This is a genomic window from Streptomyces sp. NPDC020681 (genome assembly GCF_044334895.1).
In the GTDB taxonomy this organism is placed as follows: Bacteria; Actinomycetota; Actinomycetes; order Streptomycetales; family Streptomycetaceae; genus Streptomyces.
On sequence record NZ_JBIRTX010000016.1, the window covers coordinates 55,708 to 103,212 of the forward strand.

Consider the following 47,505-nt stretch of genomic DNA (forward strand, 5'->3'; position numbering starts at 1 on the left):
GTTGTCGCGATCCGTACGCCATCGCCGGGGCTTCGAGGATCTCCGCGAGCCGTCCGGCTGCCGCGCGCCCGCGCACCAGGCCGTTCAGCTGTCCCACCAGTACACCGGTGCCGGTGGCGAGCACCCCGTACCGCCAGGCGGCCAGCATCCCGCCGACGGTCAGAGCGCCGTCCGCGAGACGTAGACCGGCGACGGCCAGCACGGTGAGCTGGAGCAGCGGCAGCAGGGCGGCGGCGCGGGCGGTCGAGCTGCCCAGGATGCGCCACATCAGCCGCCCCTGGCGGGTCAGTTCGGGCATCGGCGCCAGAATGCGGGCCGCGTCATGCTCCGGGACGCCGGCCGCGGTGATCGTGCGGATGCCTCGTACCGCCTCCGCCAGGAGTCCCGCGATCTCGCCCTGGGCCGTGAGATAGCGGGCGCTGCTCTCGCCGGAGGCCCGGATGAACACCCGCAGCAGCAGGGCGAGCAGGGGCATCCCGGCGATCACCACGAGTGCCGTCCAGCCGTCCGTGAGGGCGAGTGCGACGAGGCCGCCCACGGGCGTGAGTACGGCGGCGAGTGCGGCGGCCAGCGCGGTCGGTACGGTTCCGGCCTGCGCGGCGTTGCCGGTGAGCCGGGCGACCAGCTCGCCGGAGGACACGCGCTGCTGCGGTCCGGCGGCGAGGACATGCCCGAGGACCCGTGCCCGTATCCAGGCGGTGGTACGGGCGTTGGCGCTTGCGGTGACCAGCCCGTCGAGCGCGCCGAGCAGCACGGACAGGGCGGTGAGACCGGCGCACAGGGCGAGCCACGGCCCGGCGTCCGCGCGGGCCGCCCCGGCTCCGGCGAGCAGAAGATCGAGGGCGTGGCCGAGCACCGCGGGCAGCGCGAGCCCGGCGGCGGCCGAGGCGCAGGTCAGCAGCAGGACGAGGACGGCACGCGGCGCGCCGTGCCGGACGATCTCCCGGAGGAACATGCAGGACTCCTACGTCGCTGCGATCGGTGCGGCCCCAGGTGCCGGTGAGCGGTGACACCCGGGGCCGCGATCCTCACTCGATCAGAGGCAGAGCAGGTTGCTGTGCGAGCTGTGCTTGTCACAGAGCAGCAGGCTCACGCTGCTCTCGCCGCCGTGGCCGCCGCCGTCGGTCTCGGGGACGTCCAGCGTCTGCAGGTCGAGAAGTGCCATGGTGATCTCCTTGTTCGTGGGGACGGTTGAATACGGGTGCTTTTTGCTCGACCCCTCACGGGGTCGTTCGAGGAGCCGCCTTCGGTGGCGGCAGGAAGGGCAGCCTTGCGGGCCGGTCGCAGTGGCCCGGCGCGGCGCCGAGTGCGAGCAGGACACCCGCGGTTCCGGTGGCGAGGTCCATGGAGAGCCGCATCATCTGATCGCCGGGGAAGGCGAGTTCGCCCCTGTAGGGCACGGCGTACCAGTCGAGCGCGGCGATCTGGGCGTCCAGGTGCGGTCGCGGGGCGCGCGTCCGGGCCAGGTGCAGCACCATCCCGGCGCGCCCGTTGAACAGCCCGGGCTGCGCGTAGTACCGCAGTTGCGCGGCGGGCAGGATCGCCTCGCGGGCGCGGGCGAACTCCTCGTCGCGGCGGTGGGCGAGAAAGTCGTCGAGGACCGCGCCGATGCCGGTGCTGCCCGCGCCGAGATACGGCATGGTGCGCGCACCCTCGTCCACGAGCAGGGTGCCCGTACGGTCCCGTACGCAGGTGCCGAGATCCCGGCGCAGGGCCCGGGCGGCCTCATCGAGAAGGGCGGGGTCGCCCGTCGACTCGTACAGCCGCAGAAGGAACAGGGCGGGCCCGCTCGCGCCGCGCAGCAGCCCCGCGCGTCTGCCGCGCTCGGGCGGCGGCGGCCGGTCGATGAGGACGGACGCCGCCTCCAGCGCCTGCGCGCGCAGGCCGAGCCGGTCGAGTACGAGACCGATGCCTGCCAGTCCGCCGTGCAGGTCGGGGGCGAGGCGCTGCCACTTCTCGTCCAGCACGCGTCCGACGAGTTCGACGGCGCGCTCGCGGTGGCCGAGCCGGTCGAGGACGTCGGCGACGCCGGCCAGCCCGTCGTAGAGCCCGAGCGGGGTACCGGACGGGGGCGGGTCCGTATGGCTCAGCAGCCACTCCTCACCCGCCTCGTAGCGCTCGGCGCCGGTCTCGGCGAGGGCGTACAACACCCCGGCGGCGCCGTGCGCCAGGCCGAGTCCGCCGCCGTCGCCGAACTGCGCGATGTCGCCGGGGAAGAGCCGGTCCTGGCGCTCGGGCGTGGCGGAGGCGAGGATCGCGCGCACCATGGAGTCGCGGCTCGCGGGCCAGTCCTGTACGGGCACGGGCAGATAGCGTTCCCCCGGCGCCGATGCGGCGGCGCGGCCCCCGGCGAACGACTGCCCTTGCGGCTGCCCACCCCGTACGACGTCCACCGCCTCCGCCAGAAAGCCGTCCGGCAGATCCGGGAACAGCTCCGCCGCGACCTCCGCCAGGTGCGCCGCCTTGCCCCGGTCCACCACGAGGAGCGTCGTCATCGGTACGAAGAGGGCGAGCCGCAGACAGGCGAGCGCGTAGCGGTCCACCTCGAAGCCCTCGCGGTCGCCCGGCGCGACGAATCCCGGGTGGGCCATGGCCTGGCCGCGATGGTCCTCGACGGGTGTCGCCGCCTCGAAGTCGAGCAGCCGTACGGAGTCGTCGTCCGGGTCGACCATGATGTTGAACATGTGCAGGTCGTTGAAGACGAGACCGCGACCGTGCACGGCCGTCACGGCCTCCTCCACCGCGTGCAGAACCCCCAGCGCCCAGCGGGTGTACTGGGCGAGCGCCGCCGGGTCCGGCTCCACGGCCAGCAGCGGATGGCGCTCGGCGAAGAAGGAGTTGAGCGTGCGGCCGGGCAGGAAGTCCATGACGAGGAAGCGGTGCTCGCCGAGGGTGAACCAGTCCCGCGCCTCGGGCGCCACGCCCAGCCCGCCGAGCCGCTCCAGCGCGGCCCGCTCGCGCTCCAGCCGAGTGACGGCGTCCGCCCCGTCCGCAGCGAGCCCGGCATGGGGGCGCGCCTCCTTGAGTACCACTTGCTCGCCGGTCCGCAGATCGGTGCCCGCGTACACGCCCCCACCGTTGGAGAAGTGCAGGGCACGCTCGATGCGGTACGGCAGATCCTGAGTGGTGGTCGCGTTGCGCGCCGTGAGCTGGGGTTCGAGGAAGGCGGGCAGCGTCACCCACTCGGGCAACTGGAAGACCGGGTCCCTGCGGTCGGGCACCAGCACGCCCTCGGGGTTCTCGATCGCGGGCACGAGCGCGCCCGAGCCGGCTTCGTCGACGCAGTGCCGCTTGGCGAAGCCTCCGTACCGTACGTAGAGCGGGCCTTCCATCCAGCGGAGGTCCGTGAGGATGTACGGGCCCGGCTCGCCCGCTAGCTCCTGGCCCAACTCGTCGAGAATCAGCCGCAGTTCGGCCTCGTCCGCCGGATAGATCGTGGCGAACTTCCCGCTGGAGCCGCGTCCCGCGTACTTGGAGTTGCGCAGGTGCAGCGGCTGCCGCCCGGGGACGAACTTGAAGGGGACGGAGCGCGGGACGCAGTAGTCCCACACTCTGGCCGCCGTTTTCTCGGCGTTGTCCAGAGTGGCCGAGACATGGATCTTCCAGCCCTGGCGGGGGCGGGCCGTGCCCACCGGGCTGATGTGGAGCCAGTCCCCGGAGAGGAAACGACGCCACCCTTCGGGGACCGGGCGCCGCGCCGCCTCGAAGAGGGGGACGCTCTCCCCCGCATCCCCCTGCTCCGCTCTGCGGGACGGCCCGGGCACGGAGGACAAGCGGTCAGGGGTCTCGTAGAAATTTCTGTCCGCAAGACAGAAGACTTCATACCGCTTGTCCATCGTGCTTCCCCCCGTCGGCGACGTGGCAACGAGATTTCCACGGCGTCCGGGGGCCGGACAGTCACGCATGTCACGAGATCACCGTGCGATACGCACGAGTCAACCTCTGTTCGAGCGACGAGAGTTCCACTACGGGGCTCGACTACGGGGCTCGGGATCTGCTCGGCTACTCCTCCGGCGGGAAGACCGGCTCGCCGCTCTCCAGCAGCGTGATCGCGATCGCCTCCACCGGACAGCTCTCCGCCGCGGCGAGAATCAGCTCGTTCGCGTCGGCCTCCGCAGCCCGAGGATGCGACTGCCGCGCCGAGTCGAGCTCAAACCCGTCGGGCGCGTTTCCGACGCACATCCCGGAGCCGATGCACACACTCCGGTCGACCTCGACATGCCACCGGTCCCCCATCACGCGCTCCCGGCGACGTTTCCCGCCACGTGGCCGGCCGGCAGATGGATCATCTTGTGCTCCAGGAACGAGCTGTATCCCTCGGGCCCGAACTCCCGCCCCAGACCGGAGTTCTTGTAGCCGCCGAACGGCCCGAGCATGTCGAGACTGAAGGTGTTGACGTTGTACGTTCCCGTCCTGACCTGCCGTGCGAAGTCGATGCCGTGCTCGACGTCCGCCGTCCAGACGCTGCCGCTGAGCCCGTAGTCGGAGTCGTTCGCGATCTTCGCGGCCTCGCTCTCGTCCCCGTACGGCAGCAGGCAGATCACCGGCCCGAAGATCTCCTCGCGGGCGACGCGCATCGCGTTGTCGACGCCGCCGAAGAGCGTCGGCTCGACGTACCAGCCCTGCTCGAGGCCCGCCGGACGCCCGCCGCCGGTGAGGATCTTGGCGCCTTCCTCCTGCCCGATCCTGATGTAGTCGAGCGAACGCTGCTGCTGGCGCTGCGCGACCAGCGGCCCGACCTGGGTCGCCGCGTCGAGCGGGTCGCCGACCACGAGCGCGGAGGCCGCGGCAGCGAACGCCTCGGCGATCTCGTCGTAGCGCCCGCGCGGCACGAGAATGCGGGTCTGGGCAACGCACGCCTGCCCGTTGTTCATCCAGGCGGCGGGCACGATCCCGGCGACCGCCGACTCCAGATCCGCGTCCGGCAGGATCACCGCGGCGGACTTGCCGCCGAGCTCCAGCGTGACGCGGGTGAGGTTGCGGGCGGCGACCTCCATGACGCGCTTGCCCGCCCCGACCGAGCCGGTGAAGGAGACCTTGTCGATGCCGGGATGGCCGACGAGATACTCACTGACCTCGCGGTCGGCCGGCAGGATCGACAGGACGCCCTCCGGAAGTCCCGCCTCCTGCGCGATCTCACCGAGGATGTACGAGTCGAGCGGCGACTCCGGCGACGGCTTCAGGACGACGGTGCACCCGGCGAGCAGGGCCGGCCCGAGCTTGGCGGCGGCGGTGAACTGCGGGACGTTCCACGGCACTACGGCCGCGACCACGCCGACCGGCTCCCGGCGTACGAGAATCGGCCCGAGCACTCCGGACCGCTGCTCCTCGTGCGTGAAGTCGCGGGCGACGGTGATCGCCGAGTCCCAGACCATCATCGCGCCGAGGGCCTGGGCGAGGACGCTCCAGGAGTACGGCGATCCGTTCTGCGAGCTGATGGAACGGGCGATCTCCTCGTGCCGTACGGCGATCGCGTCCTTGATGCGACCGACGACGGCGATCCGCTCCTCGAGCGTCGTCCGCGGCCAGGGCCCGTGGTCGAAGGCCTGGCGGGCGGCGGCCACGGCACGGTCGACATCCGCGCGGGAAGCGTGCGGCACGCGGCCGATGACCTGCTCGGTGTGCGGCGAGACGACCTCGATGGTCTCGCCGCCGAGAGGATCGGTGAACTCCCCGCCGATGAACAGCTTTCCGTGTTCCACAAGCTCGGTCATGGCTGCTGCCTCCCGCGGCCCGGCACCACTGTCTGACACTGTTTCAGAACTGATACCAGTTCTAGTTAAACTAAGCCAGACTTGAGACCAAACAGGTCCCCACCAGCTACTTTGCCACTGGTGGGGTGGACGGCGGTTGGACAACCCAGCTGTGTCCGGCGATTGAGCCCTCATCAGGTCCTACCTCAGCGGGAGCGCCCTCATCCGCAGTGCGGATACGGTCCGCCGCAGGGGACGAAGCGCGGCCGCCATGTCCAGGGCCAGCATGTACGTCATGACGACACCGACCGCCCTTCTCCCCACCTCCACACCCGCAGCCTCCGCACCTGCGCCTGTCTGGGCTCGCCGCGCCGCCCACACCATCGCTCTGTGCGCAGTCCCGTCCGGCCTGTGGCGCATCGCCATGGCATCCGGTGTTTATGTGGGCTACAGCGACCAGGTGCTGCGCGACGTCTTCGACATCCCGGGCTGGGGCATCGCATACGTCGTCGGCCTCTCCGTCCTTGCCGAGCTGGCCGCTCTCTTTCCGCTGCTGCTCGTCAGCGACCGGTGGCGGCCGCTGCGCCCCAGGGTCCTCGCCCCGCTGGCCTGGACCGCGTCGGGCGTCCTGGTCCTGGTGGCACTGTGGCAACTCGTGGTCGCTTTCACCGTCGAGAGCCAGACGTACATGTCGAGCGGTACGGCACAGACCGTCTGGGCCCTCGCCTTCGCTCCCCTGTTTGCCATCCCGGCCCTGATGACCGCGGTGACCTGGTCGTACGCAAAGCGGAACCGGGCCAGGGTCGGCCTGCGTCGCAGTCGGTCGATTTCCGTAGCGACGATTGTGACCTCGTCGCCGGCCCGGACGACATCCGCTGGGGCCTCCACGGGCGTCGACGCGAGCTCTTGAAGACGCGGTCTGCAAATGCCTGGAAGGGGTCCGGCTCCATCGCTCGCGGGAGGCGGTCCCGCTACAAGGCGTTGCGGGTGAGCCACTCGTTGGGGTCGTACGTGTCCTTCGCGGGGTCCGGCACGGTGGCCGGAAGCTCCTGAACCGTGTCCTCCAGCCGTATCGGCTCCGGCAGACTGCCGAACCGGGCCCGCCGTGCCGCCTCGGCGGCGTCCTGATCGTTCTGCGCGTTCGTCACCTTGTCGCCTCCTTGGCTTCCGTAACGCCGGACGGGAGCCGGCTGTTCCCTGCGGCCGAGAGAAGGACGGGTCCTAGATGATCAATTCCAAGGGATGCCTGCGGAGGGTGTGGGGCGGGCGGCGGCCGAAGCCACCGCGCGACGGTCAGGCGGCGGGCTGCCGGCCCTGGTTGTCGAGGTGGCAGCGGGCGGTCAGGCGTCAGGGTCGACTTCGGGGTGCGTGAACCGCACGGGCTTGCCCAGCGACCGGGCGTAGGCGATTTCGGCTCGGGTGCTGTCTCCGATGTAGTCGCCGACTACGAGCACCTCATCAGCGAGCCGGATCTTCGCCCGGTGCAGATCGTCGAGTCGAACCTTCAGCGCCTCGGCCTCGACAGGGTCGGACCAAAGTTCGTGCGGCGACTTCATGTCACAGCCCGGTTTGACGACAATCTTTCCGGCTTTGGTCTCCCGCAGATCGGCCTCGGTCATCTCGGTCATGAAGCGGGTGGAGCCGCAGATCACGACGATACGCGGGAGGCTCAACAGCTTCTTCGCGTCGGCGAGCTTCTCCTCGGGGGTGAGCAGTTGCGGGTATGACACTGGTTCCTCCTGGTGGTGTGGTCCAAGGGGCGCCTGCGGAGACGAGAACGAGGATGTCCAAGATCGTTTTGTGACGAACGATGTGGACACCCTCGCGACAGCACTCTATGCGACGACCGACGACATGCTGAAGGAGCATCCCGACCTGGCGCCGTGGCGCCCGCAGGTCGGCATTACGCCCCGCCTGAGCGATGCCGAACTGGTCACCCTCGCCACGATGCAGGCCATACTCGGCTACACCTCCGAGGCCAAATGGCTCCGCCATGCCCGTGCCCACCTGCGCCACCTCTTCTCCTACCTGCCCCAGCAGCCCGGCTACAACAAGCGGCTGCGCAAGGCCGCCGGTCTGATGCGAAGCGTCAACCGGATCCTGGCCACCACCACCTCGGTGTGGAGCGACGACGTATGGGTCGTGGACTCCACCCCGGTGGAATGCGGCCGCTCCCGCGAGACCGTCAAACGCTCCTACCTGGCAGGTTGGGCCGAATACGGCTACTGCGCCAGCCACAGCCGCTTCTTCTGGGGCCTGCGCCTGCACCTGGTCTGCACCCTTCAGGGCCTGCCCATCGCCTTCGCCCTGACCGGGGCCAAGGCCGACGAACGCGAGACCCTCCTTGACCTCCTGGCAGCCGAATGCGAGCTTCTGCGAGAGCGCCCCCGACAGACTCTCATCGGCGACAAGAACTACTTCGGCCGTGGTTTCGAACGCGAACTGTCCGAGCATGGAGTCCAGTTGCTGCGGCCTGCCCGTAAAGGTGAACGGGAGCGGCCTGGTGCAGCCCTGTTCAAGCCGCTGCGACAGGTCATCGAATCGATCAACGAGACCTTCAAGGGGCAGCTTGACCTCGAACGGCACCGAGGGCGCACACCCGGAGGTGTCATAGCCCGCGTCATGCAACGCATCCTCGCGCTGACCGCCGCGATCTGGCACAACGACGCCACCGGACAAACCGTCCTACGCTCACTGATCGCCTACGATCACTGACCCCTTGGAATAGATCATCTAGTTCTCCAGTCGCTCCCGCAGCGCATCGAGGTCGTCGAGGAACCACGTCTGCCGTCCCCGGTTGCACTCGACGACGAAGTCCTGCAAGGCCGAACTGGCGTCCGTGTGGCGGGAGATGTCGCCGAGGACGACGACGCCCAAGCGGTAGTTGACGAACTTCTGGATGATGTCCCCCGCGACGCGGGTACGCAGCCGGAAGAACGACTCGTCGAGCCGTCCGGCGGGGATGACGACCCACTGGGCACCCTGATAGCCGGCATCACCGATCAGGTCCAGGACGTCACGTTCGCTGCCGATGGGCTCGCCCTCGAGGGCGCACATCATCACGGGCACATCATGGATCGTCTGCAGGGTGGTCATGGCTGCCGAGGCTAGATCCTCCGACAGGCTGCGGCCACTCGAGGGTGCGTCATTACGCTTGCGGCTATGCCTGCCTATCCGCCGATGCCGTTCCAACTGGACACCGACCGGCTGACGTTGCGGCCATGGGCCGAGTCCGATGCCGACGATCTCCGCGCGCTCAAGGCCGAACGACGCGGCGGCACCGACGGGACGCCGGCGCTTGAGGACACCCGGCAGCTGATTGCCACCCTGCTCGCCACGACGGCGCGGACGGGGATCGCTCTGTTGCCCGTCCAACGCCGCGACGCGGGCGACTTCATCGGATACTGCGGGCTGATCGTCGGCCGCTCCACCGTCGACGAGCCGGAGATCGCGTACGAGCTGTTCCGGCATGCCCATGGACGCGGCTACGCGACCGAGGCGGCCCGCGCCGTGCTCGACGCCGCGACCGCGACCGGGCGGACGCGGGTCTGGGCGACGGTGAGGTCCTGGAACGCGCCCTCGCTCCGCGTCCTCGAGAAGCTCCGATTCCGGCGGGACCGCGTCTCGACGGACGACGAAGGCGAACTCGTCTGGCTCACCCGCGCGCTCCCATGAGACGCAGCGCCGTCTAACTCACCCTCCCGGAGAAACGGTCGACTTGGGCGACCATTGGAACCAGTTCTAGTTATAGTGACCGAGGTCGGGACACAACGGCCGTGCTGCCGAAGAGAGATGAGAGCCTCATGACGCAGGTGACCGACCACGGCGGAGGCGTCTGGTCCATCTCCGTGCCCATCCCGGACAATCCCCTCGGGCACACCCTCGTCCATCTCCTCGACACCGACCGCGGGCCCGTCCTCATCGACACCGGATGGGACGACCCGGCCTCCTGGGACACGCTCACCGCCGGGCTGGACTCGCTCGGAGTGGCCGTCAGTGATGTCCATGGTGTGGTCATCACGCACCACCACCCCGACCATCACGGGCTGTCGGGCCAGGTCCGGGACACGTCCGGAGCGTGGATCGCGATGCATGCCGCGGATGCCTCCGTGGTGCGCCGGACGCGGGAGGCCGAACCCGGGCGCTGGCTGGACTACTTGGCCGAGAAGCTGGAGCGGGCCGGAGCGCCCGACGAGCACATCGCGCCGTTGCGGGAGGCCCGCGACAAGGGGCGGATGCGGACGTTGCCGGGGCTGCGGGCCGCGTTGCCGGATCGGGAGATCGTGCCCGGCGACCTGCTGGATCTCGCCGGGCGGCGGCTGCGGGCGATCTGGACGCCGGGGCATACGCCCGGGCATGTCTGCCTTCATCTGGAGGAGGACCATCCGGCGAAGCGCGCGGGCAACGGGCGGCTGTTCTCCGGCGATCACCTGCTGCCGGAGATCACTCCGCACATCGGGCTCTACGAGGACCCGGACGACGCCACCGTCACCGATCCACTGGGTGACTATCTGGATTCACTGGAGCGCATCGGGCGCCTCGCGCCCGCGGAGGTCCTCCCGGCTCATCAGTACGCCTTCCCCGACGCGGCCTCCCGGGTACGGGAGTTGCTCGCGCATCACGAGGAGCGGCTGACCGGACTGCTCGCGCTGCTCGTCGAGCCGCTCACGCCCTGGCAGGTCGCCGAGCGGATGGAGTGGAACCGGCCCTGGGAGCAGATCCCGTACGGATCGCGGAACATCGCGGTCTCGGAGGCGGAGGCGCATCTGCGCAGGCTGGTCAAGCTGGGGCATGGCGAGGTGCTCACCGGAGAGCCGACGCGGTACGTGGCGGTGTGAGGCCGACGGTCCGGACTCACCACTGCCGGCTCAAGCCTCGGCACACTCTTCACGCCGTGTCCGGCCCGGATCTCGTTCCGCCAGCGCGCTCACGCCGGTGACCACGAGCGCGATCACCACGCCACCCAGGACGGCCGTCGAGGGATCCGCCCAGTCGAGTACGACCGCGGACAGTGCGGCCGTCACGCTGTATCCCACGCCCGACACCGCGTACATCACGGAGTATCCGGCGGCGTGAGCGTGCTCGGGGAGCCGCTCCCGCAGACTCAGGCTGCGCGAGAGGCCACCTCGCCCAGCACGTACGCGGATGCCAGCGTCGCACCGAGCGTGTATCCGCCCGGACTCTCACGGCTGAAGAACACGAAGGCCAGCGGTGCCATGGCCACGGGAGCCTTGCTCGCGAGCGCGACTAGGGACCAGACCAACAGGTCCCTGGTCAGCAGGTCCCGGTAGCGCGGCACAACTCCGGGCTCCGTTCCACTCGTTGGCGTGTCCGTACAGCCTGCACGACGAGCACGACGCGGGCACGGGCCGGGAACCGTTTCCTTTACCCGACGCGGAGCCGGGATGCGGCCAAGGCGCGCCGGTGACCGGCCGGTAGAGTGTGCAAGTCGTCATCACGCCCGTACGGGGGGAAGCCGGTGCAAATCCGGCACTGACCCGCAACCGTGAACCGCCGCGACAGGCGGTGAGTCGGAATGCCCCGTACAGAACGTGACCGGCTCGCGCCGCCGGCAGCCCGCCGGTGGCCGGCACCGTCGAGGAATACGGGGCCGGAGCCCAGGTGCCTCAGCGTGCCCGTGCCCGGCTCCCGCAGGAATCCCGCAGGAGAGGCCCGCCCGCCATGACCACCGTTCGCCGTCGCCGCAGCGCCCTCGCGCTCGCCGCATCCGCCGTACTCTGCGTGGCCATCGCACCGGCCGCCGTGGCCGCGCCGACCCCGACGCCCACCGCCGTGCTGCCGTCCGGGCTGTACGGAACCGGCGACCCGACCTACGACGGTGTCTGGCGGCAGTCGCTGGCGCTGCTCGCGCAGGACACGGTCGGCGTCAAGCCCGCCGGCAAGGCCGTGGACTGGCTGACCGGTCAGCAGTGCGCCGGCGGCGCGTTCCCGTCGTACCGCGCGGATGCCACCAAGCCGTGCGACGCCAAGCTGCCTCTGGACTCGAACGCCACCGCCGCCGCGGTGCAGGCGCTCGCCGCGCTCGGCGGGCAGGACGCCACGGTCAAGAAGTCCGTCGACTGGCTGAAGTCCGTGCAGAACGCGGACGGCGGCTGGGGTTACAACCCGGGCGGGGCCAGCGACGCCAACTCCACGTCCATCGTGATCGGCGCGCTCGCCGCGTCGGGCGGGAAGCCGGCGGAGACGAAGTCCAAGGGCGGCAAGACGGCGTACGACGCGCTGCTGACCTTCGCGCAGCCGTGCGGTGGCAAGGACGCGGGCGCGTTCCTGTTCCAGCCGAAGATGGCGGGCGTCGTCGCCGACTCGACGGCGGCCGCGGTGCTCGGTGCGCACGGCAAGGGGCTGGTGGTGACCGCGGGCGCGACGGACGAGAAGGGCACGGCCTGCGAGAAGGCGACGACGATCGAGGCGGCGGCGCACAACGGCGCGGCGTACCTCGCGACGGCGCTCGCGAAGACCGGGCACCTCAACACGCCGCCGATGCCCGGCTCGACGGACCCGGCGGAGAAGCCGGACCACGGCAACACCGCGGACGCGGTCGTCGCGCTCACCGCGCAGGGCCTCGGCGACCAGGCGAAGAAGCCGCTGGAATGGCTCCAGCAGAACTCCGCGGCGTGGGCGAAGGAGTCGGGCCCGGCGGCGTACGCGCAGCTGATCCTCGCGGCGCACGCGGCGGGCGCGGACCCGAAGAGCTTCGGCGGTACGGACCTGGTGGCGGGTCTGAATGCGACGGGTCCGGCTCCGGAAGCGACGGAGCAGGCCGAGGCCGCGGATGAGAAGAAGGACGACTCGGGGTCCGGCGCGGGAGTCTGGTGGCTCGTCGGTGCCTTCTTCGCGGCCAGCGTCGGCGTGGGCATCCTCTTCAGCGGCCGCCGCAAGAACCAGCAGTGATGCGCACCCGACCGCGCTCGCCGGGCCTCGCGCCGGCCCTCGCTCTGGCCCTCGCGCTCGGCGCCGTACTGACGGTGCTGGGCGCGGGGCCGGCGCACGCCGCGGGGTACCGCTACTGGTCGTTCTGGATCGGCAGCGGGACGACCTGGGCGTACGCGACCGAGGGGCCGGCGACCGCGCGGCCCGCGGACGGTTCGGTGAACGGCTTCCGGTTCTCCGTGAGCGAGGACAGCGGGGATTCGGCGCGGCCGAGGAGGGCGCCGGACTTCGCGGCGATCTGCGGTGGTACGCCGCCGAAGCCGGGCGCGAAGCGGGTCGCGCTGGTCATCGACCCAGGCACCGCGGCGGACGCGCCGTCCGGCGAGACCCCGCCCGCGGCCCGGGTGGCGTGTGCGCAGGTACGCCCGGACGCGACGAGTGCGGAGGCTCTGGCGGCGGTGGCGAAGCCGCTGCGGTACAACAACCAGGCGCTGCTGTGCGCGATTTCGGGCTACCCGGAGGCCGGTTGCGGCGAGCAGGTGTCGGGCTCGCGCCCGGCGACGGACGAGCCGGACGACTCGGGCGGCGGCGGCCCGTCGCTGGGCATCGTCGCGGGCGCCGCGGCGGTCCTCGCGCTGGGTGCGGCGGCGGTCTGGCAGTCCCGCCGCCGCCGACGATGACCTCCGCGTTCCTGGCCCGCTTCCGCGCTCCCGAGGCCGGCCGCAGCAACGCCCTGCACGCCGGCGCCTGGTGGGTCTGGGCCCTTGGGCTGGCGACCGCCGCCTCGCGGACCACCAATCCGCTGCTCCTCGGGCTCCTCGTCGGCGTCGCCGGATACGTCGTCGCCGCCCGGCGGACCGACGCGCCCTGGGCCCGTTCCTACGGCGCGTTCGTCAAGCTCGGGCTCGTCGTCCTCGTCGTCCGAGTGCTGTTCTCCGTCGTCCTCGGGTCGCCGATTCCCGGCACGCACGTCCTCGTCACGCTGCCCGAAGTCCCGCTTCCCGACTGGGCCCGTGGCATCCGGATCGGCGGGCGGGTCTCCGCCGAGCAGATCGTGTTCGCGCTGTACGACGGGGCGAAGCTCGCCACCCTTCTCATCTGCGTCGGCGCCGCCAACGCCCTCGCCAATCCCGCCCGGCTCCTCAAGTCCCTTCCGGGCGCGCTGTACGAGGCCGGTGTCGCCGTCGTCGTCGCCATGACCTTCGCGCCGAACATGGTCGCCGACGTCGTACGCCTGCGCACCGCCCGCCGACTGCGCGGCAGGCCCACCGGCGGTGTCCGAGCGATCGTGCAGATCGGACTGCCGGTCCTGGAGGGCGCGCTGGAGCGGTCCGTCGCCGTTGCCGCGTCGATGGACGCGCGGGGGTACGGACGTACGGCACAGGTCCCGCCCGCCGTCCGCCGTACCACCGCGGCCCTCACGCTCGGCGGTCTCCTCGGCGTTTGCGCCGGTTCGTACGGGCTCCTCGCCGCGGAAGGTGCCGCGTACGGGCTGCCGCTCCTGGGCGCGGGGCTCGCCGCCGCGACCGCCGGGCTGTGGCTCGGTGGCCGTCGGCAGGTCCGCAGCCGCTACCGGCCGGACCGTTGGGGTGTGCGGTCCTGGCTGGTGGCCGGGTCCGGCGCGGCGGTCGCCGCGGTGCTGATCCGGGCGGGTATGTACGACCCGGAGGCGCTGCACCCCGGCGTCGTACCGCTCACCGCGCCGACGCTGCCGCTGTGGCCGGCGGCGGGGATTCTGATCGGCCTGCTGCCGGCGGTTGTCGCGCCACGACCCGCGACGGACTCGAAGGAGAACCCGTGATTCGGTTCGACGATGTGTCGGTGACCTATGGCGATGCGGCCGAGCCTGCCGTCGCCGGTGTCGATCTGACCGTGCCCGAAGGCGAGTTGGTGCTGCTCGTCGGACCCTCCGGGGTCGGCAAGTCGACATTGCTGGGTGCGGTTTCCGGGCTCGTACCGCACTTCACCGGCGGTACGTTGCGTGGCCGCGTCACCGTCGACGGGCGCGACACCCGCACCCACAAGCCGCGCGAACTCGCCGATCTCGTCGGCACGGTGGGCCAGGACCCGCTCGCCCACTTCGTGACCGACGTCGTCGAGGACGAGCTGGCGTACGGCATGGAGTCGCTCGGCCTCGCGCCGGAGGTGATGCGGCGGCGCGTCGAGGAGACGCTGGATCTGCTGGGGATGGCCGATCTGCGCGACCGGCCGATCGCGACGCTGTCCGGCGGGCAGCAGCAGCGGGTGGCGATCGGCTCGGTGCTGACTCCGCACCCGAAGGTGCTGGTCCTCGACGAACCGACGTCCGCGCTGGATCCGGCGGCGGCGGAGGAGGTACTGGCGGTGCTGCAACGGCTGGTCCACGACCTGGGCACGACGGTGCTGATGGCGGAACACCGGCTGGAGAGGGTGGTGCAGTACGCGGACCAGGTGGTGCTGCTGCCCTCTCCCGGCGCGCGTTCGGTGGTGGGCGCGCCCGCGGAGGTGATGGCCCTGTCGCCGGTGTATCCGCCGGTGGTGGGGCTGGGTCGGCTCGCGGGCTGGAACCCGCTGCCCTTGTCGGTACGGGACGCTCGGCGTCGGGCGGGTGCGTTGCGGGAGCGCCTGGGGAAGAGCCCCGAGCCCGGCGCACCCAGCGCGGGCGAAGCCGGCCCGGCCGACGGGCCGAGCTTCGCCGGCCGGGCTGACACGCAGGCGACCGCAGGGCGCACGGGGGGCTGGGGGCTTGCCCCCAGGTTCGGGAAGGGGCGGGGAGGGGAGCAAAACAGCCCCCTCGGCGAGGCCCTCGCGCTCACCGTCCGGCACGGGCGCGTCGAGGCCCTCCGCAACCTCACCTTCACCCTCTCCCCCGGCGAAACCGTCGCCCTCATGGGACGTAACGGTGCCGGCAAGTCCACTCTCCTGTCCGCCTTCGTCGGCATGGTCGAGCCCACCTCCGGCACCGTGGCCGTCCGCGGCCGGACACCTCACCGCACCAGCCCCCGCGAGCTGATCCAGCACGTCGGGCTCGTGCCCCAGGAACCGCGCGATCTGCTGTACGCGGACACCGTCGCCGCCGAGTGCGCGGCCGCCGACGCGGACGCGCAGGCGCGGCCCGGGACCTGCCGGGCGCTGGTGAGTGAGCTGCTGCCCGGCGTGCCGGACGCCACCCATCCCCGGGATCTCTCCGAAGGGCAGCGGCTCGCGCTCGCGCTGGCCATCGTGCTCACCGGGAGGCCGCCACTCCTTCTGCTCGACGAGCCGACCCGCGGTCTGGACTACGCGGCGAAGGCCCGCCTCGTGCGGATCCTCAAAGGGCTGGCCGGCGAGGGCCACGCGATCGTCCTCGCCACGCACGATGTGGAACTGGCCGCGGAGCTCGCCGACCGGGTGGTGATCCTCGCCGACGGAGAGATCGTCGCGGACGGGCCGACGTCCGAGGTCGTGGTGTCCTCGCCGGCCTTCGCGCCGCAGGTCGCGAAGATCCTCGCGCCGCAGAAGTGGCTGACCGTGACCCAGGTAAAGGAAGCACTGTGAGCGCGCGGCCCATCCGGCTCGGGCCACGGGCCATCGCCGCCCTCGGCCTCATCGGCGCGATCGGCGTCGTCGCCTTCGGCTGGCCGCTGCTCGCCGACGCGGACTCCGGGCTCGCGCACTCCGCCGACGCGCCCTGGCTCTTCGCCGTGCTGCTCCCGCTCCTCGTCGCCGTCGTCGTCGCGACGATCGCGGACTCCGGGATGGACGCCAAGGCCGTGGCGATGCTCGGCGTGCTCGCCGCGGTCGGGGCGGCGCTGCGGCCGCTCGGGGCCGGGACCGCGGGCCTCGAGCCCATGTTCTTCCTCATGGTGCTGAGCGGCCGGGTCCTCGGCCCTGGCTTCGGCTTTGTGCTCGGCTCGGTCACGATGTTCGCGTCCGCGCTGCTCACCGGCGGTGTGGGCCCATGGATGCCGTTCCAGATGCTCGCGATGGGCTGGTTCACGATGGGCGCGGGCCTGCTGCCGGGCTCCGACCGGCTGCGCGGCCGGGCCGAGCTGCTGATGCTCGGCGCGTACGGGGCCGTCGCGGCCTTCGCGTACGGCACGATCATGAATCTTCAGGGCTGGACCTATATCGGCGGCATGTCCTCCGGGGTCTCCTTCCATCCCGGCGATCCCGTCCACGAGAACCTGGTCCGCTTTCTCGCCTACTGCGCGGCGACCTCCTTCGGCTGGGACCTGGGCCGGGCCCTGCTCACCGTCGTGCTGACGCTCACCATCGGGCCGACCGTGCTCAAGGCGCTGCGCCGGGCGACCAGGCGCGCCAACTTCGAGGCGCAGGTCACATTCGAGGGCCCGGGAGGGTCCCGGGCGGGTGAGCCGCCCCACAGGCCGAAAGTCCCGTACTAGGCGGGATAGGAGTCGCCGAGAGGCCCGCGCGACCCCCAAGATCCGCGCTGTGACCTGCGCGGAAGGGGCCCGTCAAGCCCCCTGTCCGATTCGCCCTACATGCGAGCTCCACTAGTAATGAAGGTGTTTGCGACCGGGGTGGACGGCCAGCTAGAACTGTCGAGTCGCAAGGCGCAGTCGTGCTCGTCCACGGGCAGCAACGCGTCTGGCAGGGGGCCGAAACCCACGTACACACGTGACTTCGGCATGCCTGCGCGACCGTCCTGTTCCCGACGTTAGGTCTGTCTGTGTCCCGCTCCGTCATCCGCCGCATCGCCAACCGCCCGAAGACCGCTCTGGTCGGCTCCGCCCTCGTGGTGAGCTCCGCCGCCATGGTGATCGGCGTCAACCCGGCCACGGCTTCCGCCGCCCCGGCGCAGGCTCCGGCCAAGGCGTCCGCGGCCGCCGCTTCCGGCTCCGCCAAGGCGATCGCGAAGCAGATGATCAAGGACGACGCGCAGTTCCAGTGCTTCTCCAACATCGTTTCGCACGAGAGCGGCTGGGACGCCAAGGCGTCCAACCCGTCCAGCGGTGCGTACGGCCTGGTGCAGGCGCTGCCCGGCGGCAAGATGGCCTCTGCCGGCTCTGACTGGAAGACCAACCCCGCCACCCAGATCGAGTGGGGCCTGGACTACATGAAGGACCGCTACGGCAGCCCGTGTGGCGCCTGGTCCGCCTGGCAGTCCCAGGGCTGGTACTGATCAGCCGCTGATCGGCCGCTGATCAGTCTCCTAGGGCCTGTCGGCTGGATCTTGCCGGGCTCGCGTGCCCTGGCACCGCGCCTCGCCGCGTTGTCGTCGGTCGGCATGGCTCCGCCATGCCTCCCTCCTCCGCCTTGCGATACACGGCACCAGACCCCGCTCACTGATCCGGCCTGATCCAGACGACAGGCCCTAGCTCCACCGCGTTGAACCAGGACACGATCTTGGGTTCCGCGCTCTTGAAGGCCCCGAAGTGGTCGACCTTTCCCTGGTCGAGCACCGGGGCCTTCGTGCTGTGCGCGGCGAGGTGCCGTGCGCAGCTGCGCGCGTTCGAGATCGGCACGTCGGTGTCGCCGGACGCGGTGTAGAGCCGTACGGGAGCCGCCGGCTTCCAGCCACAGGCTCCGTCCTGTGCGCGCAGCGCCCGCAGCAGTCCGCCTTCCGGCCGCCGCACCTGCCGGTAGAAATCGGCGGTGAGCAGCTCCTTCAGCGTGCCGGGCAGCGCCTTGACGATGTCCTCCTCCGCGTGGCTGCCGTCGAAGAGCTGCTCGATCCGTGCGGCGTACGGCTGCCGGAAGGCGTCGGCCGGTGTCCGGTAGACCGGATGGATGCGGTTCTGCGCGGTGAGGAAGTACGCCAGATAGAAGACGGCGCTCGTGTCGTTGACGCTGCCGTCGAAGATTCCCGGCAGCTCGGCGTTGACCAGGTCGTACGGCCCCGACACGGGCGCGAGCGCGCGCAGCCGCAGCCGCGGGTCCGCTCCTTTGTGGAGCGTACGGCCGAGGGCCATCGCGACCTGCCCGCCCTGCGAGAACCCGGTGGCGTACACATCGCCGGTCAGCGGCCGCCCGAGCATGCGGGCCGCCGTCCGGGACGCCCGCAGCATGTCCACCGTCGCGGTCACGGCGGACGCGGTGTCCATGTACGGATGGCGGCCCGGGCCCATGCCGAGCCCGAGGTAGTCGGGTGCGGCGACGGCCCGGCCCGCCGATGCGTGCAGATAGGGCGCGAGCCGTCCGAGGCCCTCGCCGACGGAGGGTGCGTTGTCGCGGTGGGCCATGGTGCCGTGCGTGTCGGAGACGATGCCGACCGTGCGCCGGCCGCCGTCGGGGAGGACGAACAGGCCGGTGGCGAGGGTGGTACGGCCGTACGGGTCGGTGGTGCGGTACGTGAGCCGGTACGCGCGCACCCCGTACCGCACGGACGCGGCGTCGAGCCCCGCACGCGCCACGAACTGCGCGACCTGTGCGTGGTCGAGCGCGCCGATGGGCTTCATGTGGAGCAGCGACCCGCGGCCGGGTAAGCCCGTGGGCCGGTTGGCCGCGGCAGCGGTCGGGGTCGGGGTCGGGGTCGGGGCGGCATCAGCCGAAGCTGAGGCCGGGACGGCGGAGGCGATCGTGCCGATCGCGACGGCGGTCGCCACGGCGGCGACGCATCGACGGGTACGTGCGGAACGGGCGCTTCGGGGGTGTGAGTTCATGCCTACGACGGTAGGAACCGGCGGCTCCGCAGGACATCCGAGCAGCCCCCGTACGGAGGGTGCACTCGTCACCACCCTCCGTCTCGCCCCAGGCCCCCTACAGACGCTGGATGATTGTGCCCGTGGCGAGCGCGCCGCCCGCGCACATGGTGATCAGCGCGAACTCCTTGTCCCTGCGCTCCAGTTCATGCAGCGCCGTGGTGATCAGCCGCGCTCCCGTCGCACCCACCGGATGCCCGATCGCGATGCCGCCGCCGTTGACGTTGACCTTCTCCAGGTCCTGCTCGAAGACCTGCGCCCAGCTCAACACCACCGAGGCGAACGCCTCGTTGACCTCCACCAGGTCGATGTCCCGCAGCGACATGCCCGCCTTGCCGAGAACAGCCCGTGTCGCGTCGATCGGGCCGTCGAGGTGGTAGTGCGGGTCCGCGCCGACCAGCGCCTGGGCGACGATACGGGCCCGCGGCTTCAGCTTCAGGGCGCGCGCCATCCGCTTCGACGCCCACATGATCGCCGCCGAACCGTCCGAGATCTGCGAGGAGTTGCCGGCGGTGTGGACGGCGGTCGGCATGACCGGCTTCAGCGCGGCCAGCGCCTCCATGCTGGTGTCCCGCAGGCCCTCGTCGCGGTCAACGAGCCGCCACATGCCCTGGCCCGCGGCCTGCTCCTCCTCGGTCGTCGGCACCTGGACCGCGAACGTCTCGCGTTTGAAGCGCTCCTCGGCCCAGGCAATCGCCGCCCGCTCCTGCGACAGCAGCCCGAGCGAGTCGACCCGCTCGCGGGTCAGCCCGCGGTGGCGCGCGATCCGTTCGGCCGCCTCGAACTGGTTGGGCAGATCCACATTCCACTCGTCCGGGAACGGCTTTCCCGGCCCGTGCTTGGACCCGCTGCCCAGCGGCACCCGCGACATCGCTTCGACGCCGCAGCTGATCCCGATGTCGATGACGCCGGCCGAAATCATGTTCGCCACCATGTGGCTGGCCTGCTGCGAGGATCCGCACTGACAGTCCACGGTCGTCGCGGCGGTCTCGTACGGAAGTCCCATCGCCAGCCACGCGTTGCGCGCGGGGTTCATGGACTGCTCGCCGGCATGAGTGACAGTTCCGCCGACGATCTGCTCGACGCAGTCGGCGTGGATGCCGGTGCGGCCGAGGAGTTCACGGTAGGTCTCGCCCAGCAGATAGGCGGGATGGAGATTGGCGAGCGCGCCTCCGCGCTTGCCGATGGGGCTGCGTACGGCTTCGACGATGACGGGTTCCGCGGCCATGAGCTCGTCCTCTCCTGCACGTGCGCGGGGCGTCCCGGCGCCACCACGCGGGAACTAGTACGCGTTCTAGTTCTCCCAGCAGTCTTATGAGTGCTACCGCCGGTACGCAAGGGTCTTGCACGCCCTCGCTGCACCCATGCGCCGCAACAGTTCCCGCCGCGACTCTTGCGACTTGTAGAACTCGTTACTAGCTTTCGGTCAATTCTGATGGGTCGTCAGAGAAAGTCAGAGCTGTGTCCTTGACACCGCCGCCGCCAGACCTGGAGTTGCCGATGTCCTCCTGCCCCCATCTGCCCGAAGGCTTCGACTTCACCGACCCCGATCTCGTCCAAGCCCGCATCCCCCACCCCGAGTTCGCCGAGATGCGGCAGACCGCGCCGGTCTGGTGGTGCAGCCAGCCGGCGGGCATCTCCGGCTTCCAGGACGAGGGCTATTGGGTCGTCACCCGGCACGCCGACGTGAAACACGTCTCCACGCATCCCGAACTCTTCTCCTCCAACACCAACACGGCCGTCATCCGCTTCAACGAGTCCATCAGCCGCGACCAGATCGAGGTCCAGAAGCTGATCATGCTCAACATGGACCCGCCGGAGCACACCCGAGTACGGCAGATCGTCCAGCGCGGCTTCACTCCCCGGGCGATCCGGTCGCTGGAGGACGCCCTGCGCTCGCGCGCCCGCGGCATCGTCGAGACCGCGCTGGCCGGCGCGAAGGACGACGGCAGCTTCGACTTCGTCACCAACATCGCGGTGGAACTGCCGCTCCAGGCCATCGCCGAGCTCATCGGCGTACCGCAGGAGGACCGCGCCAAGATCTTCGACTGGTCGAACAAGATGGCCGCGTACGACGATCCCGAGTACGCCATCACCGAGGAGATCGGCGCGGAAGCGGCGATGGAGATCGTCTCGTACTCGATGAACCTCGCCGCCGCGCGCAAGGAGTGCCCGGCGAAGGACATCGTCAGCCAGCTGGTCGCAGCGGAGGACGAAGGCAACCTCTCCAACGACGAGTTCGGCTTCTTCGTGATCCTGCTGGCGGTGGCGGGCAATGAGACCACGCGCAACGCGATCAGCCACGGGATGCACGCGTTTCTCACCCACCCCGAGCAGTGGGAGATCTACAAGGAGCAGCGGCCGGAGACGGCGGCGGAGGAGATCGTGCGCTGGGCGACGCCGGTGATCTCGTTCCAGCGCACGGCGACGCAGGATGTCACCCTCGGCGGGCAGGAGATCAAGAAGGGCGACCGCGTCGGGATCTTCTACTCCTCCGCCAACAACGACCCCGATGTTTTCGACGAGCCGGAGAAGTTCAACGTCACGCGCGACCCGAACCCGCACCTCGGCTTCGGCGGCGGAGGCCCGCACTTCTGCCTCGGCAAGTCCCTTGCCGTGATGGAGATCAACCTGATCTTCAACGCGATAGCGGACGTCCTGCCGGACCTCAGGCTGGTCGGAGACCCGCGCAGGCTGCGCTCAGCGTGGCTGAACGGGATCAAGGAGCTCCAGGTCAGCGTCGGTTGAGCGAACCGACGAAGGCGGCGAAGGCGGGGCGGGAGAGGGAGAGGACGGGGCCGGTGGGGTTCTTGGAGTCGCGTACGGCGACGGTGTGGGGCGCCGGCTCGGCGATCTCCACGCAGGAGCCCCCCTGGTCGCTGCTGTAGCTCGACTTACGCCACTGCGTGTTGCTCCCCATAGCGTTCCTCCATCACAAGCCGGATCAGCTTCGCCGAGTCCGGGATGGACAGGGCAGCAGCCTGGAGGTGATCGTAACGGAGCGAACAGTCCTTGAACGTATCCGGGTTGGCTGTCGGATGGCCCGCTCCGTAGCCCTCGGTGTAGACGATGGACGGGTCGCCGACGAACCGGAAGAGGTCGAACGGGCCAGTCAGTCCGGCATGGGCTCCGGTCGCGTACGGCAGCACCTGGATGTTCACCCTCGGGTCCTCCTCGTACGACAGCAGATGGGCCAGCTGTCCCCGCATGACCTCCGGGCCGCCGATCGCCTGGTACAGCGCAGCTTCTCCAACGATGGCCCACAGCACCGGCGGCTGCTCTTTGTCCAGGATGCGCTGGCGCGCGAGCCTGACCGCAGTTCGGTCGTCCAGCTTGGACTTGTCCAGAGTGCCGAGCACAGCGCGGGCATACGCCTCGGTCTGGAGCAGGCCATGCACGAGGTGCGTGTGGAAGGTGAAGACCTCCGTCGCCCGAGCCTCAAGCTCTGCGACCTGCTGGAACCACGCCGGGAGTTGGCTCCGCAACACCAGCCCCAGCAGCCGGGACAGTAATCCGCCCGTCCCGAGCGCCACATCAACCCGCTCGCTGAACTCCGCCGTCGGCAGCTTCCTCGCCGTCTCGATCTGGCCCACCAGCGACCCCGTGTAGCTGATGACCGCGCCGAGCTGCTTCTGCGTAAGCCCGGCCGCCTCCCGGTATCGGCGCAGCTCGTAGCCGTAGTAGTCGAGCGGCGACGCGCTCGGGTCGAGGACGTTGACTTGGCTCATGGCGGGCATCCCCTCGTTCAACTACACCAATGACAGGGCACGTTGTGTCCGGGTCGTAGCCGAGAGTAGTCAAGGTGAAGTCGCTCAAGTGGCGGAACCGGCCAAGTGGGAGGATCCTGACTGGATCGCGACGATCCATCCCCAGGGGGTGCGGGCTTCCCGCACCCCCTGGGGCGCGCGTATCACTTCCGTGCGGCCGCGACCGGCTCGTCGACGTGTGTGTCCGCTCGGGCCACCGGTACCGATCCGGTCGGGAGCAGCAGCTTTCGGCGGCCCGCCAGGACGTATGTGAGGCCGAAGCCCGCGCCGACGACCATCGCGCCGCCGACCGCGTCGAGCACCCAATGGTTGGCCGTGGCGACGATCGCGCACACGGTGAACAGCGGGTGGAGCAGGCCGAGGAGTTTCATCCACAGCTTGGGCGCGAGTACCAGGACCACGAGTCCGCACCACAGGGACCAGCCGAAGTGGAGCGAGGGCATGGCCGCGTACTGGTTGGTCACGGCGGTCATCGCGCCGTAGTCGGGGTTGGCGAGGTCCTGCGGGCCGTGCACGGTGTCGATGAAGCCCATGCCGGGCATGAGGCGCGGCGGGGCCAGCGGGTAGAACCAGAAGCCGATGAGCGCGAGAAGCGTGGCGAAGGCGAGCGAGGAGCGCGCCCAGCGGTAGTCGGCTGGGCGGCGGACGTACAGGATGCCGAGGATGGCCAGCGGCACCACGAAGTGGAACGACGTGTAGTAGAAGTCGAAGAAGGCCTCTGCCCACTTCGCGTTCACCACCGCGTGGTTGACCCAGTGCTCGATGTCGAGGCCGAGCGCGCGCTCGATGCCGTCGATCTGGCGGGCGTGTTCTTCGGCCGCGGCGACTCCACCGGTTGCGGCGGCGCGGATGTGGGAGTAGGCGGAGTAGCCGACCCGGATGACCAGGAGTTCGAGGAGCAGGTTCGGCCGGCTCAGTACGCGCCGCCAGACCGGCAGCAGCGGGACCCAGCTCCACCGGGCGGGGGCCGGGTTCGCGTACACGGTGGGCACGGGAGCGCGGAAGTGCGGCGAGGTACGCGGCAGGAACGGCACCGCGACGGCCGCCGCGAGCGCCGCGATGAGCAGGGCGTTGTCGCGTACGGGGTTCAGCAGGGCCACGTTCGGCAGCAGCATCTTGTACGGCAGCGTCATCGCCAGGACGACGAAGACCGGCCACAGCATGCGGTCGGAGGCCCGCTTTCCGACGCGGCCGACGGCGGCGAGCAGGATCCACAGGAGCTGGTGCTGCCACGCGGTCGGTGAGACGGCGACGGCGACGCAGCCGGTCAGGGCGACGGCGAGGAGGAGCTGGCCGTCCTGGGCGTAGCGGATGGCGCGGCGCAGGCCGAACCAGCCGACCACGGCGGCGAGTGCGACGTAGAGGCCGATTTCCAGCGGACCCTGGAGGCCGAAGCGCAGGAGCGCTCCGTGCAGGGACTGGTTGGCGAGGCTGTCGGGGGCGGCGCCGAGTCCGGCGCCGGCGAGATGGTGCACCCAGTACGTGTAGGAGTCGCCGGGCAGCGCGGCCCAGGCGAGCGCCGAAGAGGCGGCGAACGTGCCGGCCGTGGTGACGGCGGCGCGTCTGCGTCCGGTGAACCACAGCAGCGGCGCGAAGAGCAGCACGGTCGGCTGGAGGGCCGCGCCGATGCCGATCAGCACGCCGGAGGATCTCTCGTCGCGGGCGGCGAAACAGCCGAGGAGGACGAGCAGGACCGGGATGATGCTGGTCTGGCCCAGGTAGAAGCTGTTGCGGACCGGCAGCGAGAGCATCAGCAGGCTGATGGCGATCGGGGCGGCGAGGAGGCCGCTGCGGCGCGACACGGGGCCGGGCAGGGCGCGGGCGACGACCAGGCCGATGCCGACGACGAGCAGCAGCGTGCCGAAGGTCCAGGCGACGCCGAGGCTCTGTTCCGCGGAGCGGGCGAGCGGTTTGAGCACCAGGCCGGCGAAAGGAGTGCCGGTGAACTTGTCGGCGTCGTACAGCGAGCCCTTCAGGTGCAGGACGCCGTTCTCGCCGATCCAGGTCTCGAGGTCGATGAGCCGCTCGCCCGGCGGCTGCCGGAGCACCGCTGCTGCCTGCCGTATCGCGAGAACCGCGGCCACGAGCCACAGCGCGGCCCTTGCCGCGCCCATCCTCGAATCGGTCGCACTCCCGTGCACGCTGTGCTCCGCGTTCGCCACGTCGCGCCGTGCCTCCCCACGTTCCTTACGTTCCGTATCCGGTCATTCCGCGTTGTGATCCATAGAGCCTGGCATTGCCCCATGAGGAAGACTCAGGCAACCCCCTCTTAGCCTGACTGTCACCCAATTTCGACCGAAAGTCTTGTCGAAGCGCAGCCGAACCGCAGCCGGAGGAGCACCGGAACCGCGAAGTCCGTGGCGACGTCCCAGCAGGCATGCGGGGGAACATACAAGACCACGGCCGTGCCCACCTGCCGGTGCGAATGCGACAAAAACTCCTGACGGTGGTGCTGGCGCTGCTCGCGCTCCAGCTCGGCTCGCTGATCAGTCCGGCATATGCCTGCGGATGCGGGGCGATGGTGCCGGGACGCGGGAGCAGCATGGCGGTCGACCGGGAGACGTCGGTGGTCTCCTGGGACGGGCGTACGGAACAGATCCTGATGCGGTTCACGGTCGACGGGGACGCTCCGAAGGCCGCGTGGATCATGCCGGTGCCCAGTCGCGCCACGGTCGAGCTCGGTGACCGGGCGGTCTTCTCGGAGCTGGAGACGGCGATCGAGCCCGAGGAGCGGACGCGGCACTACTTCTGGCCGCGGGAGGGCGACTGGCCGTTCTCGGCGGCCGGCGAGCGGGACTCGGCGGGCGCGCCTCAGGCGCCGGGCGACGCGGCTCCTCCGGTCGGCGTGGTGGGCCGCGAACGGCTGGGTGACTTCGATGTGGCCCGGCTGACGGCCACGGATCCCGACGCGCTGCGAACCTGGCTGGAAACGAACGGTTTCGAGCTGCCGGACGGGCTCACTGCGGACCTGAAGCCGTATGTGGAGCAGAAGTGGGAGTACGTGGCCGTGCGGCTCGCTCCGGAGGCCTCAGGAGGCGAGGAGGCGGTGCTTCGGGGCACGCTCGATCCGCTGGAACTGCGGTTCGCCAGCGACGAGCTGGTGTATCCGATGCGGCTGTCGCGGCGGGCGAAGACCGCGCAGTCGCTGGGACTCTTCGTGCTCGCTCCGCACCGGATGGAGCCGGTGAGTTCGATCGGCGGGGACGCGCCGGAGGTGACGTACGCGGGCAAGGCCCCGGCGAGCGGCGTGATCGACTCGTTCACGGGCGGGGGCGAGCGGTTTCTGACCGCGCTGGACCAGGAGTTCCCGGAGCCGGAGCGGATCAACGGCGACCATGTGCTGCGTGCGACGGAGAAGGACACCACGTACCGGCGGGTGGTGTGGCAGGACGAGCTGCTGATGGTGGGCGGAGTGCCCGCGTGGCTGCTGACGTTCGGCGGCCTGGTGCTGGCCGTCTTGGCCGTGTTGCTCGTACTCGTGCGGCGGCGGGCGCGCGTGCATAGGGTCGGTGTATGACTCAGGAACAGTGGACCGCCGTCGACGCATACGTCACCGAACTCATCTCTCCCGACGACGAGGCGCTCAGCGCGGCCGTCGCGTCGAGCGAAGCGGCCGGGCTGCCTCAGATCGCCGTCGCGCCGCCGCAGGGCAAGATGCTGCACCTGCTGGCCAAGATGCAGGGCGCGCGCCAGGTGCTGGAGATCGGCACGCTCGGCGGCTACAGCACGATCTGGCTGGCGCGTGCGCTGCCGGAGAACGGCCGGCTCATCTCGCTCGAGTACAGCGAGGCCCACGCGGAGGTCGCCCGCGCTAACCTCGCCCGCGCCGGCCTCGACAAGGTCGCCGAGGTCCGCGTCGGCGCGGCGCTCGACAGCCTCCCGAAGCTCGCGGCAGAGCCGGGCGCGGGGCCGTTCGACCTGTTCTTCATCGACGCGGACAAGGTGAACAACCCGCGGTACGTGGAGTGGGCGCTGAAGCTCTCCCGCCCCGGCAGCGTGATCATCGTCGACAACGCCGTCCGGGGCGGGAAGATGCTGGACGCCGCCGACTCGGACCCGGCGGTCGTGGGAACGCGGGAGATGTACGAGCTGGTGGGGCGTGAGCCGCGGCTGGACGCGACCGTGGTCCAAACGGTCGGCGAGCGCGGCTGGGACGGCTTCCTGCTGGCTCGCGTCATCGACTGACGCGGCAGCCGCTACCGGTGCTCCGTCCCGCCCCCCGCGGTTCGGGGCGGAGCACCGCGGCATTGCCCCGGCCCGGGGACGGGGGAGGCCCCGGACCGGGAGTCCGGGTCAGCGGGCCTTGTCGGCGTCCGCCGTGGCCTGGTCCTCGATGCGGCGCTTCGCGTCCTTCCAGGAGATCGGCAGCTCTTCCACCGGCACCTCCCAGAACGTGAACGTCGAGGAGCTCATCGTCGACCGCAGGCCGGTCATGATGGTCTTGTGGGGCTCTGTCCTGGCGTACGTGTACAGCGCTTCCTTGTCCTCCCAGGCGGAGAGCGTGTAGAAGACGCCCTTCGTCAGCTGGGCCTCCAGGGACGCCCCGAGCGCACCCGGCGCCTTCCGCACCTGGCCCCAGGCGGAGAGCGACTTCAGGAAGAAGCGCGGAACATCCTTGAACGACCTCACGTCGAGCCGGGACGCCATGACGAAAGCGCGGGTGTTGGGCCGAGCCGGATTCGGCGTGGCCCAGGGAAGAGTCGGCACGGTACCCTCGCATTCACAGTTGGTGAGTGGCAGTATCTATATTAGACAGTAGAGCTGCCCAATGGCCAGTGGGAAGCGGGAGCAGGTGCGAATTTCCGAGTTGAGCCGCCGCAGCGGGGTGTCCACCGCGACGATCAAGTACTACCTCCGCGAAGGGCTGCTGCCGCCGGGCCGGGCCACGGCCGCGACCCAGGCCGAGTACGGCGAGTCGCATGTCCGCCGCCTCAGACTGATCCGCGCGCTGATCGGAGTGCGCGGACTGACGGTCAGCGCCGCCAAGGACGTACTCGACACCATCTCCGAGGTCGAGGCCGACACTCACGGCCTGCTCGGTCTGGTCTTCGGCGTCTGGCCAACCACGAAGGACAGCACGGCCAAGGCGAAGGCCGGCGTCGTCAAGGGCGAGGCGACCGAGGCCGAGAAGGCCGAAGTGAACGCGCTGGTCGCCGAGATGGGCTGGAAGGTCAGCGAGCACAACCCGGCGCGGGAGGTCATATCCCAGACCCTGCACACCCTCCGCTCGCTCGGCATGGACTACGACTGGCAGTCGCTCGTCCCGTACGCGCGGCTCGCCGAAGAGACCGCGACGCTCGACCTCGACCAGCTCGAGGACGAGGACGATCCGCTCGAAAAGGCGGAGCGCGCAGTGCTGTTGACGTTCCTGCTGGAGCCGGCGCTGCTGGCGCTGCGCCGGCTGGCACAGGAAGCGGAATCGACGGTCCGGCATCGCGGCTGAGGGCGTGAGTGATCAGTACTCAGCTTGAACGGGAGTGATTGCTCCGGTGCGGGAAAATACACCGGAGCATTGCCTCCGAACGTGAGTACCTGTGACTCAGGCCCGCACTGGCCAAAAAGTGATCTGCTCGTGTGCTGAATGCAGCACGGCGAAAATGCCGTGCACCGCACACGGGGAGGCAAGGGAATGCAGTTCCGGATTCTGGGCTCGCCCGAGTTGTACGACGAGAAACGGCAGCAGCGCATACCGCTGACCAGTCGCAAACAGCGGCTGCTGCTGGGCGCGTTGCTGGCCCGGCCGAATTCACCCGTCCCGCGGGAGCGGCTGATCCGCGAACTGTGGGGCGCACTGCCGCCCAAGAAGGCCCGCAACACACTCAATGCCCATGTCTCCGGGCTGCGAAAGGCCCTGGCCGAAGCGGAACCGGACCGTATCGCGTCGACCCGGCTGGTCGCGCGGTCAGCCGGCTATCTCCTGGAGACCCGCGCGACGGAGACCGACAGCGGCCAGTTCTGTCTGGCGGTCGCGCAGGCCCAGCGCACCGCGGCCCAGGACCCGTACGGGGCACACGACTTGCTCCGCCGGGCGCTCGGGCTCTGGCGCGGGACCGCGCTGGAGGGCGGCGCGCACGGACCGGTCTGCGCGGCGCTCGCCGCACGGCTGGAGGAGGAGCGGCAGCAGGCGCTGGAGATCCTCTTCGACTGCGCCCTGCGGATGGGACAGCACCATCGCATCGTCCCCGAGCTCGAGGAAGTCTGCGCAGCTCATCCGCTACGGGAACGGTTCCACGACCAGTTGATGCTGGCGCTGTGCCGCAGCGGCCGCGGGGCCGAGGCGATCGGTGTCTACACCCGCGCCCGGCACCGGCTCACCGCCGAACACGGCCATACGCGGCTGCTGTCGGCCCGTCTCGAGCAGATCAGCGTGCAGGCTCCGACGCTCTTCGGGCCGGAGCTGGACGCGGCGGACGACTGGACGCGGGTCGAGGTGACCGCTCTGCCGTCGGCGGCGGACCGGGACTTCGACCGCGACTTCGACCGCGATTTCGACCGGCCGGCCCGTTCGGTCATGGGCTATCTGACGGAACTCCTCAGCGGGCAGGCCCTGTACACCGGAGGCGTATGAGGAACGCAGAAGCGCCTCTGTGTACCGGAAGTCCGGTACACAGAGGCGCTTTTACGTGTGCGGCTCAGAGCTCGCTGATGAGCTGCGCAGCGATCTCCATTCCGGAGGAATACCCGGCCTCGTGCGAGCCGATCTGGTCCACGCCGTGCCGCTTCGCGTGGAAGTAGGAACCGCAGAGCTTCACACGCGTTCCCTCATTGACGTTGTAGATGTCCTTCTGCATGTCGCGGACATCGACGTTGATGATCGGGTGGGTGTACGGGAATTCCGCGATCACCGTCGCCGGGTCGACCTCTCCGGGATAGTCGAGCGTGACGAAGTAGTCCTTCTCCGCGGTGAATCCGTGCAGCTTGTTCATGTAGTACGCGACAAAGGTCTTGGGCTGTCCGTCGACCTCGACCTTGCCGTAGTTCCACGCCTCCCAGCGGCTCTTGTCCTGGGGCACCACCGACGGGTCGGTGTGCAGGATGACGCTGGAGGAGTTGTAGTGGACCTTGGACAGGACCTCGAGCTGCCGCTCGGTCGGGTTGGCAAGCATCCCGAGCGCCTCGTCCGCGTGCGCGCCGACCACGACATAGTCGAACTTCTCACTGCCCTTGGCCGTGGTCACCGTGACGCCGTCGTCGTCCTGCTGGAGGCGCGTGACCGGCTCGCCGGTGCGGATCTCCGGGCCGATCGCGGCGATCGCCTTGCGTACGTAGTTGATCGAACCGCCGCCGACCGTGCGCCAGTCGACGTGCTGACCGCCGAGGCCGCCCTCGTCGTGGCCCATGAAGAAGGCGATCGCGGTGCTGGCCGGCATCTCCCAGATCAGCTCCGCCGGAATCGACCAGACCGCGGAGCAGAGCAGGATCACGTACGAGTGCCGGAACGCCTGGCTGTAGCCGCCGCGGTCGAGGTACTCGCCGAGCGGGATGTCGGCCTTCTTGCGGACGAAGTCCCTGCGGCCCTCGGTGTGGAAGCGGGCGGCCTCGCGCCAGATGGTCAGGAACTCCTCGGAGTAGCGGGCCGACACCTCCTCCTCGGTCATGCCGAGCTCCTTCGTGCCGTACTCCAGACCGGAGTCCAGGTCGAAGAAGTTGAAGGCCCCCTTGTGCTCGACCGCCTCGACGCCCAGCTCGTCGAAGAACTCGCAGAGGTTGGTGTAGGCGGGCCGGTTGAAGACGACGAACGCGGTGTCGATGCCGAGGAGCTGTCCGTTCTCCTCGACCTCGACGGTGTTGGCGTGACCGCCGAGGCGGTCCTCGCGCTCGAAGATCGTGATCCGGGCGCGCTCCCGCAGGTGGTAGGCGGCCGAGAGGCCGGCGACTCCGGCACCGACGATGGCGACACGTGGGGTGGTGGGCTGCGACATGGGCATGTCCTTCATGGTCGGTCTCATACGGATCGGTCTCGTGCGGTCGGTCTCATACGGTCGGTCTCATACGGAAGAGATGTCGGCGAGCGACAGGTCGGAGAGGTCGGTGCGGCGCAGGGCTCCGGGACGGCCGTCCTCGGCGGCGACCGCCACGACATGCCCGGGGCCGGGATAGAGCAGGTCGAACCACCAGCGGTCGGCCGCGCCGGCCGGCTGCTGCGGGTCGCGCACGGCGATGCGGTCCGCGGCGCGCGGTGCGAAGGAGAAGCCGCCGAGGCCCCGGCTGAGGCCGGTGCCGAGCGCCTTGAGATACGCCTCCTTCAGCACCCACAACTCGCTGACCAGCGCCGGGCGGGCGCCGGGAGCGACCGCGGCCAGCTCGGCCCGTTCGGCCGGGGCGAGGACGCGGCGGAGCTGGTCGGCCAGCTCCGCCGTGGAAGGTGTGGGGCTCACGTCGACGCCGCAGCCGCGGCCCCGGGTCACCACGCAGGCGATGAGGCCCTCGGTGTGCGAGATGTTGAACCGCACGCCGTCCTCGTCCGGCACCGGTTCGGGCCGTCCGAACTCGCCGGAGCGGAAGCGCCAGCGGTCCGGCGCACGGCCGGTGCGGGCACTGAGCGCGTACCGGCTCAGCAGCCGCGCACCGAGATAGCGCCGCCGCGCGCCCGGAGTGAGCCGCCGCTCGAGCCGGTACCTCTCCTCGGCCGTGAGCAGCCGCGTGCCGCCGAGCGCGGCGGCGAAATCGCCCACCGCCTGCTCGGGCAGCAGCCACAGGAACGTCGGGTCGGCGTGCAGGTCGGGATGCATCGAAACGGCGCTCCTTACGGTCTCGGAGGGGCGTGGGTGGTCAGCTGCGGGCGGCGAAGAGGTCGCCGACGCGCTCGGCGAGCGGGAACTGCCAGTGCGAGAACAGCCGGTTCTCGCTGTGCAGCCGGCGCAGCACCTGCATCACCTCGTCGATCACGGACTGGTCCGTGACCGCCTCGTGCGGATACAGATGCCGGCGCAGCCGCTCGATCTGGAGCAGCAGCAGCGCGCCGCTGGGCAGCGGGTCGTCCAGCGCGCCGTGCGAGTGGACGTAGGTGAGCACGCACGCCGCGGTGGCGTGCAGCACGCAGTACTCCTTGGACAGCTCGAACAGCTCCGGCGACTGCCCGTACTCGCGGCCCATCCGTGCCTTGAGCTCGGCGAGCCGCTCGGCCAGCAGGCCGGTGCGGTCGAGGAGTTCCGCGGCCACGTCGGCCGCCTTGAGCAGCCGGTCGCGCTCGGTGCCCTTGGCGTCCTCGGCCAGCGCGCGCAGCCGGCGCAGTCCGTCCGGCGCGGCGAGGACCGCGTCGTCCAGGCCGCGGCTGAACAGCTCCTGCTTCCACGGCTCGTACACCGGAAGCTCGGTGTCCATGCCGAAGAGCGTGGCGCAGCGCTCTGCCGCGGCCTCGCGGACCTCCGGCGTGGCGCTGCCCGCGCTGGAGAGCAGGCCCGGCAGCTGCTGGCCCAGGTTGCGCAGGTTCACCACGGTGTTGCCGTCGGCGATATTGGCGACCAGCAGATCGCGCAGCATCTTCTGGTACGGGCCGTAGTGCGGATGGGCCCGCAGGAAGAAGCGCGCGCCGAGCACCGTGTTCAGCTGCGACATCGTCTTCTCCAGCAGCGTCGGCGCGAGGTACTTGACCACCGACGACCAGACGCTGATCTGCTCCGGAGCGGCCTGCAGAGCGCGCACCGCGCCGAGGCTCATCGCGTCCGCGATCATCAGGTCGGCGAAGCACTCCGTCAACTGGCGTCGGCTGTACGGGACATCGCTGACCGTGCCGCCGAACAGGACCCGGCCCTCGGTGAAGTCCAGCGTGAGCCGCAGGCCGGTGTCGACGGCCGACAGCGCCAGGCTGCTGATCACGCTGCGGGCGACCTGGGTGGCCTTGAGCGCGATCTCCAGGCCCTGGCCCTCGACTCCGACGAGCGCGGAGTCCGGCACGAACGCACCCTTCAGGCGCAGCCCGCTGAGGTCGAGCGCACGCAGCCCGTGCAGCTTCTCGACCGGCAGTTCCTCGGCGGCGTCGGCCGGGAGCGACCACTTGTCGACGATGAAGATGGAGTACGCCGCCGGGCCGTTGCGCTTGCCGGTGCGGGCATGGACGATCATCGTGTCGGCGACGGTGGCGTTGCCGATCAGCCACTTCTCACCGGTCAGTTCGTAGCCGCCGGGGACCTTCTCGGCGACCATCTCGTTGGCGAGCAGATCACTGCCGTGCTCGCGCTCCGACAGGCCCCAGGAGAGCCCGCCGCCGCGCTTCATCTGCTCGATCGCCGTGCGCTTCTGCTCCTCGTTGCCCGCGATCCACAGTGTCATGAAGCTGAGGTTGGTGATGACGAGGCAGGTGGCGGTGGTGCAGTCGCGGCGGGCGACGAGCCGCATCAGGTTGAACCCGGTCTCCACATTGCCCGCCCGGCCGCCCTGTTCGGCGGGGAGCGAGTACTCGTGCACACCCCAGCGGCGCAGCCGGCTGACGAACCCGAACGGGTACTCCTCGTGCTCGTCGTGGTCCATCACCCGCGTGAAGGGCATCCGGCTGCCCTCGTCGTGCGGGTCGCCGAGGTGTTCCTCGAGCTGCGCCGCCAGTTCCATCAACTCGGCCTTGGACATGGGGACTCCTATCGGATGGTGGCCAGTCGGACGGGCAGGGCGGTGAACAGCCGGTTGCCCTCCCGCAGCGCGACGACGGCGTCGAGCGCAGGCAGCAGCAGGTCCCCGAGGTGGCGGGGGTCCGTGCCGTCGGCGCGGGCGAGCAGATAGCCGAGCATCGCGCCCAGCCAGCCGGCGGAGCCGGGCTCCGTGCCGTACAGCGAGCGGTCGCGGTTGGCCTGCCACAGATGGACGCCGGACGCGGCGGCATGCAGCCAGGCGTACCGCTCGGCGGCGTCGACCAGGGCGTTCGGGTCGGCGCCCGGCTTGCGTGCGGCCCGGGTCAGATCGCCGAGTCCGGCGACGGCCGCAGCCAGCTGCTCGACCAGCGCCGCCACCGGCGCGTCGCTCTCCCCCAGGGCCTTGACTGCCTCCGCGGCCGCGTCGGGCAGTCCGGCGAGCACCGGGTCGACGCCGCGGGCGAACATGTCGAGCCTGGCGGGTTCGTACTCCGGAAGCTCCGTGCCGAGCGAGTAGACCGTCGCGACGGCCTCCGGGTCCGGCTGCGCCTGGCCTTCGGTGAGCGTGGGCAACTGGCCCGCGTACGAACGGAGGTTGGCCAGCGTGCTGGCGTCGATCACCCGGACCACGGCCGAGTCGCGCTGGAGCTTCTGGAACAGCCCGGCGCCGCGCTCGCCGTCGCGCAGCACCGAGCGGGTCGCCAGCACCGAGCCGCAGCGCCGGATCAGCTCGTCGGACGCCTCGGCCACCACGTGCTTGGCCGCCAGCGCCCAGACGCTGAACGCCTCCGGCACCACATGGATGCCGCGCGCGGCGGTCAGCGCCACCGTGTCCGCGGCCAGCAACGCGGCGGCGGCGACGGAGAGTTCACGGCGCGGATGCGGCGACTCGGTGAGGACCGCGCGACCGATGCGGCGCGTGGTGGCGAAGTCGAGGGCGAGGCGGACGGCGGTGTCGGCGACGCCCAGGCTGCCGGCCATGCTCATCAGCCGAACGGCCTGCTGCGCCTTGACCGCGGCCTCAAGCCCCTCACCCTCCCTGCCGACCAGCGCGCCGTCGGGCACCTGGAGGCCGGTGAAGCGCAGCCGGGCCAGGTCGATGCCGCGCATGCCGCCGGTACGGACTGCCGGAGTGCGCTCCAGCTGACCCTCCGGCACCTCGGCCACGTCGATCAGCACGGCGGAGAACGCGTTGGGTGCCGCGCGCTCGCCGGTGCGGGCGATCACATAGACCGCCTCGCAGCTCATGCCGAGGCCGACCATCCACTTCTCGCCGTTCAACTTGCCGTCGGTCAGCCGGACTTCGTTGGCGAGCAGATCGCTGCCGTGCTCGGCCTCGGTGAGCGCGAAGCCCACCCCGCCGCCGCGCGTCAGGATGTCCGCGGCCCGGCGCTGCTGCTCCTCGGTGCCGTGCAGCTGGAGACAGGTCGCGGCGACGATGCTGAACATCGTGCCGGGCATGATGTTCACGTCCCGGCGGGCGGCGGACCGTACAAGAGTGAGGCTGCGGTCGAAGGACTCGAAGCAGCCGCCCCACTCGGCCGGCAGATAGTTCAGATGGAACCCGGACTTCACGAGCGCCTCGCAGAGCGTGGCCGGGAACTCGTCCCGCTCGTCCCGCTCGACGGCGGCGGCGAAGCCGTACGGATTGGTGTTGTCGCCCGGGTCGCCGAGCAGCGCCTCCAACGCCTCCGGCGTCAGCAGGCTCATCGCATGCCTGCCGGGGAGCCGTGCGCCGGGGTCTCCAGCGGCACCGGACGGTAGTCACCGGCCGTCGCGGGAATCTGCACGCCCGCACTCCGCAGCTGCGTGAGCCGGGTGTGGAAGGCCGCGCCGAGCATCAGGTGGTGGGCCACGTCGGCCACCCGCCGGTTGCTCGGATTCTTCAGATAGCTGCCGGTCACCCAGTCGTTGAAGCTGCCCATCGCCGGGCCGCACCAGATCTGGTAGTCCATCGCGCGGTCCTTGTCGCCGGTAACCGCCCACCGCGACGACATGCCGAGATACCAGCGGAACACCAGCGCCATCCGGCGCTTGGGGTTGCCGGCCGCGCGCTGCAACTGCTCCGGGTCACGCCGGGTGAAGTAGCCGACGCACTCCTGCCAGACGTCCTCCAGCGGACGCCGGAAGACCTGCTGCTCCAGCTTGGCGCGGTCGGGCGCTGGGATCGACTCGAGGCCGTCGTACGCCTGGTAGATCTGGTAGAGCTTCTTGGCCCGCATCGGGAAGAGCGTGCCCTTCTTCAGGACCTGGAGGTCCACGCCCATCTCGAACATGTCGGCCGCCGGGGCCATTTCGCAGTCGGCGATCCCGGCCTCGGCGAGCATCGCCTTGGACACGGTGGACGCGCCCGACTCCAGACAGGACTGGTTGACGGAGCCGGTGACCACATAGGCGGCGCCCATCGCGAAGGTCGCGGCGACCGCGACCGGCGTGCCGAGGCCGCCGCCGGCCCCGACCCGGATCGGCACCGCATAGCGGTGCTCGCGCTGCACGGAGTCGCGCAGCCGCAGAATCGTCGGCAGCAGCGCGGGCAGCGGACGCCGGTCGGTGTGACCGCCGGAGTCCGCCTCCACGGTGATGTCGTCGGCCAGCGGCACATGGTGCGCGAGCGCGGCCTGGTCGTGGGTGATCAGGCCCTGCTCCAGCAGCGAACTGACCAGGGTGGCCGGGGCCGGGCGCATAAAGCGTTCGGCGGTCTCGGACCGGGAGATCTTGGCGATCAGCCGGTTCTCCGCGACCACCCGGCCGTCGGGGTCGCGGCGCAGCCCGGCGAGCCGGTAGCGGACGACATGCGGAGTGAGGTCCATGAAGGCGGACGCCTCCACACAGCGCACGCCGTGCCGCAGGAACAGCTCGACGGCCTCGCGCTCCAGCCGGTCCTCGCTGGGACTGTGGATGAGATTGACGGCATACGGCAGCCCGGCGATCTCATTGGCGAACCGGCCGAGCGCCTTCTCGATCGTCTCCGGCAGCAGCCCGGCCGCACCGTAGGAGGCGAGAAAGCCCTCCCTGGCCAGCGCGATCACCATGTCGGCGGATGCGATGCCGCCGGCCATCGCGCCCGCCATGTACGGCTGAGCCACCTGGTGGGCGGCGAGGAAGGCGCCCGAACCCAGCCGCTGCGGAGGCAGCGGCTGAGCGGCGGCGAGCAGAGGCAGGCCGTCGGCCTCCACGGTCGCCGAGCCGCCGGAGACGGCGCCGATCCCGTCCGGCGTGACGACGATGAAGCAGGGCTGGTCGAGATCGGCCAGCGCGTTGTAGATCCCGGCCGGGTCGGTGCTGGGGTACGTGTCCCCGGACCATCGGAGGGGAGTGTGGCGGATATCCATGGTGAAACGAGGCTCCTTGGCTGAGCTGGGCGAGCGCGGGTGCGGGCCGTCAGGCCCCGGAACGGACCTCGATGGCCACGTCGGTGAGTTCGTAGATGCGCAGGCCCGGCTTCGACAGATCCGCGTCGGCGATGACGAGCAGGCGGTCCGCCTCGCGCCGGACCTCCTTGATGTGCACGTCGAACTGCAACTCCTTGTCGTGGCGCAGGATCTGGCCGCGGTACTTCCAGGCCATCTCCACATCGGCGGCCATCGCGAAGTGCGGCCGCTGCATGCCGTCGGCAAGGTTCTGCTCGATCACGAACAGGCGCATAGCCTGGAGGATGGCCTCGACGCCGAGCGAACCGGGCATCACCGGGTCACGGTGGAAGTGGCAGTCGAAGTACCACTCGTCGGGGCGGATCTGGCGGTAGCCGTGCATGTAGCCGGCGCCGTGGTTGCCACCGTCCTCGACGAGGTCGACCCGGTCCACCAGCGCGAAGTGCCCGCCGGGGAGGCGGAGGTGGCCGCCGGCCGGGTCGGTGAACGCCGGTGCGTTCTCCGGGAGTTCGATCCGGCGGACCCTGGCGGCGTCGACGTTCTCGGTCTCGATCCAGGGGGCGACCCACTTGCCGTTGTCCAGACCGACCTGGTTGGCGAGCGCCGCCTCGCTGAAGTAGCCGAACAGCGACTCGCCGACGTAGAACACCTCGCCGTCGGCGGAGAGTTCGTAGGAGAAGTTCTGGAGCACCGCGCCCGAGACCGCGCTGGTCATCAGGAGCTTGGAGTGGTGGCGGATGGTCTTGCCGCGCAGGTCGATGTCCTTGACCAGCGTCGCTTTGCCGTCGAGGTTGCGGATGGCGTACTGCTCCTCGGGGCGTTCGAGGGTCGCGCCGAGGTAGTAGCCGAGGAAGATCGCGGCCTGGAGCGAGGACTCCATGTAGATCGCGTTCGGCATGTGCGGGTGCGAGTTCTGCTCGTAGTACCAGGCGTCCGCCGGCGAGTCGTACTCGGTCACCATCTCCGAGCCGGGGCTGCGCAGATCGCCGCGGGTGCCCTTGAGGGACATGACCCGGTCGACGAACTGGAAGTCCCCGTTCGGGATGTACGGCGCGCGGCTGTTGCGGTAGACCTCGAACTCCGGTCCCATCGCGACGTCGAGAAGGCCCTTGGCGGCGTGCGCCAGGTGCATCTCGTTGATCATGGCGGGCTCGCCGTTCCTGTTGCGGCGGCCGAGGAACTGCGGCACACCGCCCGCCTCGGGACGGAAGGGCGTGCCCTCCTTCTCGCGGACCTGGAGGCCGAGGCCCTTCATCCGGATGACCGGCTTGTCGCCGAGGTAGATCAGCACGTCGGCGATGACGGTGGCACGCGGCAGGAGCGTCAGCTCCATGACCTCGACCTCGTACCGGATCTCCTCGTGGGCCTGGGTGATCTGGCCGCGGACCTGCACCTCGATCGGCACGTCGGTGACGCACTGGAACGCCGCGTCCGGCAGCGTGAGGTGCATGCCTTGGTGCATCAGATAGATCTGGAGGAGCTGCACGGCACCCTCGGCGACGAGGGAGCCGGCGAGGACGTGGTCGTCCGGGAAGTGGCAGATGAAGTACCAGGCGTCGGGCGTGAGCCGCTTGGTGGCACTCAGCGTGCCGAGACCGCGGGGGCCGCCCTTGCGGTCGATGGTGACCTCGTCGACCATCCGCAGCTTGGCGTCGGGCAGCCGGATCGCCGGGTTGATGCCCGGGTCCTGGGCGTGGTCGGGACCGAAGACGTCACCGATGCGCCCCTGGGCCAGGGTCTCCAGGTCGTCGGCGGTCAGATGGTTCTTCTCGGTGTACGCGAGGGGCTTGAAGTAGCCCCTCGGAAGCGCGGCGCGGGCAGCCTTCTCCTTCTCGGTCATGACGACGCCGAGAGGAGTATCCAGCTCGGCCTGGCTGAAGAACCCGGCGCAGGCGTCGTGGAGTTCGAGGATCAGCTCGCCGTCGGCGTAGCACTTGTAGGAGAAGAAGAAGAGGGTCGTGTCGCCCTGGTGGACGAAACGGTCGATGGAGATGTCGTAGCGCAGGGTCTGCCCGACGCGGGGCAGGTTGCCGCGGAAGATGAGGGTGGAGTCGAGGAGCCGGTAGACGCGCTCGCCCTTGTTGCGGAAGTCGATGCCGAGGTAGCTGACGAGGAGCAGGTCGCACTGCCCGGCCTCGACGGTGACGGCCGGCGGGACGCCGCCGTCGACGGCGTACCAGGCGTCTTCCGGGACGTCGTACTCGGTGGTGATGGTGGCGGGCTTGAACTCGCCGGTGGTGCCGGAGAGTTCGGTGACGCGGGTGACGAAGTGGTAAGGGGGTGCGGGGAGTCGGACGCGCTTCGCGTACCCGTCGATGACGCCGAAGTCGGGACCGAAGACCTTGGCGACGGAGCCGACGGCGAACTCGAGGAGGTCGGCCTCGTCCCAGATGACACCCTCCTTGACCTCGCGCTCCGGTGTGACCGGTTCGGGCGCGGGGACCGGGGGCAGGGCTGGGCGTACGGCCTGCTCCACGGGAGCGGGTTGCGGGGCGGGGGCGGGCGGCTGTACGGCCTCCGGCGCGGGTGCGGGTGCCGGTGCCGTGTCCCCTCCGAGGAGGGCCTCCATCCGGTTGAGCGTGGCTCCCTGGAGGATGCGCTGGGTCTCCATCACCACGGAGTGGGTGGCGACCATCTGCTGCCGGATCTCCCGGACGAGGTCGGCGGCGGGAGTCGCAGACTCTGCGCCCGAGGTGCGCGCGGTCGGCGCGGCGGGGGCGACGGGCCTCGGCTTGGCGGGCACCTGCGGGGGTGCGGGCCGGGCGGGCTGTGCGGGCTGGTCTTCCGCGGACGCCGGAGGCACCCACGGAAGGAAGGAGATCGGTGTGCCGTCGAAGGCGATGACCTCCACGTCAGCGAGAGTCGGGTCGGCAGGCATGACGGAGTCCTCCGGCGGTACGGACGAATTGGTTGCGGCACTGGACGTGCCGGGACCGGACGGGGTGTTGGTTGCGCCCGAGCCGGGTGAGGTGGCCGAGCCGGGTGCGGTGCCGGTCGGCGTGCCGCCGGCGGCAGCGCCGTACGGCGCGTGACCGGCGGGCGTGGCCGAGCCGGGCGCACCCGTCGGAGCAACTGATCCGGGAGCGGCACCGGTTGGAGTCACCCTGGCGGCGGCCGAGCCGGGCGCGGCTCCGGCGTGCGTGCCCGAACCGAGCGCGCCTGCAGCGGCAGCACCGTACGGCGCGTGACCGGCGGAGGCTGCCGAACCTGGGGCCGCACCAAGCGGTGCGCCACCGGCGTGCGCAGCGAGACCGGGTGCGCCACCGGCAGTCGCTGCCGAGCCGGGCGCAGCGCCGGGAGCACCAAATACCGGTGCATGACCGGCCGACGCATCCGAGCCATACGCGCCTGTCGGCGCGGTGCCTGCCGCTGCAGCGCCGTACGGCGCGTGACCGGCGGAGGCTGCCGAACCTGGGGCCGCACCAAGCGGTGCGCCACCGGCGTGCGCAGCCAGACCGGGTGCGCCACCGGCAGTCGCTGCCGAGCCGGGCCCAGCCCCGGCATGCATGCCGGACGCGGCCGCCGCAGCCACCGGCGCGTAGCCGGTCACAGCACCGGCACCCGCGGGCGCACCGGCCGGCACGGCCACCAGCGCCGGCGCCGCCGACTGCGGAGCCGTGCCCGCCGAGACCGCTTCCGCCAGCGCGCGGGTCATCCGCGGTGGGACCGGGTCGCCGCCGCCCACACGGAAGCGGGTGGGGCGGGTGGAGCGCGGGGACGGGCCCACCGGGACCGTGTCCAGCAGCGGGGAGAGGTTCAGTTCGACGCCGTTGCCGATCAGGCGGGCGACCAGTTGGGCGATCGACTTCGTAGCGGAGACTCCACGGCGGTCGACCGGGACCGCGACATGCGCCGCGTCGCCCAGCGTGTCCTTGATCCAGCGGGCGCAGGTCGCGCTGGGGCCGACCTCCAGGAAGTAACGGAAGCCCCTCTCGTACGCGCCGCGCACGAGCCGCGAGAAGTCGATCGGCGAGCGCAGCGTCTGCGCGATGCGGCGTGCGTACTCGCCCCGGTCCAGCGCGGGCAGCGCCTCGTAGTCGTACGCGCTGAACAGCTCCAGATCGCCGAACGAGCCCGTCGGGTAGTCGTTCAGGCCCGCGAGGCCCTCGACCTCCGCGTCCACGACCGGGTTGTGCATGACCACGTTGACGGGCGACCTGGCGGCCGGGCAGCCGAGTTCCTTGATGACGGCCTTGCACTGCGCCGGATCTCCCGCGATCACCAGTTCCGCGGGGGTGTTGATGTGCGTGAGGTGGACCCGGTCGTACCGCGGCAGTACTTCCCGTACCGAGTCCGCGTCGGTGAGCAGCACATGGCTGGCCCACACCTCCGCGTCGGGCATCTCGTCCGGGAGCTGCCACAGCTCGCGGACGGTGCGCCGCGGACCGCACAACCGGTCCTGGAAGATCGGCGTGTTGCTGATCAGGCCGTCACGGCGGCCCTCCGGCCGCCAACCGCGCGTCGCGAACAGCATGCTCGACTCGCCGAGGCTGTAGCCGAATCCGCCGTGCGCGGTGACGCCGAGCACGTCACGGACCAGGTCCGTGTAGAGGATCGCGAAGCTCGTACCGGTGGCGAGCATGAACGGCACGTCCTCGCCGAGCCCGGTTTCCAGCGCCATGAGTTCGCGACGGCCGGGAGTGACCTGTGTACGCGGATACAGAGAGGTCGCACGCAGATGGCGGGCGGGCTCGTCCGCCAGGGACTCGAACCGGTCCAGCAGCCCGGGAAACGCCCGGAAGAAGTCCTGGCCGAGGCCCGGGTAGGAGTTGAACGCGCCGGGGTAGACCAGCGCGACCTTGCCCTCGGGACCGATCGGGCGGGCGGTGAAGTAGCTGCCGGCCGGAGTCGCCCACTCGCCGCCCTTGGCGTACGCGGCGGGCAGGTCCCGCACCGCGAGCTCCAGTTGGGCCCGCAGCTCACTGCGACCGCGGCCGACGAAGACCGCGCGCAGCTTCTTGCCCGGCAGTTCGCGCGCGGCCTCGCGGGCGACGGCGTACGGGTCGGCCACGGCCAGCAGTTCCAGGTGCTGTTCGACCGAGGCGTGCAACGCGTCGAAGGAGTCGGCGGCGAGCGGCAGGACGACGGGTCCGCCGGCGCGCTGCCAGTCGCTCGACGTGACCTCGCCGCGGGTGGCGTCGGCGGAGAACACCAGATGGCCGTGGGCGCCGGACTGGCCGATGAAGCTGACGGCGGCGTACCGGCGGGTGTCCTTGGCCGCGCGCAGCCAGGGGCGGGAGGCTTCCGGGACGTACAGACCGGAGGCCGCGAAGTCGTCGGCGAGTTCGGCGGCGGGTCGCACCCAGCCGGTGGTGCCGGGCAGATAGCCGTGGTGCAGGCAGAGCACGGACCGGATGAGCCCGGCCATGGTCGCCGCGCAACCGGCGTCGCCGACCTGGGCCTTGGCGCTGCCGATGGCGACGCTGTTGCCGTCGGCCGGGTAGACGCGGGCGAGCGCGGCGACCTCGGCGCGGTCCTGGACGTCGGTGCCGCCCGCGTGTGCCTCCAGGTAGCCGATGTCGGCGGCCGTGACTCCGGCGGCGGTGAGCGCCGCTTCGGCCGCGGCGGCGAGCGCGGTGGCGTCGGCCTCGGGCACCGTGCCGTCGACGGGCGCGGCGTGCCGGATGGCGACGGAGTCGAGGCGCGCGTACACGCGGGCGTCGGACTCGCCGGGCCGGGTGACGACGACCGCTCCGGCGCCCTCGCCGAGCCGCCGGCCGCGGTTGCCTTCGCCGAAGGTGAGTCCGGCCTCGGCGACCACGTCGGGCCGCAGCAGCAGGTTCTCCGCAGAGCCGGCCAGGTCGACCGCTCCGACGAGGACCGCCTCGATGCTGGGGTCGAGCAGCAACAGCCGTGCGACTTCGAGGGCTTCGGCGGTGCCGGAGCCGTCGGACGAGACGGTGAAGGACGGCCCGGTCAGGTTCCAGAGCGAGGAGATACGGCTGGCCATGACGTTGCCGATGTAGCTCAGGACCTCGTTGGCGACGATCGGGTCGACCACCGCGTCCCGGCCGACCGCCGTCAGCGCGGCCAGCTGCTCCTCGTCGACCGCCACGTCGGCGCGCGCGAACTCCTCGCGCACGAAGGCGCCGAGCGAGCGGCGGGTGAGCCGCAGATGAGTGAAGGGCTCCAGCTCCATGCCCACCACGACAGCGATCCGGCGCGGTGCGGGCGAGGTCCGGCCTTCGGGCACGGCGCGGCTGAAGCCGGCGTCGTGCAGGGCCTCGTCGGCGACCTTGGTGGCCAGCGCGTGCTGGAGGTTGTACGTCCGCAGGTCCGCGGGCGGGATCTTGTGGTCCACCGGGTCGATGCCGAGCCCGTCGACGAACGCGCCGTACGGCAGTGCGTCGGGCGAGACACCGGTGCCGTCCTGGAGCGAGCCGCCGCGGGTCTTGTCGACGCCTCGCCAACGGCGTTCCGGCAGCGGGCCCATGGAGTCGCTGCCGGAGTGCACCGCGCGCTCGAACTCGTCGAGCGAGCCGAAGGATCCGAAGTGCGCGCCGAGCCCGACGACATCGAGCGTGGGCAGCTCGGCGGACGGCTCGGCAGGGGCTGCTTCGGCGCCCGGCTCGGACAGCACCACATGCGCGTTGGTGCCGCCGAAGCCGAAGGCGGAGACCGCCGCCCGGCGCGGCTGCTTGCCGCGCGGCCACTCGCGGCCGCTGCGGACGAGGGTGGAGTCGCCGACCTTGCCGTCCTTGGAGGCGACCGGCTGGTCCACGCCGATGGTCGGCGGGATGTGGCCGTTGCCCATGGCCAGAATGACCTTGAGCATGCTGCTGAGTCCGGCGACGGTGAGCAGATGCCCGATGTTGCCCTTGACGGAGCCGATCAGCGGCACCTTGCCCGCCGCGCCGAAGAACCCGGCGACGGACTCGGCCTCGGTGGCGTCGCCGATCGGTGTGCCGGTGGCGTGGCACTCCAGGTAGTCGACGGTGGCCGGGTCGATGCCGGACTGCTCGTAGGCGAGTTCGTACGACTGGAGCTGTCCGCCGCCCTGCGGGACCAGCAGATGGCGTCCGCTGCCGTCGTTGGTCAGCCCGATGCCGTCGACGACGGCGTGGATGCGGTCGCCGTCGCGTACCGCGTCGGCCAGCCGCTTGACGGCGACCATGCCCGCGCCCTGGCCGGTGAGGATGCCGCCGGACCGGTCGTCGAAGGGCTGGCTGAAGCCGTTGCGCGGATACGCCTGGAGGTCCGAGAACGACAGGTGGATCAGCGTCGGTTCGGGCGCGCAGACGCCGCCGGCCAGCACCAGGTCGGCCTGCCCGGCCTCCAGGTGGTCGCAGGCCAGCTTGAGCGCGTACAGGGCCGACGAGCAGGCGGCGTCGAGCGCGTAGCGCGGTCCGCCGAGGCCGAGCGCCGATGCGGCGACGGACGCCGGGGAGCCGCTGACCCGCAGGTCCTCCGGCTTCAGGGCGTCGCGGTCGATGCGCAGGTCCTGCTCGGCGAGCGCGCCGAGCGCCGGGTGTCCGGCCTGGCGCAGGCCCTCCAGGACCGCCTCCTGGACCAGCGGCACGCTGACCTTCGAGGAGGCGGGGGTCGGGAAGGAGTAGTTGCCCAGGACGAGTCCGGTGCGGGACAGGATCTCGGGCCGGTCGGCGTGTCCGCTGTCCCGCAGTGCCTCCCTCGCCACATGGAGGGACCAGTGGAAGATCCGGTCGAGACCCGCGAGATGGCCGGCGTCGAGGAGATAGCCGGACGGGTCGAAGTCGAAGTCGGTGATGAAGCCGCCCCGGCTGCAGTAGATCTCGTGCTGAGGGTCGGCGTCCCGGGCGTCGAGGGCCGGGCCGAAGATCTCCGTGCCTCCTTCCCGGCGGCTGTCGGCCCCGGCACGGAGGTTCTGCCAGAACTCGGCAGGCGTCTCCGCTCCGGGGAACAGGCAGGAGAGGCCAACGATGGCGTACTTGCTCATGAGAGCTTTGGGGTCCCTTCTGAGGGGCGGTCGGCCCGGACGGCTGGGCACGGTGTGCGCCGTCCGGGCCGACCCGATCCGCCTGCGTCAGTACGAAGCGGAATCAGCTGCTGATGAACTTGGCCGCCAACTGCGGGGCCGAGACCACGGATACGCCGTCGAAGCGGGTGAGCACCCGTCCGTCGGGGGCGCAGGCGGTGATGGTGAGCGACGATCCGGAACCGTTGCCCGCGGAAGCGGGCTCCACCACGATCAGGAACGGCTCACCGTCCGGCAGCGGGTGGTGCAGATCGGCGCGGCCCACGGAGAGCGGCAGGCCCGCGGTGCCGCGGAACAGCCGCACCCAGACCAGACCCGCCTGGAGCAGCAGATCCGCCGTGCCGGGCGCGAAGCGGGAGCCGCCGAAGGCGCCTCCGGCCGGCCGGAGTTCGGCCAGCTCGCACTCGAGGACCAGCCGGGACTCGTCCTCGGCCAGCACCCGGCGCACACCGCGCAGGGCCGGGCCGTGGAAGAGCGTGCCGTCGCTGTAGAAGCCGGCGGCTTCCCGGCCCGAGCCGAGGGCCGGGAGGCCGCTCAGCGTGGCGTCGGCGAGCGTGGACTGCGGGGCGACGACGGCCGCGTAGCGCGGTCGTGCGACGCCTTCGGAATCGTTCGCCTGGATGGCGACCTTGACGCTGTCGCCGGTGGGCGTCATCGCCAGGCTGACCTTCTCCGGCTGCGTACCGTCGAAGACGATGCCCTTGTGGACGGAGAAGTCCCGGACCTGGCGCACCTCGTTGCCGCCGGAGCGCTCCACCGCGCCGATCGCCCAGCCGAGCGCGACCGCCGCCGGAAGCACCGCCGCGTCGCCGATCACATGGTCGGAGACGACCGGGTCGGCCTCCAGGCCGCCGAGACTGCGCTCGACGGTGACGGTCGCCGTGGAGACGGTCCGCTCGGGCTCGGAGAGCGGCGTCGTCGGGCCGAGCACCGTCACCACGTCGCCGCCGCGCTCGGCAGCGAGCTGGTCGGCGAACATTTGGGCCCCGGTGTCCTGCGGGATCAGCGTGATGCCGCGCTCCTGGAAGACGGCCTTGACCTCCGGGGAGACCATGCCGCTGTCCCAGGCGCCCCAGTTGAGCGAGGTGACACGGGCGGCCGGGTGGCGCTGCTTCCAGGACGACGCCCAGGAGTTGAGCACCTCGTTGGCCATGGCGTAGTCCGACTGGCCGCGGTTGCCGAAGAACCCGGCGACCGAGGAGAAGAGCACCACATGGCGCAGCGCGTCGGCCGGCAGTGCACCGGTCACCGTGCGCAGTCCGGCGAGCTTGGGCGCGAAGACCCGCTCGATCTCGGACGCCTTCTTGTTGGAGATGAGCTGGTCGGCGAGGACGCCCGCGCCGTGTACGAGGCCGCTGATGCGGTCCTTGTACGGGGCGAACGCGGCGGCGACGGCGGCCGGGTCGGTGATGTCCACCGCCAGGTACTCGACCGTGGATCCGGCGGCCCGTACGTCCTCGAGGGTCTTACGGATCTCCCGGGCGCCGACGACGGCCTGGTAGAGCTGCTCGACCCGCTTCGGGGTGGGCTTCTCCCCCGCGGCCTTCAACTGGGTCGCGGCCGCCGCCTTGAGACCGGCGTCCTGAGCGGCGCGCGCCCACTGAGGCTCCTCGTCGAGCGGGGTGCGGCCGAGCAGCAGCAGGCCCGGCCGGTAGCGCTTGGCCAGCTCGATGATGCAGGCGGCGGTGATGCCGCGGCCGCCGCCGGTGACCACGAGCAGGTCGTCGGAGGTCAGCTGCGGGATGTCGGCGGCCGAGCCGTTCAGCGGCTCCTCGCCGAGGGTGAGTCCGACACGGCGCGAACCGTCGTGGCCGGCCTGGACGGTGTCGGTGACCGCGTCCAGCGTCTCGTTCACCACGAGGGCGGCACCGGCCTCCGGGGTGAGCCCCGGAGCGAGGTCGACGGCCCGGCAGAACAGCTCGGGCGCCTCCACGGCCAGGGTCTTGACCAGACCCGCGACACCGCCGGCCGGGACGAGCTCCTCGGCGACTCCGCTGAGTCCGAAGACGCCGTCGAGGCGGGTGACGGTGACGAAGGCGGCGCGGCCGGTGGCGGCCGCGGTGTTCAGCGGCTCGACCGCGTGCTTGGCGACCAGCAGCGTGTGCGCGAGCCGCCGTACGCCCTCGGACCAGTCGGCGCCGTGCGCGGCGGAGAGGTCGACGACCAGGCGGACCCGGTCGGAGAGGATGTCGTCCATCCGCTCGGCGAGTTCGGTCACGCCCCAGCCGGACAGGGAGTGGTCCTTGACGCCGGAGATGCGCTGGGCGACGCCGGGCAGGCGCAGTACGTGCACCTGGAAGCCCGTGTCGATGAGCTGGTTCACCAGGACCGGCGCAAGCTCGGAGCCGTCGTCCACGAGGAGCGCGCCGGAGTCCTGCGGGTACGCGCCGACGAGCAGGTCGGGCGTGGCGAGCGGGACGAGCGCGGCCTGGGCGCGGCCGATGGCGCCGCGGGGCTTTTCGGCGGCGGGCGCGGTCGCCTGCGGGGTGGCCGGTGCGGCCGGTGCGGTGGCGGTGCCGCCGGTCATGAAGTCGACGATGTGGCGCAGCGTACGGAGCTCGGCAAGCTGCTCCGGACCGGCCGAACCGACCTCACCGAACCGCTCCTGAAGCACACCCATGATCTCGACACGCTTGATCGA

At 70.8% G+C, this 47,505-nt stretch carries 38 protein-coding genes and 1 riboswitch (1 of these 39 only partly in view); of the genes, 16 read left to right on the forward strand and 22 right to left on the reverse strand.

Annotation, left to right across the window (positions count from 1 at the left end):
• The 5 genes from ACH4YL_RS30590 to ACH4YL_RS30610 form a co-directional block, all read right to left on the reverse strand.
• Positions 1–955, reverse strand: the 5' portion of a protein-coding gene (locus ACH4YL_RS30590; protein WP_398510706.1) for an ABC transporter ATP-binding protein. Its footprint begins 710 nt before the window's first position; the window shows 955 of its 1,665 coding nt (coding positions 1–955); the start codon lies at positions 953–955; the stop codon falls past the left edge of the window.
• 81 nt (positions 956–1,036) lie between these two features.
• Positions 1,037–1,165, reverse strand: a complete 129-nt coding sequence (locus ACH4YL_RS30595) for a SapB/AmfS family lanthipeptide (RefSeq protein ID WP_398510707.1) — start codon at positions 1,163–1,165, stop codon at positions 1,037–1,039.
• Positions 1,166–1,220: 55 nt separating this feature from the next.
• Entirely contained in the window at positions 1,221–3,836 is a 2,616-nt protein-coding gene (gene lanKC / locus ACH4YL_RS30600) for a class III lanthionine synthetase LanKC (protein ID WP_398510708.1), read from the reverse strand.
• A 166-nt stretch (positions 3,837–4,002) separates the two neighbouring features.
• Positions 4,003–4,236: a ferredoxin gene (locus tag ACH4YL_RS30605; protein ID WP_398510709.1), complete on the reverse strand. Its 234-nt coding sequence runs from the start codon at positions 4,234–4,236 to the stop codon at positions 4,003–4,005.
• A complete protein-coding gene (locus ACH4YL_RS30610) occupies positions 4,236–5,714 on the reverse strand; it encodes an aldehyde dehydrogenase (RefSeq protein WP_398510710.1) in 1,479 nt (492 codons plus the stop codon). The genes ACH4YL_RS30605 and ACH4YL_RS30610 overlap by 1 nt, the downstream gene beginning before the upstream one ends.
• 265 nt (positions 5,715–5,979) lie before the next feature.
• On the opposite strand from ACH4YL_RS30610, the gene ACH4YL_RS30615 reads away from it, so the two are divergent.
• Positions 5,980–6,603: a hypothetical protein gene (locus ACH4YL_RS30615; RefSeq protein ID WP_398510791.1), complete on the forward strand. Its 624-nt coding sequence runs from the start codon at positions 5,980–5,982 to the stop codon at positions 6,601–6,603.
• 61 nt (positions 6,604–6,664) lie between these two features.
• Here the strand turns inward: ACH4YL_RS30615 and ACH4YL_RS30620 are convergent, their stop codons facing one another.
• A complete protein-coding gene (locus tag ACH4YL_RS30620) occupies positions 6,665–6,841 on the reverse strand; it encodes a hypothetical protein (protein WP_398510711.1) in 177 nt (58 codons plus the stop codon).
• Between the two features lie 192 nt (positions 6,842–7,033).
• Complete coding sequence (locus ACH4YL_RS30625) at positions 7,034–7,423, reverse strand: hypothetical protein (RefSeq protein ID WP_059420476.1); 390 nt, start codon at positions 7,421–7,423, stop codon at positions 7,034–7,036.
• 70 nt (positions 7,424–7,493) lie between these two features.
• Between ACH4YL_RS30625 and ACH4YL_RS30630 the strand changes: the two genes are divergently transcribed.
• Complete coding sequence (locus tag ACH4YL_RS30630) at positions 7,494–8,408, forward strand: IS982 family transposase (protein WP_398510712.1); 915 nt, start codon at positions 7,494–7,496, stop codon at positions 8,406–8,408.
• Positions 8,409–8,426: 18 nt separating this feature from the next.
• On the opposite strand, the gene ACH4YL_RS30635 is transcribed toward ACH4YL_RS30630, so the two are convergent.
• A complete protein-coding gene (locus tag ACH4YL_RS30635) occupies positions 8,427–8,789 on the reverse strand; it encodes a DUF4180 domain-containing protein (protein ID WP_398510713.1) in 363 nt (120 codons plus the stop codon).
• Positions 8,790–8,855: 66 nt separating this feature from the next.
• On the opposite strand from ACH4YL_RS30635, the gene ACH4YL_RS30640 reads away from it, so the two are divergent.
• The 3 genes from ACH4YL_RS30640 to ACH4YL_RS30650 all read left to right on the forward strand — a co-directional run bounded on the left by ACH4YL_RS30640 (position 8,856) and on the right by ACH4YL_RS30650 (position 10,769).
• Complete coding sequence (locus ACH4YL_RS30640) at positions 8,856–9,368, forward strand: GNAT family N-acetyltransferase (RefSeq protein WP_398510714.1); 513 nt, start codon at positions 8,856–8,858, stop codon at positions 9,366–9,368.
• A gap of 128 nt (positions 9,369–9,496) precedes the next feature.
• On the forward strand, positions 9,497–10,531 hold the full coding sequence (locus tag ACH4YL_RS30645) for an MBL fold metallo-hydrolase (protein ID WP_398510715.1): 1,035 nt from the start codon (positions 9,497–9,499) through the stop codon (positions 10,529–10,531).
• Between the two features lie 97 nt (positions 10,532–10,628).
• On the forward strand, positions 10,629–10,769 hold the full coding sequence (locus ACH4YL_RS30650) for a hypothetical protein (protein ID WP_398510716.1): 141 nt from the start codon (positions 10,629–10,631) through the stop codon (positions 10,767–10,769).
• A gap of 28 nt (positions 10,770–10,797) precedes the next feature.
• Here the strand turns inward: ACH4YL_RS30650 and ACH4YL_RS30655 are convergent, their stop codons facing one another.
• Entirely contained in the window at positions 10,798–10,992 is a 195-nt protein-coding gene (locus ACH4YL_RS30655; RefSeq protein WP_398510717.1) for a hypothetical protein, read from the reverse strand.
• Between the two features lie 142 nt (positions 10,993–11,134).
• Positions 11,135–11,254: riboswitch (cobalamin riboswitch) on the forward strand.
• A gap of 121 nt (positions 11,255–11,375) precedes the next feature.
• Between ACH4YL_RS30655 and ACH4YL_RS30660 the strand changes: the two genes are divergently transcribed.
• From ACH4YL_RS30660 to ACH4YL_RS30685, 6 genes are all read left to right on the forward strand, one after another.
• Positions 11,376–12,605 carry a prenyltransferase/squalene oxidase repeat-containing protein gene (locus ACH4YL_RS30660; protein WP_398510718.1) on the forward strand — a complete coding sequence of 410 codons (1,230 nt, stop codon included), beginning with the start codon at positions 11,376–11,378 and terminating at the stop codon, positions 12,603–12,605.
• A complete protein-coding gene (locus ACH4YL_RS30665; RefSeq protein ID WP_398510719.1) occupies positions 12,605–13,264 on the forward strand; it encodes an SCO2322 family protein in 660 nt (219 codons plus the stop codon). The genes ACH4YL_RS30660 and ACH4YL_RS30665 overlap by 1 nt, the downstream gene beginning before the upstream one ends.
• Complete coding sequence (locus ACH4YL_RS30670; RefSeq protein ID WP_398510720.1) at positions 13,261–14,385, forward strand: energy-coupling factor transporter transmembrane component T; 1,125 nt, start codon at positions 13,261–13,263, stop codon at positions 14,383–14,385. The genes ACH4YL_RS30665 and ACH4YL_RS30670 overlap by 4 nt, the downstream gene beginning before the upstream one ends.
• Entirely contained in the window at positions 14,382–16,100 is a 1,719-nt protein-coding gene (locus ACH4YL_RS30675) for an ABC transporter ATP-binding protein (protein ID WP_398510721.1), read from the forward strand. Before ACH4YL_RS30670 ends, ACH4YL_RS30675 begins: the two co-directional genes overlap by 4 nt.
• Complete coding sequence (locus ACH4YL_RS30680) at positions 16,064–16,948, forward strand: ECF transporter S component (RefSeq protein WP_398510722.1); 885 nt, start codon at positions 16,064–16,066, stop codon at positions 16,946–16,948. The genes ACH4YL_RS30675 and ACH4YL_RS30680 overlap by 37 nt, the downstream gene beginning before the upstream one ends.
• Positions 16,949–17,229: 281 nt before the next feature.
• Positions 17,230–17,688, forward strand: a complete 459-nt coding sequence (locus ACH4YL_RS30685; RefSeq protein ID WP_398510792.1) for a transglycosylase SLT domain-containing protein — start codon at positions 17,230–17,232, stop codon at positions 17,686–17,688.
• A 160-nt stretch (positions 17,689–17,848) separates the two neighbouring features.
• Here ACH4YL_RS30685 and ACH4YL_RS30690 read toward each other — a convergent pair whose 3' ends face one another.
• Together ACH4YL_RS30690 and ACH4YL_RS30695 are read right to left on the reverse strand one after the other, a co-directional pair.
• Positions 17,849–19,168, reverse strand: coding sequence for an alpha/beta hydrolase (locus tag ACH4YL_RS30690; protein WP_398510723.1), 1,320 nt, complete (start codon positions 19,166–19,168; stop codon positions 17,849–17,851).
• A gap of 97 nt (positions 19,169–19,265) precedes the next feature.
• The gene (locus tag ACH4YL_RS30695; protein WP_398510724.1) at positions 19,266–20,435 is read right to left on the reverse strand and encodes a steroid 3-ketoacyl-CoA thiolase; all 1,170 of its coding nucleotides are present in this window, start codon (positions 20,433–20,435) and stop codon (positions 19,266–19,268) included.
• 272 nt (positions 20,436–20,707) lie between these two features.
• On the opposite strand from ACH4YL_RS30695, the gene ACH4YL_RS30700 reads away from it, so the two are divergent.
• The gene (locus ACH4YL_RS30700) at positions 20,708–21,955 is read left to right on the forward strand and encodes a cytochrome P450 (protein WP_398510725.1); all 1,248 of its coding nucleotides are present in this window, start codon (positions 20,708–20,710) and stop codon (positions 21,953–21,955) included.
• Here ACH4YL_RS30700 and ACH4YL_RS30705 read toward each other — a convergent pair.
• The 3 genes from ACH4YL_RS30705 to ACH4YL_RS30715 all read right to left on the reverse strand — a co-directional run bounded on the left by ACH4YL_RS30705 (position 21,942) and on the right by ACH4YL_RS30715 (position 25,088).
• Positions 21,942–22,127, reverse strand: coding sequence for a DUF397 domain-containing protein (locus tag ACH4YL_RS30705; protein WP_398510726.1), 186 nt, complete (start codon positions 22,125–22,127; stop codon positions 21,942–21,944). The genes ACH4YL_RS30700 and ACH4YL_RS30705 overlap by 14 nt on opposite strands.
• The gene (locus ACH4YL_RS30710; RefSeq protein ID WP_398510727.1) at positions 22,102–22,935 is read right to left on the reverse strand and encodes a Scr1 family TA system antitoxin-like transcriptional regulator; all 834 of its coding nucleotides are present in this window, start codon (positions 22,933–22,935) and stop codon (positions 22,102–22,104) included. Before ACH4YL_RS30710 ends, ACH4YL_RS30705 begins: the two co-directional genes overlap by 26 nt.
• A gap of 182 nt (positions 22,936–23,117) precedes the next feature.
• The gene (locus ACH4YL_RS30715; protein ID WP_398510793.1) at positions 23,118–25,088 is read right to left on the reverse strand and encodes a bifunctional glycosyltransferase 87/phosphatase PAP2 family protein; all 1,971 of its coding nucleotides are present in this window, start codon (positions 25,086–25,088) and stop codon (positions 23,118–23,120) included.
• 311 nt (positions 25,089–25,399) lie between these two features.
• Here ACH4YL_RS30715 and ACH4YL_RS30720 point away from each other — a divergent pair, with 311 nt between their 5' ends.
• Positions 25,400–26,491: a DUF2330 domain-containing protein gene (locus tag ACH4YL_RS30720; protein WP_398510728.1), complete on the forward strand. Its 1,092-nt coding sequence runs from the start codon at positions 25,400–25,402 to the stop codon at positions 26,489–26,491.
• Positions 26,488–27,159 (forward strand): O-methyltransferase, encoded by a 672-nt coding sequence (locus tag ACH4YL_RS30725; RefSeq protein WP_398510729.1) that lies wholly within the window; start codon positions 26,488–26,490, stop codon positions 27,157–27,159. Before ACH4YL_RS30720 ends, ACH4YL_RS30725 begins: the two co-directional genes overlap by 4 nt.
• Before the next feature lie 108 nt (positions 27,160–27,267).
• Here the strand turns inward: ACH4YL_RS30725 and ACH4YL_RS30730 are convergent, their stop codons facing one another.
• Positions 27,268–27,681, reverse strand: a complete 414-nt coding sequence (locus ACH4YL_RS30730; protein ID WP_398510730.1) for a DUF3291 domain-containing protein — start codon at positions 27,679–27,681, stop codon at positions 27,268–27,270.
• Between the two features lie 85 nt (positions 27,682–27,766).
• On the opposite strand from ACH4YL_RS30730, the gene ACH4YL_RS30735 reads away from it, so the two are divergent.
• Both ACH4YL_RS30735 and ACH4YL_RS30740 read left to right on the forward strand, forming a co-directional pair.
• The gene (locus tag ACH4YL_RS30735) at positions 27,767–28,417 is read left to right on the forward strand and encodes a MerR family transcriptional regulator (protein ID WP_398510794.1); all 651 of its coding nucleotides are present in this window, start codon (positions 27,767–27,769) and stop codon (positions 28,415–28,417) included.
• 186 nt (positions 28,418–28,603) lie between these two features.
• Positions 28,604–29,542: a BTAD domain-containing putative transcriptional regulator gene (locus tag ACH4YL_RS30740; protein WP_398510731.1), complete on the forward strand. Its 939-nt coding sequence runs from the start codon at positions 28,604–28,606 to the stop codon at positions 29,540–29,542.
• Between the two features lie 64 nt (positions 29,543–29,606).
• On the opposite strand, the gene ACH4YL_RS30745 is transcribed toward ACH4YL_RS30740, so the two are convergent.
• From ACH4YL_RS30745 to ACH4YL_RS30775, 7 genes are all read right to left on the reverse strand, one after another.
• Positions 29,607–30,896: an NAD(P)/FAD-dependent oxidoreductase gene (locus tag ACH4YL_RS30745; RefSeq protein WP_398510732.1), complete on the reverse strand. Its 1,290-nt coding sequence runs from the start codon at positions 30,894–30,896 to the stop codon at positions 29,607–29,609.
• Between the two features lie 66 nt (positions 30,897–30,962).
• Complete coding sequence (locus ACH4YL_RS30750; RefSeq protein ID WP_398510733.1) at positions 30,963–31,706, reverse strand: 4'-phosphopantetheinyl transferase family protein; 744 nt, start codon at positions 31,704–31,706, stop codon at positions 30,963–30,965.
• Positions 31,707–31,746: 40 nt separating this feature from the next.
• A complete protein-coding gene (locus ACH4YL_RS30755) occupies positions 31,747–33,540 on the reverse strand; it encodes an acyl-CoA dehydrogenase family protein (protein WP_398510734.1) in 1,794 nt (597 codons plus the stop codon).
• A gap of 8 nt (positions 33,541–33,548) precedes the next feature.
• Positions 33,549–35,249 carry an acyl-CoA dehydrogenase family protein gene (locus ACH4YL_RS30760; RefSeq protein WP_398510735.1) on the reverse strand — a complete coding sequence of 567 codons (1,701 nt, stop codon included), beginning with the start codon at positions 35,247–35,249 and terminating at the stop codon, positions 33,549–33,551.
• The gene (locus ACH4YL_RS30765) at positions 35,246–36,871 is read right to left on the reverse strand and encodes a PfaD family polyunsaturated fatty acid/polyketide biosynthesis protein (RefSeq protein WP_398510736.1); all 1,626 of its coding nucleotides are present in this window, start codon (positions 36,869–36,871) and stop codon (positions 35,246–35,248) included. Before ACH4YL_RS30765 ends, ACH4YL_RS30760 begins: the two co-directional genes overlap by 4 nt.
• 49 nt (positions 36,872–36,920) lie before the next feature.
• A complete protein-coding gene (locus ACH4YL_RS30770; RefSeq protein WP_398510737.1) occupies positions 36,921–44,825 on the reverse strand; it encodes a beta-ketoacyl synthase N-terminal-like domain-containing protein in 7,905 nt (2,634 codons plus the stop codon).
• Positions 44,826–44,928: 103 nt separating this feature from the next.
• The coding region (locus ACH4YL_RS30775; RefSeq protein ID WP_398510738.1) for an SDR family NAD(P)-dependent oxidoreductase at positions 44,929–47,505 on the reverse strand (2,577 nt) is incomplete at its 5' end.

Coding starts and splice junctions, on each gene's coding strand:
- ACH4YL_RS30595 (WP_398510707.1), bottom strand. CDS start 1,165: ATGGCACTTCTCGACCTGCAGACGCTGGACGTCCCCGAGACCGACGGC.
- lanKC (WP_398510708.1), bottom strand. CDS start 3,836: ATGGACAAGCGGTATGAAGTCTTCTGTCTTGCGGACAGAAATTTCTAC.
- ACH4YL_RS30605 (WP_398510709.1), bottom strand. CDS start 4,236: ATGGGGGACCGGTGGCATGTCGAGGTCGACCGGAGTGTGTGCATCGGC.
- ACH4YL_RS30610 (WP_398510710.1), bottom strand. CDS start 5,714: ATGACCGAGCTTGTGGAACACGGAAAGCTGTTCATCGGCGGGGAGTTC.
- ACH4YL_RS30615 (WP_398510791.1), top strand. CDS start 5,980: ATGTACGTCATGACGACACCGACCGCCCTTCTCCCCACCTCCACACCC.
- ACH4YL_RS30635 (WP_398510713.1), bottom strand. CDS start 8,789: ATGACCACCCTGCAGACGATCCATGATGTGCCCGTGATGATGTGCGCC.
- ACH4YL_RS30640 (WP_398510714.1), top strand. CDS start 8,856: ATGCCTGCCTATCCGCCGATGCCGTTCCAACTGGACACCGACCGGCTG.
- ACH4YL_RS30645 (WP_398510715.1), top strand. CDS start 9,497: ATGACGCAGGTGACCGACCACGGCGGAGGCGTCTGGTCCATCTCCGTG.
- ACH4YL_RS30660 (WP_398510718.1), top strand. CDS start 11,376: ATGACCACCGTTCGCCGTCGCCGCAGCGCCCTCGCGCTCGCCGCATCC.
- ACH4YL_RS30665 (WP_398510719.1), top strand. CDS start 12,605: ATGCGCACCCGACCGCGCTCGCCGGGCCTCGCGCCGGCCCTCGCTCTG.
- ACH4YL_RS30670 (WP_398510720.1), top strand. CDS start 13,261: ATGACCTCCGCGTTCCTGGCCCGCTTCCGCGCTCCCGAGGCCGGCCGC.
- ACH4YL_RS30690 (WP_398510723.1), bottom strand. CDS start 19,168: ATGAACTCACACCCCCGAAGCGCCCGTTCCGCACGTACCCGTCGATGC.
- ACH4YL_RS30695 (WP_398510724.1), bottom strand. CDS start 20,435: ATGGCCGCGGAACCCGTCATCGTCGAAGCCGTACGCAGCCCCATCGGC.
- ACH4YL_RS30700 (WP_398510725.1), top strand. CDS start 20,708: ATGTCCTCCTGCCCCCATCTGCCCGAAGGCTTCGACTTCACCGACCCC.
- ACH4YL_RS30705 (WP_398510726.1), bottom strand. CDS start 22,127: ATGGGGAGCAACACGCAGTGGCGTAAGTCGAGCTACAGCAGCGACCAG.
- ACH4YL_RS30710 (WP_398510727.1), bottom strand. CDS start 22,935: ATGAGCCAAGTCAACGTCCTCGACCCGAGCGCGTCGCCGCTCGACTAC.
- ACH4YL_RS30715 (WP_398510793.1), bottom strand. CDS start 25,088: ATGGGCGCGGCAAGGGCCGCGCTGTGGCTCGTGGCCGCGGTTCTCGCG.
- ACH4YL_RS30720 (WP_398510728.1), top strand. CDS start 25,400: ATGCGACAAAAACTCCTGACGGTGGTGCTGGCGCTGCTCGCGCTCCAG.
- ACH4YL_RS30725 (WP_398510729.1), top strand. CDS start 26,488: ATGACTCAGGAACAGTGGACCGCCGTCGACGCATACGTCACCGAACTC.
- ACH4YL_RS30740 (WP_398510731.1), top strand. CDS start 28,604: ATGCAGTTCCGGATTCTGGGCTCGCCCGAGTTGTACGACGAGAAACGG.
- ACH4YL_RS30745 (WP_398510732.1), bottom strand. CDS start 30,896: ATGTCGCAGCCCACCACCCCACGTGTCGCCATCGTCGGTGCCGGAGTC.
- ACH4YL_RS30750 (WP_398510733.1), bottom strand. CDS start 31,706: ATGCATCCCGACCTGCACGCCGACCCGACGTTCCTGTGGCTGCTGCCC.
- ACH4YL_RS30755 (WP_398510734.1), bottom strand. CDS start 33,540: ATGTCCAAGGCCGAGTTGATGGAACTGGCGGCGCAGCTCGAGGAACAC.
- ACH4YL_RS30760 (WP_398510735.1), bottom strand. CDS start 35,249: ATGAGCCTGCTGACGCCGGAGGCGTTGGAGGCGCTGCTCGGCGACCCG.
- ACH4YL_RS30765 (WP_398510736.1), bottom strand. CDS start 36,871: ATGGATATCCGCCACACTCCCCTCCGATGGTCCGGGGACACGTACCCC.
- ACH4YL_RS30770 (WP_398510737.1), bottom strand. CDS start 44,825: ATGAGCAAGTACGCCATCGTTGGCCTCTCCTGCCTGTTCCCCGGAGCG.